This is a genomic window from Streptomyces sp. NPDC088261 (assembly GCF_044740805.1).
GTDB lineage: Bacteria > Actinomycetota > Actinomycetes > Streptomycetales > Streptomycetaceae > Streptomyces.
Window position 1 is genome coordinate 172,809 of record NZ_JBIURL010000013.1, and the last position, 43,893, is coordinate 216,701.

The following is a 43,893-nucleotide window of genomic DNA, read 5'->3' on the forward strand; positions in this document are numbered from 1 at the left end:
GTCGCTTTCGACGGCATTCTCACTCGTTCGAGTGGTCTTTACGGGCCGGACGCGGGTCGGGCACAGGCCGGGCGCGGGCCGTGCCGGGCCGGTACCCCCGGTGGTATTTAGCATGGGTAATGAGTTACGCTAAATACATGCCTGATCTGTCCCACGGTGACGAGAACGACGACGCCGTGAACGCTCTCCGATCCGCCGTCATGCGGCTGGGCCGGCGACTGAAGCACCAACGTGTGGACGAGTCGCTGAGCCCCACCGAGATGTCGGTGCTCGGCACCCTCGCCCGCTGTGGCTCCGCCACCCCGGGGGAGCTGGCCCGCAAGGAGCACGTGCAGCCGCCGTCGATGACCAGAATCGTCGCCCTGCTCGAAGCGAAGGGCCTGGTCAGGCTGGAGCCCCATCCCGACGACCGTCGGCAGAAGGTGGTCAGCCAGACGGCGGAGGCCGAGGCGATGCTCGAACAGAGCCGCCGCAAGCGGAACGTCTGGCTCGCTTCCCTCGCCGAGGGCCTGGACGAGGACGAATGGGCGAAGCTGCGCGCTGCCGCCCCCGTCCTGGAGAAGCTCGCCCACCTCTGACCCGCCCCCCTTACCCGCGCGCCGCAAGGAGGCGAAACAACATTGAGTTCGGGATCCGGAGCAGACTCCGCCCCCGCACCGAAATCCGCCCACGACAGCAGTACCGGCAGCACCAGCACGAGCAACACGAGCAACACGACCAGCACCACCTGCACGGACGCCGCCCCCACCCCCACCAAGGGCGGCACTTTCTCGTCCCTCAAGATCCGTAACTACCGTTTGTTCGCCACGGGCGCCGTGGTCTCCAACATCGGTACGTGGATGTCCCGCATCACCCAGGACTGGCTGGTCCTGAGCCTCACCGGCTCCTCGGCGGCCGTCGGCATCACGACGGCGCTCCAGTTCCTGCCGATGCTCCTCTTCGGCCTGTACGGCGGCGTCATCGCCGACCGCTACCCGAAGCGTCAGATCTTGCTGGTCACCCAGGCCGCGATGGGACTCTGCGGACTCTCCCTCGCCCTGCTGACCCTTTCCGGCCACGTCCAGGTGTGGCACGTCTACCTGATCGCGTTCCTGCTCGGCATGGTGACGGTGGTCGACAACCCGAGCCGGCAGTCGTTCGTCTCCGAGATGGTCGGCCCGAGCCAGCTGCGCAACGCCGTCAGCCTCAACTCGGCGAACTTCCAGTCCGCCCGCCTGATCGGCCCCGCCGTCGCGGGTGTGCTGATCACGACGGTCGGCAGCGGATACGCCTTCCTCCTGAACGGCCTCTCCTTCCTGGCGCCGCTCGCCGGACTCCTCCTGATGCGTCAGAGCGAGCTGTTCAAGGTCGAGCGAGTGCCGCGCGGCAAGGGGCAGTTGAGGGAGGGACTGCGGTACGTACGGGGCAAGCCCGAGCTCATCGGACCGATCGTCCTCGTCGGCTTCATCGGCACGTTCGGCTTCAACTTCCCCATCTGGCTCACGGCGTTCGCGCACGAGATCTTTCACAGCGGGGCCGGGCTCTACTCGTTCTTCAACATCCTGATGGCGGTCGGTTCGCTGGCCGCGGCACTTCTGGCGGCCCGCCGCCGCTCCTCGCGGCTGCGCCTGATGATCATCGCGGGCGTGGGCTTCGGACTGCTGGAGGTCCTGGTCGCCTTCGCGCCGTCGGTGTGGCTGTTCTCGCTGCTGCTGCTGCCGATCGGGATGCTCGGCATGACGACCAACATCAGCGCGAACACCAGCGTCCAGATGGCGGCCGACCCCATGATGCGGGGCCGGGTGATGAGCCTCTACATGATGGTCTTCGTCGGCGGCACCCCGGTGGGCGGCCCGCTCCTGGGCTGGGTGACGGACACGTACGGAGCCCGTGTCGGCTTCGCGACGGGCGGCGCGGTCTCCCTGATCGCGGCGGCCACGATCGGCGTGATCCTGACCCGGGTGGTCGGCGTCCGCATAAAGATCGACCTACGGGGCGGCCGCCCCCACGTGGACCTGGTCCCACGAGCGGCGGGGGAACGGGTACCGGCCACGGTGTGAGGTCGCGGAGGGATACGTGTGGCCCTGACGCGGGGGATGCCGGTCAGGGCCACGGGGGTACGAGGTACGGGGGCGCGATCAGCTGCGGGCGAAGTCCTCGGTCTTGAGCCTCAGATCGACGGGGGTGCCGGTCAGATCGATCTCCCTGCCGAAGGGGACGGAGAGTTCCGTGGTGTACTCGCCGTCCTTCGGCTGCGTGTAGACGCGGCACCGGCCGGTGAACGGGTCGGCGATCAGGTACACGGGGACCTCGGCCGCCGCATACGCCGTCTTTTTCGGGCCGTAGTCGTTGGGACCGGTGCCTTGCGCGATCACTTCGGCGATGAACTCGACGTCCTGGTGGTCCCACCGACCGCGTGGGTTCTTCTTCGCGCCGTCGGCGAGTTTGGCCACGTCCGGCGCGAACCCGTTCTGAGGACCGGGAAAATTGATCCGCACATCCGAGAGCACCCTGACGTCCGCGCCGAACCTCTCCTCCAGGGCTCGTACCACGCGGCGGATGATGTCCCAGTGGGCGTCCTGCTGCGGCGACATGTGGATGTTCCCCCCGACGATCTCGGCCTTGTAACCCTCGGGGACGGGCATCTGCTCAAGCCGTTCGAACAGCGTGTCCAGAATCAGCTCTTCGGTCTCTACGACGGTCATCGTGGCGCTCCTCCCCGCTGCCGGGCAATGTGGCAGCCGCCTTGTAGAACGATACGCACGGTGACCGGGTTACGAGCGGGGGCTCGGCCGGGGAGGGTGGGGGGATGAGACTCTTCGCCGCCGTGTTGCCGCCTGATCGTGTCGTTGCCGAACTTGCCGGTGTTGTGCGGCCGTTGCGGGAGCTGGAGGGTGGGGGTGGTGGTGCTCTGCGGTGGACCGGGGAAGCGGGGTGGCACTTCACGCTCGCCTTCATGGGCGAGGTGGACGACGCCGTGGTGCCGGAGCTGACCGGGCGGCTGGCGCGGGCCGCGTACCGTACCCAGCCCTTCTCGCTGCGCGTCCACGGCAGTGGGCACTTCGGGGGACGGGCGCTGTGGGCCGGGGCCGCCGGGGGGCTCGACGCGTTGCGGCTCCTGGCCGAGCGGACGGACGCCGCCGCGCGGCGGGCGGGGGTGCCGATGGAGGAGCACCGGCGTTATCAGCCCCACCTCACGCTGGCCCGTACCGACCGGGAAAGAGGTGACGACGGCGCCGGGGACCGCCTGCGGCCGTACGTCGAGGCACTGGCCGGCTTCGAGGGCACGCCGTGGGACGTGTCCGAGCTGGCGCTCGTGCGCAGTCGGCTGCCCGGGACGGCGGAGGGGGCCGGGACGGGCTCGGTGGGGTGGGGGCCCGGGCAGGTCCCGCGGTACGAGACGGTCGCGCGTTGCCCGCTCGGGGCGGGGCCCGGAGGCCCCCCGGGCGAGGGCGCCGCCCCTGTCCGACGTAACCTCGACGGGTGAACCCCAAGACCCGAAACCAAATCATGGCCGGCGTGCTGGTGCTGATGTTCGTGATCGTGGCCGTCGCGGCGGCGGTCGGGGGCTAGCACTCCCGCCCCGGACAGGGGTACGCGGCGAGACACCACGTACCCCTGCCGAAGGCGACCGGAGCCGACCACCGGCCATCGGCTACCGATCACCGACTACCAGGCGAACGCCTCCGGCGACTCGCCGGGGCCGGGGAAGATCTCCTCCAGCGACGCCAGCACCTCGTCCGACAGCTCCAGGTCCACCGCGCGCACGGCGGACTCCAGCTGCTCCAGGGTCCGGGGTCCCGAGATCGGACCTGTCACCCCCGGGCGTGTGAGCAGCCAGGCCAGCGCCGCCTCGCCCGGGTCGATGCCGTGCTTGTCGAGCAGGTCCTCGTACGACCGGATCTGCGCCCGGAGGGCCGGGTCGGAGATCCCGCCGCTCGAACGACCCTCGGACGCCGTGCCCTCCCGCTCCTTGCGCAGCAAGCCGCCCAGCTGGCCACCGGCCAGCGGGGACCACGGGATGACGCCCAGGCCGTACTCACGCGCGGCCGGGATGACCTCCATCTCGGCGCGCCGCTCGACGAGGTTGTACAGGCACTGCTCGCTGACCAGGCCGTACGAACCGTTCCGCTGCGCCGTCTCGTTCGTCTGCGCGATCTTCCAGCCGGGGAAGTTGGACGACCCCGCGTAGAGGATCTTGCCCTGGGTGATCAGGGTGTCGATCGCCTGCCATATCTCCTCGACCGGGGTGGCACGGTCGATGTGGTGGAACTGGTAGAGATCGATGTAGTCGGTCTGGAGCCGCTTGAGGCTGGCCTCCACCGAACGGCGGATGTTGAGGGCGGAGAGCTTGTGGTGGTTGGGCCACGCCTGGTCGCCCTCGCCCATGTACGCGTTCAGCTTGGTGGCGAGGACGACCTTGTCACGGCGGTCGCCGCCCTGGGCGAACCAGGTGCCGAGGATCTCCTCGGTACGGCCCTTGCCCGCCGTCCTGCCGTAGATGTTGGCGGTGTCGAAGAAGTTGACGCCCGCGGCGAGGGCGGCGTCCATGATGGTGTGGCTGTCGGATTCGTTCGTCAGCGGGCCGAAGTTCATCGTCCCGAGGACGAGTCGGCTGACCTCGAGTCCCGTGCGTCCGAGCTGCGTGTACTTCATGTCGCACTAGCCAACGCGTTCGAGCGCACTCGAAGCAACCCCCCTGTCGGCGGCTTGGCCATTCGAGACAGGGGGGTGCTTCTACCGGCCGGCGAAATCGTCCAGCGCCGCGCGTACCGCGAGCCGTTCGGTGACGCTGCCCTTGTGGCCCGCGTCCTCCACGATCACCAGCCGGGCGTCCTTCCAGGCGCGCGACAGCTCCCAGGCGGTGACGAGGGGGCCGCCCAGGTCGAACCGGCCGTGGACGAGGACCCCCGGGATCCCGGCCAGCCGGTCCGCGCCGCGCAGCAGGGCCCCTTCTTCCAGCCAGGCGGCGTGGGAGAAGTAGTGCGCGCAGATCCGGACGAGGGCCAGGCGGGCGGCTGTGGGCCGGTCGCTGTACGGGCGGGCCGAGCCGTGCGGCTCCTGCGACAGTACGGCGTCCTCCCAGGCGCACCAGTCGGCGGTGGCCCGCTCCCGCACGGCGGGGTCGGGGTCGACGGTCAACCGGGCGTAGGCGGCGAGGAGGTCGAAGAGGGGGTCTCCGAGGTAGTCACCGAGGGCAGGGGCGGGGTTACGGCTGAGTTCGCCACCGTTCCGCTCGGCCTCGGGAACGCCGTCGCGGAAGCGTTCCCACTCCTCGGGGAAGATCTGGCCGGCGCCCCGGTACAGCCAGTCGATCTCCGAGCGCCGGGTGGTGGTGACGGCCGCGATGACGATCTCCGAGACGCGCTCGGGGTGGCGCTCGGCGTACGCGAGGATGAGTGTGGAGCCCCAGGAGCCCCCGTACAGCAGCCACTTGTCGATGCCGAGGTGGACGCGCAGCCGTTCCATGTCGGCGATCAGGTGGTCGGTGGTGTTGTGCCGCAGGTCGGTGGCGGGGTCGCTCGCGTGCGGGGTGCTGCGGCCGCAGTTGCGCTGGTCGAAGAGGACGACGCGGTAGCGGTCCGGGTCGAAGTACCGCCGCATGGTGGGACTGCACCCGGACCCCGGCCCCCCGTGAACGACGAGGGCGGCTTTGCCGCCGGGATTCCCACAGACCTCCCAGTAGATGAGATTCCCGTCCCCGACGTCGAGCAGACCGTGGTCGTAGGGCTCGATGGGGGGATGGAGGGGGGAGCTGGGGGTGGGAGTGGGGGTTGGGCTTGGGGTTGGAGTTGGGGTTGGGGTTGGAGTGGGCGTGGAGGCCGAGGTTGAGGCCGGGTTGGGGTCTGGAGTGCGGGCCGGGTTGGAGGCTGGGGTGGGTTGCGGCATGGGGGTGCTCTCCTGCGGGTGGGATGGTTGGGGCCCGGGTGGGCGGCCCGAGCTTAGGGCGCGGGAGGGCGGGGTGGGGTGGGGTGGGGGGTTGTGGCTGGTTGGTGGGGTGCGGGTTAGGACCGAGGGGTAGTCGGGGGCACCCGGTCTTGTATTGGTCGGCGTGGGGCCGCCCTGGTTGTTGATTGTCGCGGGGCCGGGGTGGGCGTCAAGGGCGCTCCTGCGTCGCGTCGGCTTCGCCGATTGCGCTTCGCTTAACCCTTGACTCCCACCCCGGCCCCGCAAGTGCAGCTGAGGGGGGCGGCCCGGGGGAGGGTCCCCCGACAACCCCGGGATGCGGTTGGGGTTTCGTCGCGGGCCTCGGCTTTCGGCGGGGTTTGCGCACGACTTGAATGGGGTGGTGGCGACTGGGCTTAGCGGCTGGAAGGCCGTCTGTTGGTGGGCGTGCAGGCACCGTGTCTGAGATCCGTGGTCAACTGCGGGGGCTGGGCCGGGCTCTCTCTATCCCGGCGGCCAATATGCCCCATTTGGCTGGGTTTTGAGGTCCGGCGGGGGCCTCTTTCCCCGGGTCTTGTGTCCTGTGTTCTGTTAAGGGGCTCTGGCGACCCACATCCGGCCGGAAGGGGCTGGATGGCCGTCCCGGCAATCACCTTCCGCCCCACCATCCACTCGGCTCGGGTGTGGCGGCCTCGTGCGGGCCGGTGGGTGGCAGCCGACCGCCGGGGCTGCCCCGTCGCCCCACCCCAGCAAGAAAATATGCCCCATTTGCCCCGACTTTGAGGACTCCTGAGGGCTCTTCCCACCCGGTCTTGTGTCCTGTGTTTCGTTAACGGGCTCTCAGAGCACACAACCCACCGAAACAGGCCCGACAACCCTCCCGCCCGGCCACGCCCGCCCCACCACCCACTCACCCCAGACACGGTGCTTGCGCACCGGCCAACAGACGGCCTTCCAGCCGCCGAACCAAGACCAACAGCCCCATTCAAGTCGTGCGCAAAACCCCGCCGAGAGCCGAGGCCCGCGACGAAACCCCGACAACAGACAAGCCCCCCGGGGGACCTTTCCCCGGGCCGCCCCCCTCTGCCTGCACTTGCGGGTCCGGGCCGGGGGTCAAGGGTGAAGCGCAGCGCAATCGGCGAAGCCGACGCGACGTAGGAGCGCCCTTGACGCCCGGACCGGACCCGCGACAATCAACACCAAGGGGCGGCCCCACCCCGCACCACACAACCCGGCCACCCCCGACTACCCCTCGGTCCTAACCCGCACCGCCCGTCCGACCCCACCCCCACCCCACCCGTGCCTGACATGCAAGTGCCCCTCCAGCGGGTACGGGGGATGTGGCGGGAGTGTTCTCTCGTACCCGTAGCCGGCCTTCTCGGCCACGCGGCATGAGCGGTGGTTGTCCACCTGGTGGAGTAGTTCAAGCCGGGTCACACCCGGCCTGCCCTGCTCGCCGCCAGGAGCACCCGATCCGCCCAGCCCACCCCCACCACCCAGCGTCGTGAACGCCCATGCCGTCACCGCCTCAAGCGCTCGTGGTGCGACACCCCGGCCACGGGCCGACGCCACCGTCCAGTAGCCGACCTCCGCCGTGTCCGAGGCGTTCACCTCGCCAGCCCTGCCAGCCCTGCCAGCCCTGCCAGCCCTGCCAGCCCCGCCAGCCCCGCCGGGCTGGTCCGTCCCGTTGGGCATGTGTGGTGTGAAGTCTCGGCGCTTGACCACCACATGTCCCGCCAGCCCGCCCTCCTCCAGCACGGCGAAGCTCGGGGCGGTTCCCGTGGTCCAGCCTCGCGCGCGCTCCTTCAGCCAGTGGATCGCCTCCGCCTCGCTCGTCACGGGGTGTTGGGTCGACCGGGCCAGCAGCGGGTCGTCGTACGCCTCGATCAGGGACGTGATGTCCCCCTCCCGCCACGGGCGCAGCGTCAGTGCCGGGGCCGTCGCCGTGGGCGGGGCGTGGAGGGTCGTCCGCGGGGCGGGCTCGTTCATTCCGCGCGCTCCAGCAGTGTCCTCGCCGCCGTCAGGAACAGCGCGCAGATCTCGTCCGCGTCCGCCCCCGCCAGCGGCTCCATGCGGCTCACGTCGCGGACCAGGCCGATGCCCACCAGCCACGCCAGCACCAGTTGGGCGCGCAGCGTCGCGTCCGGGGCGTCCGTCAGGGTCGCCAGCGCGCCCGCGTAGTCCGCGCCCAGCTGCTCCGCGATGGTGGCCGCCGGGCCCTCGCTGCCCAGCGAGCGCAGGAAGGTCACCAGCGTGTGGTCGCGCCGCTGGCCCGGCTCGTCGCGGAGCATGCTGCGCAGCGTGGTGTCGAGCAGCTTCTCCAGTGGTGTGGTGTCCAGTTGGGCCCGGCCCTCGCGGGCCGCCACCGCCTCGAACACCGCGGCCTTGGAGCCGAAGTAGCGGAAGATCAACGACTGGTTCGCCCCCGCGCGGTCCGCGATGTCCCGCACGGTCGTACGGGCGAAGCCGCGTTCCGCGAAGAGGACGGTGGCGGCATCGAGCAACGCCTGTCGGGTCCCGGCCGCGTCGCGGCGGCGGGGTTGTTGTTTTTCGGCCACGGTCCCTCCCAGCGCACACCGTAGCGCCCGACCGTCCGGGAACGGCCGTCTTGACGCCTCCCCGACGGCCTGCCTAGCGTTGTAAGCGTCTGCTTGCAAACTCCGTACAGCGACCTCAACGAGCCCATGACCAGGCTCGATAGACCGTTCGAGTGGGAGTCACCTTGAGCACACCCCCCGCAGCCGAATCCGCCCCCGCGTCCGCCCCCGGATCCGCCCCCGCCCCCGTTCCGTACCCCTTCAACGACGGTGGGGGCCTCGGCCTCGACGCCGCGTACACCGCCGCACAGGACGCCGAGGGCATGATCCGCGTCCAGCTGCCGCACGGTGAGCCGGCGTGGCTGGCCACCCGGTACGCCGACGCCCGGTTCGTGCTGGGCGATCTCCGCTTCTCCCGTGCGATGTCGCTGGCGAAGGACGAACCCCGCTTCACGCCGGCCGTCACCGAGGAGAACATCCTCTCGATGGACCCGCCCCACCACACGCGGCTGCGCACCCTGGTCTCCCGCGCCTTCACCAAACACCAGGTGGAGGGATTACGGCCGTGGGTACGGCAGTTGACCGGCGAACTGCTCGACGGGCTGATCGCCCGCGGCGGTACGGCCGACCTGGTCGAGGAGTTCGCGCTGCCGCTGCCCGTCGCCGTCATCTGCGAACTGCTCGGCGTACCGGCCTCCGACCGCCCGAAGTTCCGCGCCTGGAGCGACGCCGCCCTGTCGACCAGCATCCTCGACGCGGAGGAGCAGAAGGCCAACCAGGTCGCCCTGCGCGCCTACATGGCGGAGCACGTCGCCGCGCGCCGGGCCGATCCGCAGGACGACCTGATGTCCGCGCTCATCGAGGCCAAGGACGTCAAGGACCGGCTCACCGAGGTCGAACTCGTCGACATGTGCATCGCGATCCTCGTCGCCGGGCACGAGACGACCGCCTCGCAGATCCCGAACTTCGTGCACGTCCTGCTCGAACACCCCGAGGAATGGGTCCGGTTGGTCATCGAGCCCGAGCTGATCCCCACCGCCGTCGAGGAGTTGATGCGGTTCATCCCGCTCGGTGTGGCCGGCGGATTCGCCCGGTACGCCACCGAGGACATCGAGGTCGGCGGGGTCCTGGTCCGCAAGGGCGAGCCCGTCCTCGTCGCGATCGGCCCCGCCAACCGGGACCCCCGCCGGTTCGAGAATCCGCACGAGGTACGGCTGGACCGCAAGGCCAACCAGCACCTCGGCTTCGGACACGGCGTCCACCACTGCCTGGGCGCGCAGCTCGCCCGGCTCGAACTCCACGAGGCGCTGCACGCCCTGGTGACGAAGATGCCCGGGCTGCGGGTGGTCGGGGAGGTCGAGTGGAAGGACCGGATGATCGTACGGGCCCCGCGCCGGATGACGGTGGGGTGGTGACCGCGTGACCTGGCACCTTGAGGTGGACGAACACGCCTGCATCGGGTCGGGGATGTGCGCCGCGCTCGCCCCCGACCGGTTCGAGCTGGACAGCGCGACGGCGTCGGTGGTGCCGGGCGCGGCGGAGGCGGACCCGGCGGAGGTGCTGCTGGACGCGGCCGACTCGTGCCCGGCGGTCGCGATCACGGTGACGGACAGTGCCTCGGGGGCGGTGCTGGGGCCGCGCCCCTGAGCCGTGCCCTTCCCGGGGCCGGGCGGGCGGGGAAGCCCGTCCGGCCCCCGGGTACGGCTCCGGCCGCGGGTGCGACCTTGGGACTCCGGCCGCCGGTACGACCTCGGCCGCCGCGTACGACCCCCTCTACCCTGAGCCGTATGAGTACCGCCCCCGCGTTCGACCCCTGGCAGCCCGCGTTCATCGCCGACCCCTACCCGGCCTACGCCGGCCTCCGCGCCCAGGGGCCCGTGACGTACTTCGAGCCCACCGGGCAGTGGCTCGTCCCGCACTACGACGACGTACGGGCCCTGCTCCGCGACCGGCGCCTCGGCCGTACGTACCTGCACCGCTTCACCCACGAGGAGTTCGGCCGCACCGCCCCGCCCGCCGCCCACGAGCCCTTCCACACCCTCAACGGCAACGGCCTCCTCGACCTCGAAGCGCCCGACCACACGCGCATCCGCCGGCTGGTCTCCCTGGCCTTCACCCCGCGTACCGTCGAGCGCCTCGCGCCCACCGTCACCCGGCTCGCGGAGGACCTGGCCGCCGGATTCGTCGCCGACGGCGGGGGTGACCTGGTCGCCGCCGTCGCCGAGCCGCTGCCCGTCGCGGTGATCGCCGAGATGCTGGGCGTCCCGGAGGCGGACCGGCCGCTGCTGCGGCCGTGGTCGTCGGCGATCTGCGGGATGTTCGAGCTGAACCCCACCGAGGAGACGGCCCGGCGGGCGGTCGACGCGTCGGTCGAGTTCTCCTCGTACCTGCGCGGGCTCATCGCGCGGCGGCGGCGCGACCTCGGGGACGACCTCATCAGCGCGCTGATCGCCGCGCACGACGACGAGGACCGGCTCACCGAGCAGGAGATGATCTCCACCTGCGTGCTGCTCCTCAACGCCGGTCACGAGGCGACGGTCAACACCACCGCCAACGGCTGGTTCACCCTCTTCCGTCACCCCGCCGAACTGGCCCGCCTGCGCGGAGACTTGGCCGGTCTGCTGCCCACCGCCGTCGAGGAGTTGCTGCGCTTCGACACACCGCTCCAGATGTTCGAGCGATGGGTCCTGGACGACATCGAGGTCGGCGGCACGGTGATCCCGCGCGGCAGCGAGGTGGCCCTCCTCTTCGGCTCGGCCCACCGGGACCCCGCCCGCTTCGACCGTCCCGACGTCCTGGACCTCGGCCGTACGGAGAACCCGCATCTCGCGTTCGGCGCGGGCATCCACTACTGCCTGGGCGCCCCGCTCGCCCGGCTCGAACTCGTCGCGTCCTTCGGGGCGTTGCTGCGCCGGGCCCCGAAGCTGCGGCTGACCGCCGAGCCCGAGTGGAACCCGGGGTACGTCATCAGGGGGCTGCGGGAGCTGCTGGTGGAGGTGTGAGGTCCGTACGGCCTGGGGTCGGCGCCCAGGAGGGGCGCCAGATTCTCCCGGCGAGCGGCGCCAGGCCGCCGAAGTGGTCGACCACCGCCCGGAGTCCCGGGTGCGGATGCGACCGGCGGAGGAGGAGCGAGAGCGGGTACGCGAGCGTCGGATCCACCACCGGGATGCGGCGCAGGTCGTGGAGGGCCGGCCAGAGGTACCGGTCGCGCGAGCCCACGAGGGTGGCCACGTCGGCGGAGTCCGCGAGGATGTCGAGCAGCACCTCGTTGCCGAAGTTCGGCCCCGCGGCGTCGACGCGGAGGTCGAACGTGGTGGCCAACTCGTCGTAGAACTCCGCCCATTCGCTGCCCGGTGCGATCCCCGGCACCCAGATCCGGTGCCCGCGCAGCCGGTCCGGGGTCAGGGTCCGCGCGGCGGCGAGCGGGTGCCTCGGGCCGACGAGGAGTTCCAGCGGGGAGTCGAACGCGTGGATCATCCGTACGTCGACGGGCAGGGCGGCCGGGTCGGTGACCGAGCGGAACGACGCGTCGAGGTCGCCCGCCCGCACGGCGGCGGCCGCCTCGCGCGGGTCGTCGACCCGGAGGGTCACCACGTCGAGGTCGGTTCCGGGGCGTGACCGCCAGTAGTCGTGCAGGAGGACGGCCTGCGCGGACCGCAGGCCGAGGACGTCGATCCGCAGGGCGCGCGACCCCGGTCTGATCGCCGCGAGCGCGCGCTCGGCACCCGCGACGATGCTCCGGGCGTGCGGGAGCAGGGCCTGCCCGTCGAGGGTCAGCTCGACGCCCCGTGCGGTACGGGTGAACAGCCGGACGCCGAGTTCCCGCTCCAGGGCCGCGATCCGCTTCGACACGGCCTGTTGGGTCACGCCCAGCTCGTCGGCCGCGTGCCGCAGCTGCCCCAGCTCGGCCGCGCGGACGAACGATCGCACCGCTTCGGTATCCATGAGGGCAGCCTATGGGTGCACAACTGGTGGTTGTGGCTGAGTCGGAGTCGGTTGTTTGATCCGGGGGCGGTGCGCGCGGTGTGATGCGGGGAGCCGCCCGTCGGTGGTGGCGGGGGAGGGGAGCGCGTGCGTGAGCGGTGGGGGTCCGAGTTCGGCCGGCTGTGGTCGGCCTACGCCGTCAGTACGTACGGGACGTGGATCGCGTTCGGCGCGTACCCGCTCATCGCGGTGCGGGTCCTGGGCGCGTCGGCGTTCGCCGTGTCGCTCCTGGAGGCGGCCGGACTGGCCGTCGCGGCGGTGGCCGCCTTCTCGCTCGGGCCGTGGATCGAGCACCGGGCCAAGCGTCCCGTGATGATCGCGGCGGACCTGGTCCGGTTCGCCGCGACCGCGAGCGTCCCCGTCGCGTACGTCCTCGGCGTGTTGTCGTACGGTCAACTGCTGGTTGTCTCGGTCGTGTCCGGGACCGCGAGCATCGCCTTCACCGCCGCGTCCGGCGCGTACCTGAAACATCTCGTCCCCCGGGACCACCTCCTCGTGGCGAACGGGAGGTTCGAGGCCACGAGCTGGGTAGCGACGGCGGCGGGACCGCCTCTCGGCGGTGCGCTCATCGGGCTGCTGGGCCCGGTCGTCACGGTCCTGGCCGACGCCCTCAGCTACCTGCTGTCCGCCCTCGGAATCCACCGTATCCGCGGGAGCGATGTGGTGACACCCCGCGATCGGTCCGCCGAGCCCCGCGACCGGTCCACTGAGACCCGCGACCGGTCCGTCGTGCCCCGCCGGAGCCCGTTCCTCGACGGCTGGTGGTTCATCCTCCGCGATCCCGCGCTGAGGCGCCTGTTCCTCAACTCGATCCTGGTCGGCGGCCTCATCATGGCCACCGCCCCGCTCCTGTCCGTCCTCCTGCTGGGCCAGTACCACTTCCCCGCCTGGCAGTACGGTCTCGCCTTCGGCGTCCCCGCTCTCGGCGGCTTCGTCGGCGCCCGCCTCTCCGCGCGCCTCGTGGCCCGCCACGGCCGGTACCGGGTGATGGCCGTCTCCGGCCGGCTGCGGTCGGTCTTCCCCCTCGGGCTGGCGTTGGTCGGTCCCGGAGTCCCCGGACTCCTCACCGTGATCGCTGTCGAGGGGCTGTTGATCACCTGCATGGGGATCTTCAATCCGATCTACGCGACGGAGCGCCTGCGGCGGACTCCCGTCCACCGGACCGCCCAGATCCTCAGTACGTGGAGCGCCGCGAGCAAGCTCCTGCACGCCGCCCTGATGGTGATCTGGGGGATCCTCGCCACCCTCACCAGCCCGCTCACCGCGATCACCGTGTCCGGTGTGCTGCTCCTCGGCACCCCGCTTCTGCTGCCCACCCGGGCCCAGCTGTCGGCGCCCGAGCCCGTCTTCCCGGGAGAGGACGTCCGGGTCGCCTGACGGCGGCCGGCCCCCACGGCAGGCGACCGGCGGCGTCAGGTCCGCGCCTCGTACCGCGCCCCCAGCCCCCACGCCTCGTACATCGCGTCCGCGAACGCCCCCGCCAGCTTGTGCTCGCCCGACGGCGCCGGATGCGTGCCGTCGTACGTGTCGCGGCGGATGTCGTACGACGGCGGGCGCGACGCCAGCAGCAGGGGCGAGCCGGCCTGGTCCAGGTCGGCGACCGCCTTCGCCAGCAGCTCGTTGAAGCGGGCCACCTCGGCGGCGAAGGCGGGGTCGGTGTCGGCGCGCACGTTCGGTATGACGGGCAGGAGCACGGCCCTGATCCGCGGGTTCGCCGCGCGGGCCTCGGCGAGGAACAGCCGCGCCCGGTCGGCGGTCTGGGCGCTGTTCGTGTAGAAGCCGAGGTCGATCAGCCCGAGCGAGATCAGCAGGAGGTCGGCCCGGTACGTGCTCACCGCGTCGCGGATCAGGGGCGTCAGGTGCTGCCAGCCCTCGCCCCAGCCCGCCAGGTGGCGCCGGGCGGCGGGTGGGAAGTCCGGGGCGCCGTACGCGTGCGAGACGGGGGCCTCGGCGAGCAGGTCGTACACCTCCGTACGCGGGCCGACGATCCGGTACGGACCGCCGAAGGACGCGTTGAGGTGCTGCCACATCCGGTAGCGCCAGGTGAAGTCGCCGGCGTGGCCGATGGTCATGGAGTCGCCGACGAACATGAAACGCATCGGGTCATCATCCCCGATCGGGACGGGATGGCAGGCTGGGGGCATGCGTTCGCTTCCGCACCATCCTGGCCTGCGTCTTTCCGGTGTTTTCGCGGGTGTTTCCACCGTACTGCTCGGTGTGTCCACCCTGCTCGTCGGTGTGTCCGCCCTGCTCGGCATATCCGCGCCGGAAGCCTCGGGGGCCGCTGCCGGCGCCTCTGCCGACGCCGCCGACGACAACGCCCCCGACCGCAGCTTCACGATCAAGGACCCGCGCATCACCGAGTCCAGCGGTCTGGCGGCGAGCCGCGCCCACCCCGGCGTCTACTGGACGCACAACGACAGCGACGACGGCCCGTACGTCTACGCGGTCGACTCCCGGACCGGTGAGACGGTCGCCACGATCACCCTCCGGGGCGTCGGCGACCCGCGTGACGTGGAGGCCATCTCGGTCGGGCCCGACGGCGACGTGTACGTCGGTGACATCGGGGACAACCTGGGCGGCAGCTGGGACCACGTGTGGATCTACCGCTTCCCGGAGCCGAAGCGGCTCAAGGACGCGACGGTCCGCGCCACCCAGTTCACGGTGAAGTACGCCGACGGGCCGCGCGACGCCGAGGCGTTGATGGTCGACCCGAAGACCGGGCGGGTCTACATCGCCTCGAAGAACGAGGACGGCGGCGGCCTGTACGAGGGTCCGGCGCAGCTGACCGCGACGGGGACCAACGTCTTCCGGCGGATCGGGGAGGTGCTGTGGGTGACGGACGGCGCGTTCTCGCCGGACGGCAAGGAGCTGGTGCTGCGCTCGTACTTCAGCGCGCGCGCGTACGCCTGGAAGAACGGCCGGCTGGGCGCCGACCACCGGGTGCGCGCGCCCATCCAGGGGCAGGCCGAGTCGGTGACGTACACGGCGGACGGCAGTGCGCTGATGTTCGGCTCCGAGGGCGAGGAGAGCGGGGTGGAGCGGGTGGACCTGGACAAGGACTCCGGCGGCTCGTCCCCGGGGAGCGGTGGTACGGCGTCGGGCGGGGGCGGGTCGGCCGGGGGCCCGGGTGCGGACGGTGAGCAGGGCAAGGTGACGGTGGGGACGGTGGTGCTGGTGGGGGCGGTGGTGCTGTTCTTCGGCTTCAAGCGGGTGCGGCGGAAGAGCTGAGACCGGCCGGGCGGGCGGTGTGATCGGCGAGGGGCCCCGCTCGCGTGGACGGTGTGAACGGCGAAGGGCCCCGGTCGCGTGGAGCGCGTACCGGGGCCCTTCGCATTCGGCTGAGAGGCTAGAGCCGCTCGATCACGTAATCGACGCAGGCCGTCAGCGCGGCCACGTCCGCCGGGTCGACCGCCGGGAACATCGCGACGCGCAGCTGGTTGCGGCCCAGCTTGCGGTACGGCTCGGTGTCCACGATGCCGTTGGCGCGCAGGGCCTTGGAGACCGCCGTCGCGTCGATCTCGTCCGCGAAGTCGATCGTGCCGATGACCTGCGAGCGCTTCGCCGGGTCGACCACGAACGGGGTGGCGTACTTGGACGCGTCGGCCCATCCGTACAGCGCGCTCGACGACGCGGCCGTCCGGCTCACCGCCCAGTCCAGGCCCCCCTGGGTGTTGATCCAGGTCAGCTGCTCGTTCAGCAGGAAGAGCGTGGCCAGGGCGGGGGTGTTGTACGTCTGGTTCTTCAGCGAGTTGTCGATCGCGGTCGGCAGCGAGAAGAACTCGGGTACGTGCCGGCCCGAGCCGTGCACGCGCGCGGCGCGCTCCAGCGCGGCGGGCGAGAAGACGCCGATCCACAGGCCGCCGTCGGCGGCGAAGGACTTCTGCGGGGCGAAGTAGTAGACGTCGGTCTCGGTGATGTCGACCGGCAGGCCGCCCGCGCCGGAGGTCGCGTCGACCAGCACCAGCGAACCGGCGTCGGCGCCCGCGACGCGCCGGACGGGCGCGGAGACACCGGTGGAGGTCTCGTTGTGGGTGAGGGCGTAGACGTCGACGCCCTCCTCGGCCTTCGGGTCGGGGTGCGAGCCGGGGTCGGTGGAGATGACGGTCGGCTCGGCCAGCCACGGGGCGAGTTTCGACGCCTTGGCGAACTTGGACGAGAACTCGCCGAACGAGAGGTGCTGCGACTTGTTCTCGATCAGGCCGTGTGTCGCGACGTCCCAGAAGGCGGTCGAGCCGCCGTTGCCCAGGATCACCTCGTACCCGTCGGGCAGGTCGAAGAGGCTCCGTACACCGTCGCGCACCGCGCCGACCAGGTTCTTCACCGGAGCCTGGCGGTGCGAGGTGCCGAGCAGCGACGTTCCGGTGGCCGCCAGCGCGTCCACCGCCTCCGTCCGCACCTTGGAGGGGCCTGCGCCGAAACGGCCGTCGGCGGGCTTGATGTCAGCAGGAATCTGGATATCGGCCACGGGCCGGAGCCTAGTGCCTCGCGCGCGGTGCCGGACAGCCGTGTCCGTCGGATGAGACGCGGGCGGCCAGGTATTCGATCAGGGTGATCAGGACGTACTTGCTGGACGAGCGGTCCCGCGCGTCGCACTCCACCAGCGGGACGTCGGAGGTCAGGCCGAGGGTCTCGCGCACCTGTTCCTCGGTACGGAACGGGCCGCCGAAGTCGTTGCAGGCGACGATGAAGAGCGTGCCGTCGGCCTGCAATCGCTCGATGGTGTGACGGGCGTCGGCGACGCGGCGGGTGTCGACGAGGACGACCGCCCCGAACGTACCGGAGAAGAGGCGGTCCCAGAGGAACGAGAAACGCTCCTGGCCGGGGCCGCCGAACACGTACAGCACCGACCCCTGGTCGTGCGCCGAGCTCTGTTCGAGGGAGATCCGGCCGAAGTCGAACGCGACCGTGGTCGCGGTCTTCCTGCCGAGCCCGTCGAGGTCGGCGAGGGCGTCGATCTCCACGGTGCGGGTCATCGTCTCCTCGGCGTTCAGGGGACGGATCTCGCTGATGGAACGGACCATGGTGGTCTTGCCGACGCCGAAGCCGCCGACGATGGCGATCTTCAGGGTGCCGGTGTCGGTGGGTCTGGCCGCGCCGGTGGGGGCATCGGGGGTGCCGGTCATCGGGGATTGCCCTCCGGGTCGGTGAAGTTGGCCCAGCGCACCGCACAAACGGAGGTCACTATAGGAGAGTTGACGATTGAATTGGGAAATTTTTGTTCGATTCCTTATGCGTTTCCGTCTGCTGAAGGTGCTGTGGCCGACAAGTGAACCAGGGGCGGCCGGGGTGTGCGTCGGGCATATGCCGTACGTGTGCCACTCATGTACCGGGTTCGCGGGGGCGGCCGGGGCATGCTGGGACCATGGCTGACCAGGCTGAGAAGTCCGCGGGATCCGGAACGAACGCGGGAAACGCGGGAACGAACGCGGGTGCGGGCGCGGGGGTGGGGGCGCGTACGGGCGCGACCGCGCTGGCGCGTGCGCTGGAGGGCGCCGTGCGCGGGGAGGTGGACTTCGGGACGGCGGCCCGGGCCCTGATGACCATGGACGCGTCCAACTACCGCCGGGTCCCGGTGGGCGTGGTCGCCCCGCGCGACGCGGCGGACGTGGCCGCCGCGCTGGCGGTGTGCCGCGAGTACGGCGTACCGGTGCTGCCGCGCGGGGCCGGGACGTCCATCGCGGGCCAGGCGACCGGGGTCGGGGTGGTGCTCGACCTGACCCGCCACCTGCGGTCGATCGTGTCGGTGGACGCGGAGGCGCGCACGGCGGTGGTGCAGCCCGGTGTGATCCTGGACGACCTGCGGGACGCCGTACGGCCGTACGGGCTGACCTTCGGCCCGGATCCGTCGACGCACAGCCGGTGCACGCTCGGCGGGATGATCGGCAACAACTCCTGCGGGGCGCACTCGGTGGCGTGGGGCACGACGGCCGACAACGTCGACCGGCTGTCCGTCCTCACCTACGGCGGGGCGGAACTGAGCTTGGGGCGGGGGTGGCCGGGGGCGTCGGGGGTGCCGGGAGCGCCAGGGGCGCCGGGATTGACGGGGGTGCCGGGGGCGGGGGGCTCCCGTGCGTCCGGGCCCGGCGGGGCGGAGCTGCTGCGGGGACTGGAGGAGCTGGTCGGCGGGAATCTGGCGCTGCTGCGGACCGGCTACCCGGACGGGCTGCCCCGGCGCATCTCCGGGTACGCGCTCGACGCGCTGCTGCCCGAGGCCGGGGCGGATCTCGCCCGCGCCTTCTGCGGCAGCGAGGGCACGCTCGGCGTCGTCACGGAGGCGACCGTACGGCTGGTCGCGTCGCCGCCCGCCCGCGCCCTCGCCGTGCTCGGCTACCCGGACGAGAGCGCCGCCGCCGAGGCCGCGGTGGGGCTGCTGCCGTACGGGCCGCTCACCGTCGAGGGGATGGCGGAGGACCTGGTACGGGGCGGGTACGGCGGCGGACGCGGGGGCGGGTACGGCGGCGGGGGCGAAGGGGGACGTGGCGGCGGGCGCGGCGGGCGGCACGGGCTGCCGGACGGGCTGCCGCGCGGGGGCGCGTGGCTGTTCGTGGAGACCGGCGGGGCGACGGCGGCCGAGGCGCGCGCGGCGGCCGGGGCGATCCTCCGCGCGGCGGACGCGCTGGACGGCACGATCGTGGACGATCCGGCCGGGATGCGGGCGCTGTGGCGGGTGCGGGAGGACGCGGCCGGGACCGCGACCCGGATGCCCGACGGCAGCGAGGCGTGGCCCGGCTGGGAGGACTGCGCGGTGCCGCCGGCCCGGCTGGGCGCGTACCTGCGCGACTTCCGCGCGCTGCTCGCCCAGCACGGCCTGCGGGGTACGCCGTACGGGCATTTCGGGGACGGCTGCATCCATGTCCGCATTGATTTCGACCTGTTGGGCGAGGACGGCGTACGGCGCTTCCGGCGTTTCTCGGAGGAGACGGCCGCGCTGGTCGTCGCGCACGGGGGCTCACTGTCGGGGGAGCACGGCGACGGGCTGGCGCGGGCGGAGCTGCTGCCGGCGATGTACGGGCCCGAACTGGTCGCGCTCTTCGGCCGGTTCAAGGACGTCTGGGACCCGGCGGGCGGCATGAACCCGGGCGTGCTGGCGCGCCCGGCGCGGCTGGACGAGAACCTGCGGTTCGCCGTACTGCCGCGTGAGCCCGTCGACGTGGTGTTCGCGTATCCGCACGACGGTCCCGGCGGGGGAGGGGACTTCTCGGCGGCGGTACGGCGCTGCGTGGGCGTGGCGAAGTGCCGGGTCGCGGGCCCGAACGAGGGCGCGGGGGTGATGTGCCCGTCGTTCCGGGCGACGGGCGAGGAGCGGCACTCGACGCGCGGCCGGGCGCGGCTGCTGCACGAGATGCTGGCGGGGCGGGCGGGACAGGCGGGACGGGCCGGACTGGCGGGCGGGTCGGGGGACCCGGTGGCGACCGACCCGGTGGTGACGGACGGCTGGCGCTCGACGGAGGTACGGGACGCGCTGGACCTGTGCCTGTCGTGCAAGGGGTGCCGGAGCGACTGCCCGGTGGGCGTCGACATGGCCACGTACAAGGCGGAATTCCTGCACCACCACTACCGGGGCCGGCTGCGGCCCGCCGCGCACTACGCGATGGGCCGGCTGCCGGTGTGGCTGCGGGCGGCGGCCCCGTTCGCCCGCGTACTGAACGCGGCGGCGCGGGTGCCGCCGCTGGCGGCACTGGCGAAGAGGGCGGGGGGAATCGCGCGGGAGCGCACGCTGCCGACCCTGGCGCCGGAGACGTTCACCCACTGGCTCCGAGGCCGCCCGGCGAGTGAGGCACCCACCCTCTCCACCCCCCGGGTGACCCTCTGGCCGGACACCTTCACCGAACACCTCGCGCCGGAGGTGGGGCGGGCCGCGGTCCGGGTGCTGGAGGCGGCGGGGATCGGCTGCGCGGTGCCGGAGGGCCGGGTGTGCTGCGGGCTGACGTACGTCTCGACGGGCCAACTGGACCAGGCACGCAAGGTGATGCGCCGCACGCTGGACCGGATGGAACCCGTCCTGGACGCGGGCGGCCCGGTGACGGTCCTGGAACCGAGCTGCGCGGCCACCCTGACCACCGACCTCCCGGAACTGCTGCCGGACGACCCCCGGGCGTCCCAACTGGCCGCGGCGGTACGCACCTTCGCCCAAACCCTGGAGGAACAGGCCCCGACCTGGGCCCCACCTCGCCTGAACCGCCCGGTCACCGGCCAGACCCACTGCCACCAACACGCGGTCCTCGGCGACGAGGCGGACCGCCGACTCCGCGAACGGGCGGGCCTGACGGGCGAGTTGAGCGGCGGCTGCTGCGGCCTGGCAGGCAACTTCGGCTTTGAGCGCGGCCACTACGAGGTGTCGACGGCGGTCGCGGAAGACCAACTGCTCCCGGCGGTACGGTCAGCACCCCCCGAAGCGACCCTCCTGGCAGACGGCTTCTCCTGCCGCACTCAACTCACCCACCTGACCGACCACCACCCGCGCCACCTCGCCGAACTCCTGGCGGAGGCGCTGGACGGGCGGCCGGAGGGAGCGTAGAGCCCGGGGCGTGAAGGGCGACCCCTACAGCCCGGCCCGTAGAGCCCGGCTCCGCGGAGGCGGCCTACGTGCCCGTGGCCAGTTGCCAGGCCAGGGTGGCCAGGTCCTGGGTGGCCGGGTGGGCGGCGCCCTCGCGCCAGGCCAGGAAGACCTGGAGCGGTGGGGCGTCCGGGAGGGGTCGGTAGGCGACCCCGGGGTGGGGGTGCATGTCCGCCGTGGACGCGCTCGACACGCCCACCCCGCGGCCCGCCGCGATGCCGGTCAGCCAGTCGTCCGTGTTCGCCACCGTCACCGTGGACACCGGGCCCGCCTCCGGGGGCCACAGGGACGGGGTCGTCGTGCCCGAGACGGTGTTCACCAGGATCCGGTGGGGCGCCAGGTCCGCCAGGGTCAGCGTCGGGCGCGCCGCCAGCGGGCCGTCCGCCGGGACCGCCGCGACGCGGGGTTCCGTGAACAGCAGCTCCGTCACCAGCCCCGGCGTCCCCACCACCCCGGGCCCCCGCAGCAGCGCCGCGTCGACCTCGCCCCGGATCAGCCCCGCCGTACGGTCGTCGATCCTGAGCAGTTCCAGCGGGGTCTCCGGGTGCTCACGCTCCCAGCGCCGTAGCAGCGGGGTGGTGTACGGGCCGAAGGCCGACCACGCGTGCCCGAGCCGCAGCGGCCTGCGGCGCAGCCGGCCCGTGTCGAGCGCGTCGTCGAACGCCGCGACGGCGGCCGCCGCCCGCTCGCGGAAGGCGCGGCCCTCCGCCGTGAGGGCGAGGTGGTGGGTGGAGCGCTCGGCGAGCCGTACGCCGAGGTGTTTCTCCAGCGCGACGAGGTTGCGCGAGACGGCGGGCTGGGTGAGGTGCAGCCGGGCCGCCGCCCTGGTCAGGCTGGACTCTTCGGCGATGGCCAGGAAGCAGCGGAGATGGCGCAGCTCGATGCTCATGCGTGCGGAGCATAACGGCAGTCCAAAAGGCATTTCACGGGCGTGGCGCGGGGCCGTAACGTGAGTGCGGGCGTCAGCCCGCCCGACCACGACATTCTGGAGGTTTCCGGTGGATGAGCCGCGTACCGCCGCCGCTGCTCCCGCCGCTGCCGCCACCGCTTCCGTCGTGGTGCCGGAGGTCTCGGGTGTCGCGGAGGCCGGGGGCGGTCCGGGGGCCCCGTCCCCCTCCCGCTCCCTCGGGCCCGTCGCGCTGGTCATCGCAGGCGGGCTCTCCGTGCAGTTCGGGGCCGCCATCGCCGTCCTGCTGATGCCCCGTACCGGCGCCCTCGGCGTGGTCTCGCTGCGGCTCGCGCTCGCCGCCGTCGTCCTGCTCGCCTTCTGCCGCCCCACGCTGCGCGGGCACTCGCGCGCCGACTGGGGCACGGTCGTCGTCTTCGGTACGGTCCTCGCCGCCATGAACGGGCTCTTCTACCAGTCCGCCGACCGCATCCCCCTCGGCGCGGCCGTCACCCTCGAAGTCCTCGGCCCGCTCACCCTCTCCGTGATCGTCTCCCGGCGGTGGGTGAACGTCCTGTGGGCGGGCCTCGCGCTCGCCGGGGTGCTGCTGCTCAGCGGCGGCGGGTTCGACCGGCTCGATCCGCTGGGCGCGGCGTTCGCGCTCTCGGCGGGCGCGATGTGGGCCGCGTACATCGTGTTCAGCGCGCGGACGGGCCGGCGCTTCCCGCAGGCCGACGGCCTCGCGCTGGCGATGGGGGTCGGGGCGCTGATCGCGCTGCCCTTCGGCATCGTGGAATCCGGGTCCAAACTGCTCGTGCCGTCGACCCTCGGGCTCGCGGTGGCGGTCGCGCTGATGTCGTCCGTCCTGCCGTACACCCTGGAACTGCTCGCCCTCCGCCGCATGCCCTCCTCGACGTTCGCCGTGCTGATGAGCCTGGAGCCGGCGATCGCGGCGAGCGCCGGGTTCCTCCTGCTGGACCAGGCGCTCTCCACCACCGAGGCGCTGGCGATCGCGCTGGTGATCGGGGCGAGCATGGGGGCGGTACGGACGCAGGTGGGGCGGAAGACGGGGACGGGGAAGCGGGCGGACGCGGCGTCCGACGCGGAGGCGGTGGGGACTGCTGACGCGCTGGGGGCGGCCGACGCGCCGGGGACGGTCGGCGTGACCGCCGAGAAGTAAAGCAAGCACGCTTGCTTGTTTCTACGGCCCCTGAGATGCTCCGGGACACGCACACCGCCGTGACCGAGTCCGAGGGAGCGCACCCGTGTCCGACTCTGCCCCAGTCCTGGACGATCTGCGCAGCGAGAGCGACGAACTCGACCGCCTGGTAGGGGAGTTGGACGTACGGGACTGGGGCCTGGCCACCCCCGCCCCCGGGTGGACCGTGGCGCACCAGATCGCCCACCTCACCTGGACGGACAACGCCGCGCTGCTCTCCCTCACCGACACACGGGCCTTCGCCGCGGAGACGCGCAAGGCCCTCGCCGCCCCTTCCTCCTTCGTGGACGACGGCGCGCGGGACGGCGCCGCGCTCCCGCCCGCCGAACTCCTCACCCGGTGGCGCACGGGCCGCGAACGCCTGTGGGACGCCCTGCGCGACACCCCGCCCGGCGCGCGTTTTCCCTGGTACGGGCCTCCCATGAGCGCCCCCTCGATGGCGACCGCACGCCTGATGGAGACCTGGGCGCACGGCCAGGACATCGCCGACGCCCTCGGCGTGCGGCGCGCGCCGACCGCCCGGCTGCGGCACATCGCGTGGATCGGGGTACGGACCCGCGACTTCGCCTACTCCGTACGGGACGAGCCACCGCCCCCCGAGCCCTTCCGCGTCGAACTGACGGGCCCGGGAGGTGAGTTGTGGGCGTACGGCCCCGAGGACGCGCCCCAGCGCGTGACAGGCCCCGCGCTCGACTTCGCCCTCCTGGTGACCCAGCGGACCCACCGCGCCGACGTCACCGTACGAGCAGACGGCCCGGACGCGGACCACTGGCTGGACATCGCCCAGGCGTTCGCGGGCCTCCCGGGCCCGGGCCGCGCGCCGAAGGGGGAGGGGCGGAGATGACCGGAGACGAGACAACCGGCGCCCCGGCGCCCGGCCCCCCGACCGCCAACTCCCCCCTCACCGGCGCGGCCCCCGGCGTTCTCCGGATCGGCAACGCCTCCGGGTTCTACGGTGACCGGTTCGGCGCCCTGCGCGAGATGCTTGCCGGCGGGCCCCTCGACGTCCTGACCGGGGACTATCTCGCCGAGTTGACCATGCTCATCCTCGGCAGGGACCGGCAGCGCGACCCCGCCGCCGGGTATGCCAAGACGTTCCTGCGGCAGCTGGAGGAAGGGCTCGGGCTCGCCCACGAGCGCGGGGTGAAGATCGTCGCCAACGCGGGCGGCCTCAACCCGGCCGGTCTCGCGGCGGCCGTCCGCGCGCTCGCCGAGCGGGTCGGGGTGCCCGTCCGCGTCGCCCACGTCGAGGGTGACGACCTGCTGGCGAGAAGGAGTTGGGGCGACGGCGTCCTGACGGCCAACGCCTACCTCGGCGGCGCCGGGATCGCCGCGTGCCTGCGCGCGGGCGCCGACATCGTGGTCACCGGCCGCGTCACGGACGCCGCGCTGGTGACCGGACCGGCCGCCGCCCACTTCGGCTGGGCGCCCGGCGATTTCGACGCGCTGGCCGGCGCGGTGGTCGCCGGACACGTACTGGAGTGCGGGACCCAGGCGACCGGCGGCAACTACGCCCTCTTCACCGACCACGACCCCCGCCGCCTGCGCCACCCCGGCTTCCCGCTCGCCGAGATCCGCGCCGACGGGAGCGCCGTCATCACCAAGCACCCCGGTACGGACGGGGTCGTGGATCTCGGAACCGTCACCGCCCAACTCCTGTACGAGACGGGCGGGGCGCGCTACGCGGGCCCCGACGTGACCGCCCGCCTCGACACCGTACGGCTGACCCCCGACGGGCCCGACCGGGTCAGGATCTCCGGCGTACGCGGCGAGCCGCCGCCCCCCACGCTCAAGGTCGGCCTCAACCGCGTCGGCGGCTGGCGCAACGAGGTCGTCTTCGTCCTCACCGGACTCGACATCGAGGCCAAGGCGGAGTTCGTACGGGAGCAGGTGACCGACGCGCTCGGCACCACAAGCGGCACCGGCAACACGCCCCCCGCCGAGGTCCGTTGGGAGCTGGCCAGGACCGACCACACCGACGCCCCCACCGAGGAGACCGCCAGCGCGCTGCTCCGGCTCATCGTGCGCGACCCCGATCCGGACACGGTGGGGCGGGCCGTCAGCGGGGCGGTGGTCGAGCTGGCCCTCGGCAGCTACCCCGGCTTCCACGTCACGGCCCCGCCCGGAAAGGGCGCCCCCTACGGGGTGTTCGAGTCCGCGTACGTCGACGCGGCGGAGGTCCACCACCTCGCGGTACTGCCGGACGGCGAGCGGGTGCGCATACCAACTCCCGTACGTACCAAAGACCTTGCACCCGTCCCCGAGCCCGTCGACGACCTGCCCGAACCCCTCCCCGCCGGCCTCGCCACCCTCCCCGCGCCCCTCGGCCTCATCGCGGGCGCCCGCAGCGGCGACAAGGGCGGCGACGCCAACGTCGGCGTGTGGGCCAGGAGCGAGGGCGCCTGGCGGTGGCTGGCGCACGAGCTGACTGTCGACCTCTTCCGCCAACTCATACCGGAAAGCGCGGAGTTGACGGTCGTACGGCACGTTCTGCCGCACCTGCGCGCCCTCAACTTCACCGTGGAGGGCCTGCTCGGCGAAGGTGTCGCCTTCCAGGCCCGGTTCGACCCCCAGGCCAAGGCACTCGGCGAGTGGCTGCGCGCCCGGTACGCCCACCTCCCGGAGGTCCTTCTGTGACCGTGCTCCCCACCGCGCTCGACCCGGCCTCCGCCGACTACGCCGCGCACCGCGAGGCGATGCTCGCCAAGCTCGCCGAACTGGACGCCGAACACACCAAGGCGCTCGCCGGGGGCGGTGAGAAGTACGTGGCCCGGCACCGGGCGCGCGGCAAACTCCTCGCCCGGGAGCGGATCGAGCTGCTGCTCGACCCGGACACCCCGTTCCTCGAACTGTCCCCGCTCGCCGCCTGGGGCAGCGACTACCCGGTCGGCGCGTCGATGGTCACCGGCATCGGTGTGGTCGAGGGCGTCGAGTGTGTGATCACCGCCAACGACCCGACCGTACGCGGGGGTTCGAGCAACCCCTGGACGCTGCGCAAGGCCCTGCGCGCCAACGCGATCGCGTACACCAACCGCCTGCCGCTCATCAGCCTGGTCGAGTCGGGCGGCGCCGATCTCCCCTCCCAGAAGGAGATCTTCATCCCCGGCGGCGCGCTCTTCCGCGACCTCACCCGGCTGTCCGCCGCCGGAATCCCCACCGTCGCCGTGGTGTTCGGCAACTCCACTGCGGGCGGCGCGTACGTCCCCGGCATGTCCGACCACACCGTCATGATCGAGGAGCGGTCGAAGGTCTTCCTCGGCGGGCCGCCGCTGGTGAAGATGGCGACGGGCGAGGAGAGCGACGACGAGTCGCTGGGCGGCGCGGAGATGCACGCCCGCGTCTCCGGTCTCGCCGACCACTTCGCCGTGGACGAGCGGGACGCGGTCCGGCAGGCGCGCCGGATCGTCGCCCGCCTCAACTGGCGCAAGGCACACCCCGATCCGGGTCCCGCCGCGCCGCCGAAGTACGACGAGGACGAGCTGCTGGGCATCGTGCCGGGCGACCTCAAGATTCCCTTCGATCCGCGCGAGGTGATCGCCCGGGTGGTCGACGGCTCGGACTTCGACGAGTTCAAGCCGCTCTACGGACCGAGCCTGGTGACCGGGTGGGCCACGCTGCACGGCTATCCGGTGGGCGTCCTCGCCAACGCGCAGGGCGTGCTGTTCTCGGCGGAGTCGCAGAAGGCCGCGCAGTTCGTCCAACTCGCCAACCAGCGGGACATTCCCCTGGTGTTCCTGCACAACACCACCGGCTACATGGTCGGCAAGGAATACGAACAGGGCGGGATTATCAAGCACGGCGCGATGATGATCAACGCGGTGTCGAACTCCACCGTCCCGCACCTGTCGGTCCTGATGGGCGCCTCGTACGGCGCCGGGCACTACGGCATGTGCGGGCGCGCGTACGACCCGCGCTTCCTCTTCGCGTGGCCGAGCGCCAAGTCGGCGGTGATGGGCCCGCAGCAGCTCGCCGGGGTGCTCTCGATCGTCGCGCGCGCCTCGGCGGCGGCGAAGGGGCAGCCGTACGACGACGAAGGGGACGCGGCGCTGCGCGCGATGGTCGAGCGGCAGATCGAGTCCGAGTCCCTGCCCCTGTTCCTGTCCGGACGGCTGTACGACGACGGGGTCATCGACCCGCGCGACACCCGCACGGTCCTCGGCCTGTGCCTGTCCGCCCTCCACACCGCGCCGGTCGCGGGAGTGCGGGGCGGCTTCGGCGTCTTCCGGATGTGAGGCGAGCGATGACGAAGAGTGTGCGGACGCGGACGGCCCGGACCGTGCTGATCACCAGCGTCCTGGTCGCGAACCGGGGCGAGATCGCCTGCCGGGTCTTCCGCACGTGCCGGGAGCTGGGCATCGCGACGGTCGCGGTCTTCTCCGACCCGGACGCGGACGCCCTGCACGTACGGGAGGCCGACACGGCGGTACGGCTGCCGGGGGCCGCGCCCGCCGACACCTATCTGCGCGGCGACCTGATCGTGAAGGCGGCTCTCGCGGCGGGCGCGGGCGCGGTGCATCCCGGCTACGGATTCCTGTCCGAGAACGCCGAGTTCGCGCAGGCGGTGCTCGACGCGGGCCTGGTGTGGATCGGGCCGCCACCGGCCGCGATCGAGGCGATGGCGTCGAAGACGCGCGCGAAGGAACTGATGGGCGCGGCGGGCGTGCCGCTGCTGGCGCCGGTGGATCCGGGCGCGGCCACCGAGGCGGACCTCCCGCTGCTGCTCAAGGCGGCGGCCGGGGGCGGCGGCAGAGGCATGCGGGTGGTTCGTGAACTGGCCTCCCTGGAAGCTGAGTTGGCGGCGGCTTCGGCGGAGGCCCGGTCCGCGTTCGGCGACGGTGAGGTCTTCGCGGAGCCGTACGTGGAACGCGGCCGGCACGTGGAAGTGCAGATCCTCGCCGACGCGTACGGGAGGGTGTGGGCGCTGGGTACGCGGGACTGCTCGCTGCAACGCAGGCACCAGAAGGTCATCGAGGAGAGCCCGGCGCCGGGACTGCCGGCCGAACTGGTCACCGGCCTGGCGGAAGCGGCGGTGGCGGCGGCCCGCGCGGTGGCGTACCGGGGCGCGGGGACGGTCGAGTTCCTGATCTCGCCGCGGGGGCGCCCGTACTTCCTGGAGATGAACACCCGTCTCCAGGTCGAACACCCCGTCACCGAGGAGGTGTTCGGCCTCGATCTGGTGGCGCTGCAACTCTCCGTGGCGGAGGGCGCCCCGCTCCCGTCCGAGCCGCCGGAGCCGTACGGACACGCGGTGGAGGCACGGCTGTACGCGGAGGACCCGTCGCGGGACTGGGCGCCGCAGACGGGGGTGTTGCACGAGCTGTCGCTGGAGGCGCAGGGGGAAGGGGAAGCGGCGGGGATACGGCCCCGACGCGGTACCGCCCAGGACGCCGTACGGCTCCGGACCGACACCGGTTACGGCCCCGGCGACCGCGTCGGCCCGCACTACGACGCCCTGCTCGCCAAGGTCGTCGCCTGGGCCCCCACCCGCGCCGAGGCCCTGCGCCGCCTCGCGCACGCGCTGCTGCGCGCCCGGATCCACGGCCCCGGGACCAACCGGCAGCTGCTCGTACGGTCGTTGACCCATCCCGACGTCCTCGGCGGGCACCCCGACACCGGGTTCTACGACCGCCACCTCGACGCGCTCACCGCGCCCGCCGCCGGGGACGACGAACGGCACGCGGCCGTCGCCGCCGCGCTCGCCGACTCGGCCGCCCGGCGCGGCGCGGCCACCGTGCCCGCCCGCCTCGGCGGCTGGCGCAACCTCGCCTCGCAGCCGCACCGCAAGACCTACGGCGACCACGAGATCAGCTACCGGGTCACCCGTGACGGCGTCCGCGTCGAGGACGACGGGGTCCGGGTCGTCAGCGTCTCCGAGCGGCTGGTACGCCTCGAAGTCGGCGGTGTCGTACGGGACTTCCACGTCTCGGCGTACGGCGCCGGTGGGCGCGGCGAAGGCGCGCACGGCGACGGTGCGTACAGCAACCGGGCGAACGGCGACAGAGCGTACGGCGACCACGTGTACGTCGACACCGCCCACGGGTCGTACCGCCTCCTCGTCCACCCCCGCTTCACCGACCCGAGCGCCACCCCCGCGCCCGGCTCGCTGCTCGCCCCCATGCCGGGCACGGTCGTACGCGTCGCCGAAGGGCTGGCGGAGGGGGATCGCGTCACGGCCGGGCAGCCGCTCGTCTGGCTGGAGGCCATGAAGATGGAACACCGCGTCACGGCCCCCGCCTCCGGCACCCTCACCGCGCTCCACGCCGCCCCCGGCCGCCAGGTCGACGTGGGCGCCCTGCTCGCCGTTGTCATCACCGACCCCGTCCCGGAGGACCAGCCGTCATGAGCCGCAGCGCCGACCGTACGGGCCCCGAAAGCACCACCCCTGGCGGCACCTTCATCGAGTCCGACGAACACACCGCCCTCCGCGCCGCCGTCTCCGCCCTCGGCCGCCGCCACGGAAGGGACTTCGACCGCGAGACCCTCTGGCGCGAGGCCGGCAAGCTCGGCTACCTCGGCGTGAACCTCCCCGAGGAGTACGGCGGCGGAGGCGGCGGAGTCGTCGAACTCTCCCTCGTCCTCGAAGAGTTGGGCACGGCGGGCTGCCCCCTCCTCATGCTTGTCGTCTCGCCCGCCATCTGCGGCACCGTGATCGCCCGCTTCGGCAGCGACACGCAGAAGCGGCAGTGGCTCCCCGGCCTCGCCGACGGTTCCCGCACCATGGCCTTCGGCATCACGGAACCCGACGCCGGATCCAACTCCCACCGCATCACCACGGCCGCCCGCAAGGACGGAGACGGCGGCTGGATCCTCAACGGACGCAAAGTCTTCGTCTCGGGCGTCGACATCGCCGACGCCACGCTCATCGTCGGCCGCACCGAGGACGCCAGGACCGGCCGCCTCAAGCCCTGCCTGTTCATCGTCCCGCGCGACGCCGAGGGCTTCACCCGTACCGCCATTGACATGGAACTCCACGCCGCCGAGAAGCAGTTCGAACTGGTCCTGGACGACGTACGGCTGCCCGCCGACGCCCTCGTCGGCGACGAGGACGCCGGGCTCCTCCAGCTCTTCGCCGGCCTCAACCCCGAGCGGATCATGACCGCCGCCTTCGCCCTCGGCATGGGCCGCTACGCCCTCGCCCGCGCCGTCGAGTACGCCAGGACCCGCCAGGTGTGGAAGGAACCCATCGGCGCCCACCAGGCCATCGCCCACCCCCTCGCCCAGGCCCACATCGAACTGGAACTCGCCCGCCTGATGACGCGCAAGGCCGCCCACCTCTACGACGCGGGCGACGACGCGGCGGCCGGCGAGGCCGCCAACATGGCCAAGTACGCCGCCGCCGAGGCCTGCGTGAAGGCCGTCGACCAGGCCGTGCACACCCTCGGCGGGAACGGCCTCACCCGGGAGTACGGCCTCGCCTCGCTGGTCACCGCCGCGCGCGTGGCCCGGATCGCCCCCGTCAGCCGAGAGATGATCCTGAACTACCTGTCCCATCAGTCCCTGGGTCTCCCCAAGTCCTACTAGGACACGGGATTCTGGGCGTTCAGGTCGCGAACCGCGCGTTCGTGTCCCGCGCGCCGGAGCGCCGAAGCGTCCAAGCGTCGAAGGGGTCGTCATGATCTTCCACAGCGAGTACGCGGATGTCCCGGCCGTCGATCTGCCCATCCACGAGGCCGTCCTCGGCCGCGCCGCCGAGTTCGGCGACACCGTGGCCCTGGTCGACGGCACGAACGGTACGAGCATGACGTACGGCCAGCTCGACACGTACCACCGCGCCCTCGCCGCGGCCTTCACCGACGCGGGTGTGCGCAAGGGCGACGTCCTCGCCCTGCACAGCCCCAACACCGTGGTGTATCCGGCGGTGTTCTACGCCGCGACCCGCGCCGGTGCGACCGTCACCACCGCCCACCCCCTCGCCACCGCCGAGGAGTTGGCCACCCAGCTCCGCGACTCGGCGGCCCGCTGGATCGTCACCGTCGGGCCGCTCCTCGAAGTGGCCCGGCGCTCGGCGGAGTTGGTCGGCGGCATCGAGGAGATCTTCGTCTGCGACCGGGCCGTCGGACACCGCTCGGTCCGCGACCTGTCGCGCTCGACGGCCCCCCGGGTGACCGTCCCCGTCGACCCCGGCGAGGACATCGCCGTCCTCCCGTACTCCTCCGGCACCACCGGCGCCCCCAAGGGCGTGATGCTCACCCACCGTTCGATCGGCACGAACCTCGCGCAGATGGAACCCGTCGTCCCCATGGGCCCCGGCGACCGTATCCTCGCGATTCTGCCGTTCTTCCACATCTACGGCCTCACCGCCCTGATGAACGCGCCCCTGCGCCACGGCGCGACCGTCGTCGTGCTGCCCCGCTTCGACCTCGACCAGTTCCTTGCCGCGATCCAGACGTACCGCATCACCGGCCTGTACGTGGCCCCGCCCATCGTGCTCGCCCTCGCCAAGCACCCGGCCGTCTCGCGGTACGACCTCAGCTCGCTCCGTTACGTCCTGTGCGCGGCGGCCCCGCTCGACTCCCGCCTGGCGGCGGCCTGTTCGGCCCGGCTGAACCTCCCGCCCGTACGGCAGGCGTACGGCATGACGGAGCTGTCGCCCGGCACGCACATCGTGCCGCTGGACGCCGCCGACCCGCCGCCCGGCGCCGTTGGCAAGCTCCTCCCCGGCACCGAGATGCGCGTCGTCCGCCTCGACGACCCGGACACGGACGTGGCGACCGGCGGCGAGGGCGAGATCCTCATCCGGGGCCCGCAGGTCATGAAGGGGTACCTCGGCCGCCCCGGCGACACCGCCGCGATGATCGACGCCGACGGGTGGGTGCACACCGGGGACGTCGGCCGGGTCGACGGCGACGGCTGGCTGTTCGTCGTGGACCGCGTCAAGGAACTCATCAAGTACAAGGGTTTCCAGGTCGCCCCCGCCGAACTCGAAGCGCTGCTCCTCACCCACGACGCGATCGCGGACGCGGCGGTGATCGGGGTGTACGACGCGGACGGCAACGAGGTCCCGAAGGCCTACATTGTCCGTCGACCCGGTGCGGAGACGCTCGGCGCGGACGCCGTGATGACGTTCGTCGCCGAACGCGTCGCTCCGTACAAGAAGATCCGCCGGGTCGAGTTCATCGGAGGGGTGCCCCGCGCCGCCTCCGGCAAGATCCTCAGACGCCGGCTGAGGGACCGCGAGAGGGAGATCACCACGTGACGGACGACCCGAGAGCGGGACACGGGCGGGCAGGCGGTACGGGGGCGCCCTACGGGGGCCTGGTCACCACCGCCCACGACCGGGGCATCACCACCCTCACCCTGGACTCGCCCGCGAACCGCAACGCCCTGTCGGCGCGGCTCGTCGACGCACTGCGCGCCGCGCTCGCCGACTGCGCCGGGGACCCCGCCGTACGGGCCGTCGTGCTCGCCCACACCGGCACCACCTTCAGCGCGGGCGCCGACCTCAAGGAACCGGCCGGCCCGTACACCTTCGTCTCCCTGATGCGGCAGATCGTGGAGCTGCCCAAACCCGTCGTCGCGCGGGTCACGGGGCATGTCAGGGCGGGCGGCCTGGGGCTGCTCGGCGCCTGCGACCTTGCCTTCGCCGACCGTACGGCGGCGGACTTCGCGTTCACCGAGGTACGGATCGGCGTCGCGCCCGCCGTGATCTCGCTGCCCCTGCTGCCCCGGCTCACGCCCCGGGCGGCGGCCCGCTACTACCTCACCGGCGAACGGTTCGACGCGGCGGCGGCGGTCGCGGCGGGGATCCTCACGGAGGCGGCCGACGATGTGGACGCGGCGCTGGAGCCCGTACTCGACGGGCTGCGCCGGGCGTCCCCGCAGGGGCTCGCGGAGTCGAAGAAGCTCGTGACGGCGGACGTGCTGCGGGCGTTCGACGACCACGCGGAGGATCTGGTCCAGCGCTCGGCGTCGCTCTTCGTGTCGGCGGAGGCCCGCGAGGGCATCGCCGCGTTCCTGGAACGGCGGGACGCGGCATGGGTGCGGTAGCCGCCCCGAAACAGGACCGCAGCCGGGCGACCCGGCTGCGGCTCCTGGAGGCGGCCGTGTCCTGCCTCGCCGAACACGGCTGGGCGGGCTCCACGGTCTCCGTCGTCGCCGAGCGCGCCGGGGTCTCCCGGGGCGCCGCGCAACACCACTTCCCGACCCGCGAGGACCTGTTCACGGCGGCGGTCGAGTACGTGGCGGAGGAACGCTCCACCGCCCTGCGCGCCCTCGTCCCAGCCGGCGGGAACCACCGCAGGCAGGCGGTCGAGGGGATCGTGGCGCTCTACACGGGCCCGCTGTTCCGCGCCGCCCTCCACCTCTGGGTCGCGGCCTCCGACGAGGACCAGCTCCGCCCCCGCGTCACCGAACTGGAGGCCCGGGTCGGCCGCGAGGCCCACCGCAGCGCGATCGCGCTCCTGGGCGCGGACGAGTCGGTACCGGGCGTACGCGAAACGGTCCAGGGCCTCCTGGACATGGCCCGCGGCCTGGGCCTGGCCACCCTCCTGACGGACGACACCCCGCGCCGCGCCCGGGTGGTGGCGCAGTGGTCCCACATCCTGGACGGAGTCCTGGGCGCGCCGGGTGGCGGGCCGGGTCGCGGGCCGGGGTGAGCGCCGCCCCGCGACCCGCTCACTTGTCTCAGAGGCCGCCGAAGCCCTCGATCTCCTCGACCGTCCGCGTCCCCGGGCCCACATAGCGGGCCGACGGCCGCACCAGGCGGCCCGTGCGCTTCTGCTCCAGGATGTGCGCCGACCAGCCCGCCGTACGCGCACACGTGAACATCGACGTGAACATGTGGGCCGGCACCTCCGCGAAGTCCAGGACGATCGCCGCCCAGAACTCCACATTCGTCGCCAGCACCCGGTCCGGCCTGCGCGCGTGCAGTTCCTCCAGCGCCGCCTTCTCCAGCGCCTCCGCCACCTCGTACCGCGGCGCGTCCAGTTCGCGGGCCGTCCGGCGCAGGACGCGCGCCCTCGGGTCCTCCGCCCGGTAGACGCGGTGGCCGAAGCCCATCAGCCGGTCGCCCTTGTCCAGCGCCTGCTTCACGTACGCCGACGCGTCGCCCGTACGCTCGATCTCCTCGATCATGCCGAGCACCCGCGACGGTGCGCCGCCGTGCAGCGGCCCCGACATCGCGCCCACCGCGCCCGACAGCGCCGCGGCGACGTCCGCGCCGGTCGAGGCGATCACCCGGGCGGTGAACGTCGAGGCGTTCATGCCGTGCTCCGCCGCCGACGTCCAGTACGCGTCGACCGCCTTCACGTGCTTCGGGTCGGGCTCCCCGCGCCAGCGGATCATGAAGCGCTCCACGACGCTCCCCGCCTTGTCGATCTCCCGCTGCGGCACCATCGGCACGCCCTGACCGCGCGCCGACTGGGCCACGTACGACAGCGCCATCACGGCGGCCCGCGCCAGGTCGTCACGGGCCGTGGCCTCGTCGATGTCGAGGAGCGGTTTGAGCCCCCAGACCGGCGCGAGCATGGCCAGCGCGGACTGCACGTCCACCCGGATGTCCCCGGAGTGGACGGGAATCGGGAAGGGCTCGGCGGCCGGCAGCCCCGGGTCGAAGGCCCCGTCGACCAGCAGTCCCCAGACGTTGCCGAAGGACACCTGCCCCACCAGGTCCTCGATGTCGACGCCCCGGTAGCGGAGCGATCCGCCCTCCTTGTCCGGTTCGGCGATCTCCGTCTCGAAAGCGACGACTCCTTCGAGTCCGGGTACGAAGTCGGACATCAGGCGGCTCCTCATGATGTGTGCGACGGGTGATACCGGTCCGGTCATCCCGGTGATGCCCCGAACGGCGAATGGTCACCCACCGTCGGGAAGGCGGGAACGACGGCTTCCGGTGTGGGAAGGCGACAGTGCCCCGCCCCTGGATTTTGGCGGGTTCCTCCGATGCGGGGAAGCGTGATATCCGGCACAGTGCCCGATTTCATCCGGGGAGGATTGGTGGCACTCCGTGCCGGGAACACTCGCCCCTGCGGCAAGATGAGGCACGTGTCTGACTCCCTGCCTTCAGAGTTGCCTCCAGACCAGCCCCCCGCGGCCCCGGACCCCGCCGCCATGCGCGAGCGGTACCGGAACATGCCGCTGCTGGGGACGGACCTCGCCCCCGCGCCCATGGACCAGTTCACCCGCTGGTTCACGGACGCGGCGACCGCCGGTGTGCACGAGCCGAACGCCATGATCGTGTCCACGGCCACCCGGGACGGCCGCCCGTCCTCCCGCACCGTGCTCCTCAAGGCGTACGACCACCGGGGCTTCGTCTTCTACACGAACTACACGTCCCGCAAGGGCCGGGAGATCGGGGCGAACCCGTACGTCTCGCTGCTCTTCCCCTGGCACCCGATGGCCCGCCAGGTCATCGTGACCGGCCGGGCGGACCGGGTCGGCCGCGACGAGACGGCCGCGTACTTCCGCACCCGCCCCCACGGCTCGCAGCTGGGCGCGTGGGCGAGCGACCAGTCCAGCCCGATCGGGACCCGGGAGGAGCTGCTGGCCCGGTACGAGGATCTGGCGGCGCGCTATCCGGAGGGCGAGCAGGTGCCGGTGCCGCCGGGGTGGGGCGGGTTCCGGGTGGTCCCCGAGACGGTCGAGTTCTGGCAGGGGCACGAGAACCGGCTGCACGACCGGCTGCGGTACGTGAGCGAGGGCGACGACTGGCGGGTGGAGCGGCTCTGCCCGTAGGGCCGTAAAGCATCAGAACGTCCGCCGCACACGTCCGCCGCACACGCAGACGACCCGCAAGCCGTGGTCCCTCCGGGGAGGGAGCCGGCCGGACACACCGGCGGCTTGCGGGTCGGGTGACTGCTTGGGATTTCGGCCGACGACCGGCCGAGCACTTCAAGAGTGCGACTGGCAGGCCGTTAGCCCGCAGCCACCTCACTTGTCCGGACTGAAATCATGTTCCGGATCACCTCCTTTCGGTGTGGCTGCAACGTTAGGCGCCGCTCCGGGCAGGCTCAAGTGAATTTCGAAGCCCACCGAGATTTGTTGGACGAGGCGATTTCGGGGAACGATGTGTGTGCTGAGTCACGTTCAAGTTGAGTGATCGGACGTGCGACAGCACCGGCGGAGACGTCCTGCCAGGGGGTGCCAGGATGAGTGCTTCTCGAAGGGGGACCACCAGCGCGCCCGGGCCGGACGAGCCGGGTTCCGCGCCCGGCTCGGGCCCCGGAGCCGTACCGGAAACGGAACCGGAACCGGCGCGCGACGGGCCCGGCTCCGACCTGCTCGCGGCCCTGCTCGACGGCATGGACGCCGCGCTCTGCGCCTTCGACGCGGACGGCGTGATCACGCACTGGAACCGCGAGGCGGAACGGGTCCTCGGCTGGTCGGCCGCCGAGGCCGTCGGCCGGCACGGCTTCGCGGGCTGGGCGGTGCGGACGGCCGACGCCGACGAGGTGCGGGCCCGGCTGATGGCCGCGATGGACGCGCCGGGCCGCCAGATCGACGAGTTCGCGCTGCTGCGCAAGGACGGCGGCCGGGTGCTCGTAAGGACCCAGTCGGCGGGGGTGCGCGCCGCCGACGGCAGGCCCGCCGGGGTGTACTGCGCGTTCGGCGAGGTCCACGCGCAGATCGATCTGGAACGGTCCATAGCCCTCAGCGAGGCCCTGTTCGACGAGGCGTCCTGGGGCGTGGTCCTCCTCGACGTCGACCTGCGGCCGACCGTCGTCAACGCGCACGCGGCGCGGGCGCTCGGTTCCGGGCGTACGTCCGTGCTCGGCCGGCCCCTCGGCGAGCTGATCACGCAGGGCGTCGAGGAGGTCGAGGGCGCGCTCCACCACGTCCTGGCCGAGGGTGCGCCCCGCGACCTGGTGGAGCTGTGGGTCACGGTCCGTACGGCGGAGGGCGGCCGGCGGCGGCGCTGCTGGCGCAGCGGGTTCCTGCGGCTGGCGTCCCCGCTGGCGGAGGAGCCGGTGCCGCTGGGTGTGAGCTGGATGTTCCAGGACATCACGGAGACGAAGCTGGCCGCGCAGGACGCGGACCGGCTGCGGTTCCGCTCCAGCCAGCTGCACCGGGCGGCGCGGGCGGCGTCGGAGTGCGAGGACCCGGCGGAGGCGGCGACGGTCCATCTGGACTTCGCGCTGGCGGGCTTCGCGGACCACGCGCTGCTCGACCTGGTGGTGGAGGGGGACCGCCCGGCGGGGTTCGTCGCCTCGTCGTCGGACGCGCCGATACGGCTGGTACGGGCGGCGGCGACGCCGTCCGGCGGGGGCGCGGGGCCGGGTCTGCCGCTGGCCACGGGCGGGATTCCGGTGCGGTACGGGAACGGGCACCCGGCGCTCCAGGCGATGGACCGGATCGGTTCGGTACGGGCGAGCGCGCCGGGCGGGGCGGCGGCGCCGCCGACGTGGGCGCTGTCGCGGCAGTGGCCGGCGGACACGGTGCACGCGCTGTGCACGGTGCTGCGGAGCCGGGGGAGGTCGCTGGGGGTGGTGACGTTCCTGCGGAGCGCGAGCCGCCCGGCGTTCGAACGCCCCGACGCGGTGTACGCGGAGGACGTGACGCTCCGGGTGGCGGCCTCGCTGGACCTCGCGCGGGAGCTGCGAGAGCTACGCGGGTAGCGTCCGCGCCGACGGCCGCCGGGCGGGCCGTCCAGGCCGTCTTTGGGAGACGGCCTGGAGGCCCGCCCGGCGGGTCGCGAAAGGCCGGTCAGTGCTGGTCGACCAGCGAAGGCCGGTCAGCGAGAGCCGGTCAGTGAAGGCCGGCCACCGAAGGTCGACCAGCGCACGGCCGATCGGCGGGGGCCGTCAGCCCGTGCTCGGGTCCGTTGTCCTTTCGTCCGCGCCGCGGGCCCGTGGCACCGCCGCCGCCGGGGGCAGCAGCCGTACGGGCTCCGTCTCCGCGTCGTTGTGCCGCAGGGCCCAGTTCTCCAGCGCGATGCGGCACGCGTGGTCGAGGTGGCGCAGACCCATCAGGTCCAGCTCGATGGGACGGTCCTTCGGGAGGTCCTCCAACTCCTCCATTATCCGCGGCAGTCGCAGGAACGTGGCGTTGCCGGTGACCGACACCACCAGCCGGCCGCCGGTCAGTTCCCTTACGTCGACGTGCAGGTGGGAGATCTCCCAGGCGGTCTTCACCACCGCGAGGAGCAGCCCGAGGACCACGCCCTCGAAGAGGTTGGTGACCAGGATCGCCACCGCCGTGATCGCGAGGATCACGGCCTCGCCCCGGTGCTCGCGCCACAGCGGCACGAGATCCCTCACCGGGACGAGCTTGAAGCCGGCGTAGACCAGGACACCCGCCAGCGAGGCGAGCGGGATGACGCCGATGGCGGCCGGCAGCAGCGCCGCGAACAGCAGCAGCCACAGGCCGTGCAGGACGCGGGAGAGCGAAGTCCGCGCCCCCGCCTGGACGTTGGCGGCGCTGCGGACGATGACGGCCGTCATGGGCAGCGCGCCGAGCGCCCCGCAGACCGTGTTTCCCACGCCCTGGGCCATGAGTTCCTTGTTGTAGTTCGTACGCGGCCCGTCGTGCATCCGGTCGACGGCGGCGGCGCTGAACAGGCTCTCGGCGGAGGCGATCAGGGTGAAGGCGAGCAGGGTGCCGATCCCGGCGACCCCGGCGAGCACGCCGAAGTCGTCGAGGCCCGGCGGCTGGACGGAGGCGAGCAGTCCCCGTACCTCCACCTTGGCGAGGGGCAGGTCGAGCACGATCGTCACCCCGGTGGCCAGCGCGACGGCCGCCAGGGGTCCCGGGACCGCCCGCACGCGGTCCGGGAAGCGGGGCCAGAGCACCAGGACGGCGACCGTTCCCGCGCCGACGAGGAACGCGGTGAGCGTCGTACCGTCGGTGACGATGTCCCAGGCCAGCCCGGGCAGCCCGGCGAGTTTGCCGAGGCCGCCGGACGGCTGGGCGGTGTCCGCCATGGCGTACACCTGTCCGAGGATGAGCACGAGGCCGATGCCCGCGAGCATCCCCTGGACGACGGCGACGGAGATGGCCCGGAACCAGCGGCCGAACCCGAGCGCGCCCAGGGCCAGTTGGAGCAGGCCGGAGACGAGCACGATGGCACCGAGCGCGCCGGTGCCAAATTCCTTCACGGCTTCGTACACGAGCACGGTCAGCCCTGCGGCCGGGCCGCTGACCTGGAGTGAGCTCCCCGGCAGGCAGCCGACGACGAGCCCGCCGACGATACCGGTGACCAGGCCCAGTTCGGCCGGGACCCCGGAGGCGACGGCGACGCCGACACACAGGGGGAGAGCGACGAGGAAGACGACGAGGGACGCGAGGATGTCGCGCCTCAGGACCCGGGGGTCCTTCAACAGCGTGAGCATGACGAGGGTTCCTAGCTGTGCGGTCCGAGAGCGGACGAGTGGTGGGGGAGGCGCCGTGCGGGCGGTGTCGCCGTCACAGCGGTTTGAACTCCCCGCCCAGGTCGGGCCGGTGGGCGCTGATCGCGCCGGTGTCCACTTCGTAGTACCAGGCGTGCAGGGCGAGCGTGCCCTCGGCGATCCGCTCCCGCACGGAGGGATAGCCGCGCAGGGTGTCGAGCTGGGCCGCCGCGTGGTGGCGGACGGCGTGGGCCAGGCCCCGGTCGGCCGGCAGTGAGGGCACTCCGTGGTCGAGCCAGCCTCTGACGGCGGGCAGGGCGGAGAGGTCGTCGCCGCGCACGAGGGCGCCGACCGCCCCGCAGTGGGAGTGCCCGCAGACGACGATGTCGCGGATGTCGAGCACGCGCAGCGCGTACTCGATGGTCGCGGTCTCGCCGCTGGGGCGCCGTTCGTCGTAGCGGGGGACGATGTTGCCCGCCGTACGGAGCTCGAAGAGCTCGCCGGGACGGGCGCCGGTGATCAGGGACGGGATCACCCGTGAGTCCGAGCAGGTGATGAAGAGTGCCTGCGGGGTCTGCCCCGCGGCGAGTTCTCGGAATTCCTCGGGACGCTCCGCCACCTGGACGGAGAACGTACGGGCGTGGTCGATGAGTGACTTCATGATGGCCTGCCTCCTGCAACCCTCGGTCTGGCCGGGGCGCGGTGTGGTCGGGTCAGTGGGGGGTGTGGCGCGGTCGGACGTCCTGGGCGGCCTGTGGCCGCTGTCCCCACCGGGTCGCGGCGGGGAGGAGGCCGGTGGAGCGGCCGCCGTGGGGTCGTCCGGGAAGCCGGGTCAGGCCGAAACGGTCCGGCGTCTGACGGCGGGCACGCGGTCGGGTCGGGATCTCACAGCTCGCCCTTTCCGTGGTGCCGCCGTCCGCCTGGGATTTCCTCGGCGCGGATCGGACTTCCTGGGTTCTTCTTCGGGTTCGTACGGCAAAACGGCGCGATGGTGTGCGCCGCCGGGCCGACAGCTCTGATGATGCGACACCCGAGCTTCCTCTACTTTGCCCGAACATTACCTTCGCGTGAAAGATCAAAATTTCGCCAAGCGGCGCGCGGGTGACGCAAAGTAGTGTTTTCACGTAAACGAATGGCCGGGGCCCCTGGAGCGATTCCCAGGGACCCCGGCCGTGTCTCCCGTACCACCGGTGTGGTCGGTGGCGTCCACCGATGGGGTCGGCGGCGCTCCGCCGACGTGGTCAGTGGCGGTAGAAGATCCGGTCGCGGTACTCGGTCATCACCCGTACGTTCCACTCGGGCCCGCCGTCCACATTGCCCGATCGCAGCAGCGGGGGCTCGGTGCCGCGCTCGACGAGTTCGCCGGCCGCCGCCGCCATCATCGCCTGCATGAGGGCGCTGGTGACGACCGTCGAGGCCGGCGCGAAGGGCGCCTCGATGCCGTCGGCGGTCAGTTCCGCGTCCCCGACGGCGATCCCGCTGTCGAGCACGATGTCGCAGTGGTCCTTGAGGAAGCCGCCGAGGGAGTTGCGGGACTCGGTCCTGCTCGCGTACGCCACCGACGTGACCCCGATGACGGTCAGCCCGAGCGCACGCGCGTGCGACGCCATCTCGACGGGCAGGATGTTCCGCCCGGAGAGGGAGATGACCACCAGGACGTCCCCCGCGGTGGCCGGGCTCGCGTCGAGCACGGTCGTCGCCAGGCCCTCCACCCGCTCCAGCGCCGAGCCGAGCGTCGCGGGCATGACGTCGACCCCCACCACCCCCGGCACGGCCAGCAGGTTCATCAGGGCGAAGCCGCCCGCGCGGTAGACGACGTCCTGCGCGGCGAGCGAGGAGTGCCCGGCGCCGAAGGCGAACAGCCGGCCCCCGGCCGCGACGGTGTCGGCGATCGCCCGCCCGGCCGCGGCGATGTTCGCGGACTCCGTGTCCCGTACGCGCTGGAGCAGGCCGATCGCGGCGTCGAAGAACTGATCGGCCAGCTTGCTCTCGCTCATGGGGGAGCCCTTCCAGGGGTGGGGCGGGAGGTGGGGAATGCCGGTGCCGCGGATCACGTTGAGGTCTGGACCATTGCTCTGTCAATACGCTTCCCGTGCGCTTCCCGTGTGCGTCGCGCCCGTCTTCCGCCGGTCTCCCGTGCGTCTCCCGCCCGCCTTCGCGGGCCGCCGCCGCATCGGCGCCTCCGGCACGGCACGGTTGTCAGCGGTATGCGTCAGAATTGGGTCAGGGCCAGCGCACGATTATCGAGGGGCACGTATGTCCGGACTGATCGACACCACGGAGATGTATCTCCGCACCATCCTTGAGCTCGAAGAGGAAGGTGTGGTCCCGATGCGCGCCCGGATCGCCGAGCGGCTGGACCAGAGCGGGCCCACGGTGAGCCAGACCGTGGCCCGCATGGAGCGCGACGGCCTGGTCCAGGTGGCGGGCGACCGGCATCTCGAACTGACGGAGGAAGGGCGCAGGCTGGCGGTCCGCGTCATGCGCAAGCACCGGCTCGCGGAGTGCCTCCTGGTCGACGTGATCGGCCTGGAGTGGGAGCAGGTGCACGCGGAGGCGTGCCGCTGGGAGCACGTGATGAGCGAGGCGGTGGAGCGGCGCGTCCTGGAGCTGCTGCGCCACCCGACGGAGTCGCCGTACGGCAATCCGATCCCGGGCCTGGAGGAGCTGGGCGAGAAGGCGGAGGCCGACCCGTTCCTCGACGCGGGCATGGTGAGCCTGGCGGAGCTGGATCCGGGCGCGGAGGGCAAGACGGTGGTGGTGCGGCGGATCGGCGAGCCGATCCAGACCGACGCCCAGCTGATGTACACGCTGCGGCGGGCCGGGGTGCAGCCCGGGTCCGTGGTGAGCGTGACGGAGTCGCCCGGCGGGGTGCTGGTCGGGAGCAGCGGCGAGGCGGCGGAGCTGGACGCGGAGGTGGCGTCGCACGTGTTCGTGGCGAAGCGCTGAGCCTCTGGCGCTTCGTGGTGTCTGTCCGCCCTGAGCGTCCGGGGCGCGTGCGGGGCTGCCCTCCGGGGCATATGTCAGGCAGACATCGGGGAGGGAGCGGTGATGGGCCGGTACGGACACGGGCACGGCGCGTCGCCCTCCGGTGACGCCCTGTGCGCTGTGTGCGCTGTCTGCGGGCCGCACTCGCTTCCCCTCCCCCCTCCGTACGGAGAGGGCTCCGGCGCCTTCAAGGCGCCGGAGCCCTTCCTCCCCCGCGCCGACCCGGAGCCCCGAGCTCCCAGGGTCGGCGCCTTCGGACCCTCATCCCCGAGTGGTCCGCCTCCCGGAGAACATCTCCCCTCGGGTGCGACCGGCAATCCCCGAGCGGGGTCACTCGAACGAGCGGTGTTGTAGACCAGAACGGCGTTTTCGAATGGGAGTTCGATAGTCTGGCGGGGTCGGACTCGACCACTCAGGACCGAAGGGGGTGCCAGGACGCATGGTTCAGCGCATCGATGTGACCGGAGCCGAGGGGGTACGCCTCGCCGCCTGGGAGTTCGGGGAGCCGCCCAAGCGTGGCGGGGAGCCCGTTCCCGGGCGGGAGTCCGGCGTGTTACTGCTCCACGGGCTGATGGGCCGCGCCTCGCACTGGGCCTCGACGGCCCGGTGGCTCGCCGAACGGCACCGCGCGGTCGCGCTCGACCAGCGGGGCCACGGGCGCAGCGAGAAGCCGGCGGAGGGCCCCTACACCCGCGAGGCGTACGTCGCCGACGCGGAGGCCGCCGTCGAACAGCTCGGGCTGGCGCCGGTCACCCTGATCGGCCACTCGATGGGCGCGCTGACGGCGTGGCAGCTTGCCGCGAAGCGGCCCGACCTGGTGCGGGCGCTGATCATCTGCGACATGCGGGCGTCTGCGCTGGGCGCGGCGTCGCAGCGGGAGTGGGAGGACTGGTTCACGACCTGGCCGGTGCCTTTCGCGACGCTCGCGGACGTCAGGAAGTGGTTCGGCGAGGACGACCCGTGGGTGGAGCGGGCGAGCCCGGCGCGGGGGGAGTTCTTCGCGGAGGTGATGGCGGAACGGGCGGACGGCTGGGGCCCGGTGTTCTCGCGCCGCCAGATGCTGACGTCGCGGGAGACGTGGGTGCACGACGCGCACTGGGAGGAGCTGGCGCAGGTCCGTTGCCCGACGCTGGTGGTGCGGGGGCAGGACGGGGAGCTGGGGCGGGCGGAGGCGCAGGAGATGGTGCGGGTGCTGCCGCGGGGGGCGTATGCGGAGGTCGCTGACGCGGGTCACCTGGTCCACTACGACCGCCCGGACGCGTGGCGCGCGGCGATCGAGCCCTTCCTGGACGAGGTGATCGCGCCGTAGCCCCCTTGGCCGTGGCGGCCGGCTCTTGTCCTCACGCCGGACGGGCGTGCGCGCCCCGGTGGTGGGCGCGGCTTCTTCTTGTCCTCGCGCCGGACGGGCGTCTGCGCCCATGCGGTGGGCGCGGCTTACTGATGTCCTCAAGCGCCGGACGGGCTTGATGGTGCCCGCTGCGGGCCGTCTTTTCCGGCGCGGGTTGTCGCCGGGGGCCGGTCAGGGGTCGTGTCCTGCACTGCATGTTTTACGTCGCGTGCGCGCCCTTGTTTTGTTTGACGGTAGCCATGCG

General features: G+C 72.5%; 36 protein-coding genes. 22 read left to right on the plus strand and 14 right to left on the minus strand.

Annotated features, from left to right (window positions below; all coding sequences use genetic code 11):
- The first annotated feature begins 137 nt into the window (after nt 1-137).
- On the plus strand, nt 138-578 hold the full coding sequence (locus tag ACIODU_RS24345) for a MarR family winged helix-turn-helix transcriptional regulator (protein WP_161309966.1): 441 nt from the start codon (nt 138-140) through the stop codon (nt 576-578).
- 42 nt (nt 579-620) lie between these two features.
- The gene (locus ACIODU_RS24350; RefSeq protein ID WP_401769876.1) at nt 621-2,039 is read left to right on the plus strand and encodes an MFS transporter; all 1,419 of its coding nucleotides are present in this window, start codon (nt 621-623) and stop codon (nt 2,037-2,039) included.
- 78 nt (nt 2,040-2,117) lie between these two features.
- On the opposite strand, the gene ACIODU_RS24355 is transcribed toward ACIODU_RS24350, so the two are convergent.
- Nucleotides 2,118-2,684: a Uma2 family endonuclease gene (locus ACIODU_RS24355; protein WP_356432932.1), complete on the minus strand. Its 567-nt coding sequence runs from the start codon at nt 2,682-2,684 to the stop codon at nt 2,118-2,120.
- A gap of 104 nt (nt 2,685-2,788) precedes the next feature.
- Between ACIODU_RS24355 and thpR the strand changes: the two genes are divergently transcribed.
- Nucleotides 2,789-3,466 carry an RNA 2',3'-cyclic phosphodiesterase gene (gene thpR, locus ACIODU_RS24360; protein ID WP_401769877.1) on the plus strand — a complete coding sequence of 226 codons (678 nt, stop codon included), beginning with the start codon at nt 2,789-2,791 and terminating at the stop codon, nt 3,464-3,466.
- 182 nt (nt 3,467-3,648) lie between these two features.
- Here thpR and ACIODU_RS24365 read toward each other — a convergent pair whose 3' ends face one another.
- From ACIODU_RS24365 to ACIODU_RS24380, 4 genes are all read right to left on the minus strand, one after another.
- Nucleotides 3,649-4,635, minus strand: a complete 987-nt coding sequence (locus ACIODU_RS24365) for an aldo/keto reductase (RefSeq protein ID WP_356432935.1) — start codon at nt 4,633-4,635, stop codon at nt 3,649-3,651.
- Between the two features lie 81 nt (nt 4,636-4,716).
- Nucleotides 4,717-5,715: a prolyl aminopeptidase gene (gene pip / locus ACIODU_RS24370; RefSeq protein ID WP_401769901.1), complete on the minus strand. Its 999-nt coding sequence runs from the start codon at nt 5,713-5,715 to the stop codon at nt 4,717-4,719.
- A gap of 1,395 nt (nt 5,716-7,110) precedes the next feature.
- Nucleotides 7,111-7,854, minus strand: coding sequence for a GNAT family N-acetyltransferase (locus ACIODU_RS24375; RefSeq protein ID WP_401769878.1), 744 nt, complete (start codon nt 7,852-7,854; stop codon nt 7,111-7,113).
- Entirely contained in the window at nt 7,851-8,423 is a 573-nt protein-coding gene (locus tag ACIODU_RS24380) for a TetR family transcriptional regulator (RefSeq protein ID WP_356431897.1), read from the minus strand. Before ACIODU_RS24380 ends, ACIODU_RS24375 begins: the two co-directional genes overlap by 4 nt.
- Nucleotides 8,424-8,587: 164 nt before the next feature.
- On the opposite strand from ACIODU_RS24380, the gene ACIODU_RS24385 reads away from it, so the two are divergent.
- From ACIODU_RS24385 to ACIODU_RS24395, 3 genes are all read left to right on the plus strand, one after another.
- The gene (locus ACIODU_RS24385; protein WP_401769879.1) at nt 8,588-9,817 is read left to right on the plus strand and encodes a cytochrome P450; all 1,230 of its coding nucleotides are present in this window, start codon (nt 8,588-8,590) and stop codon (nt 9,815-9,817) included.
- A gap of 4 nt (nt 9,818-9,821) precedes the next feature.
- Nucleotides 9,822-10,049 carry a ferredoxin gene (locus ACIODU_RS24390; RefSeq protein WP_401769880.1) on the plus strand — a complete coding sequence of 76 codons (228 nt, stop codon included), beginning with the start codon at nt 9,822-9,824 and terminating at the stop codon, nt 10,047-10,049.
- 140 nt (nt 10,050-10,189) lie between these two features.
- Nucleotides 10,190-11,404, plus strand: a complete 1,215-nt coding sequence (locus ACIODU_RS24395; protein WP_401769881.1) for a cytochrome P450 — start codon at nt 10,190-10,192, stop codon at nt 11,402-11,404.
- Here the strand turns inward: ACIODU_RS24395 and ACIODU_RS24400 are convergent.
- A complete protein-coding gene (locus tag ACIODU_RS24400; protein WP_401769882.1) occupies nt 11,370-12,347 on the minus strand; it encodes a LysR family transcriptional regulator in 978 nt (325 codons plus the stop codon). The two genes, ACIODU_RS24395 and ACIODU_RS24400, sit on opposite strands and share 35 nt — an antisense overlap.
- 126 nt (nt 12,348-12,473) lie before the next feature.
- Between ACIODU_RS24400 and ACIODU_RS24405 the strand changes: the two genes are divergently transcribed.
- Nucleotides 12,474-13,763 carry an MFS transporter gene (locus ACIODU_RS24405; protein ID WP_401769883.1) on the plus strand — a complete coding sequence of 430 codons (1,290 nt, stop codon included), beginning with the start codon at nt 12,474-12,476 and terminating at the stop codon, nt 13,761-13,763.
- Nucleotides 13,764-13,798: 35 nt separating this feature from the next.
- Here ACIODU_RS24405 and ACIODU_RS24410 read toward each other — a convergent pair whose 3' ends face one another.
- Nucleotides 13,799-14,485 (minus strand): GDSL-type esterase/lipase family protein, encoded by a 687-nt coding sequence (locus ACIODU_RS24410; RefSeq protein ID WP_401769884.1) that lies wholly within the window; start codon nt 14,483-14,485, stop codon nt 13,799-13,801.
- Nucleotides 14,486-14,528: 43 nt separating this feature from the next.
- Here ACIODU_RS24410 and ACIODU_RS24415 point away from each other — a divergent pair, with 43 nt between their 5' ends.
- A complete protein-coding gene (locus ACIODU_RS24415) occupies nt 14,529-15,617 on the plus strand; it encodes a WD40 repeat domain-containing protein (protein ID WP_401769885.1) in 1,089 nt (362 codons plus the stop codon).
- A 118-nt stretch (nt 15,618-15,735) separates the two neighbouring features.
- Here ACIODU_RS24415 and serC read toward each other — a convergent pair whose 3' ends face one another.
- The gene (serC, locus tag ACIODU_RS24420) at nt 15,736-16,854 is read right to left on the minus strand and encodes a phosphoserine transaminase (RefSeq protein WP_327236079.1); all 1,119 of its coding nucleotides are present in this window, start codon (nt 16,852-16,854) and stop codon (nt 15,736-15,738) included.
- 10 nt (nt 16,855-16,864) lie between these two features.
- Nucleotides 16,865-17,512: an ATP/GTP-binding protein gene (locus tag ACIODU_RS24425; protein ID WP_356431915.1), complete on the minus strand. Its 648-nt coding sequence runs from the start codon at nt 17,510-17,512 to the stop codon at nt 16,865-16,867.
- Nucleotides 17,513-17,751: 239 nt separating this feature from the next.
- Here ACIODU_RS24425 and ACIODU_RS24430 point away from each other — a divergent pair, with 239 nt between their 5' ends.
- Nucleotides 17,752-20,907, plus strand: coding sequence for an FAD-binding and (Fe-S)-binding domain-containing protein (locus tag ACIODU_RS24430; protein WP_401769886.1), 3,156 nt, complete (start codon nt 17,752-17,754; stop codon nt 20,905-20,907).
- A gap of 64 nt (nt 20,908-20,971) precedes the next feature.
- On the opposite strand, the gene ACIODU_RS24435 is transcribed toward ACIODU_RS24430, so the two are convergent.
- Nucleotides 20,972-21,835 (minus strand): LysR family transcriptional regulator, encoded by an 864-nt coding sequence (locus ACIODU_RS24435; RefSeq protein WP_356431919.1) that lies wholly within the window; start codon nt 21,833-21,835, stop codon nt 20,972-20,974.
- A gap of 109 nt (nt 21,836-21,944) precedes the next feature.
- Between ACIODU_RS24435 and ACIODU_RS24440 the strand changes: the two genes are divergently transcribed.
- The 9 genes from ACIODU_RS24440 (at nt 21,945) to ACIODU_RS24480 (ending at nt 33,646) form a co-directional block, all read left to right on the plus strand.
- Nucleotides 21,945-23,012 (plus strand): EamA family transporter, encoded by a 1,068-nt coding sequence (locus ACIODU_RS24440; protein WP_401769887.1) that lies wholly within the window; start codon nt 21,945-21,947, stop codon nt 23,010-23,012.
- Between the two features lie 85 nt (nt 23,013-23,097).
- Nucleotides 23,098-23,895 carry a TIGR03084 family metal-binding protein gene (locus ACIODU_RS24445; RefSeq protein WP_401769888.1) on the plus strand — a complete coding sequence of 266 codons (798 nt, stop codon included), beginning with the start codon at nt 23,098-23,100 and terminating at the stop codon, nt 23,893-23,895.
- A complete protein-coding gene (locus ACIODU_RS24450; RefSeq protein WP_401769889.1) occupies nt 23,892-25,688 on the plus strand; it encodes an acyclic terpene utilization AtuA family protein in 1,797 nt (598 codons plus the stop codon). Before ACIODU_RS24445 ends, ACIODU_RS24450 begins: the two co-directional genes overlap by 4 nt.
- On the plus strand, nt 25,685-27,283 hold the full coding sequence (locus ACIODU_RS24455) for an acyl-CoA carboxylase subunit beta (protein ID WP_401769890.1): 1,599 nt from the start codon (nt 25,685-25,687) through the stop codon (nt 27,281-27,283). Before ACIODU_RS24450 ends, ACIODU_RS24455 begins: the two co-directional genes overlap by 4 nt.
- A 47-nt stretch (nt 27,284-27,330) precedes the next feature.
- Nucleotides 27,331-29,394 (plus strand): biotin carboxylase N-terminal domain-containing protein, encoded by a 2,064-nt coding sequence (locus ACIODU_RS24460; RefSeq protein WP_401769902.1) that lies wholly within the window; start codon nt 27,331-27,333, stop codon nt 29,392-29,394.
- Nucleotides 29,391-30,572, plus strand: coding sequence for an acyl-CoA dehydrogenase family protein (locus ACIODU_RS24465; protein ID WP_401769891.1), 1,182 nt, complete (start codon nt 29,391-29,393; stop codon nt 30,570-30,572). Before ACIODU_RS24460 ends, ACIODU_RS24465 begins: the two co-directional genes overlap by 4 nt.
- Before the next feature lie 91 nt (nt 30,573-30,663).
- Nucleotides 30,664-32,247 carry a 4-coumarate--CoA ligase family protein gene (locus ACIODU_RS24470; protein WP_401769892.1) on the plus strand — a complete coding sequence of 528 codons (1,584 nt, stop codon included), beginning with the start codon at nt 30,664-30,666 and terminating at the stop codon, nt 32,245-32,247.
- Between the two features lie 59 nt (nt 32,248-32,306).
- Nucleotides 32,307-33,038, plus strand: coding sequence for an enoyl-CoA hydratase family protein (locus ACIODU_RS24475; protein ID WP_356431951.1), 732 nt, complete (start codon nt 32,307-32,309; stop codon nt 33,036-33,038).
- The gene (locus ACIODU_RS24480; protein ID WP_401769893.1) at nt 33,026-33,646 is read left to right on the plus strand and encodes a TetR/AcrR family transcriptional regulator; all 621 of its coding nucleotides are present in this window, start codon (nt 33,026-33,028) and stop codon (nt 33,644-33,646) included. Before ACIODU_RS24475 ends, ACIODU_RS24480 begins: the two co-directional genes overlap by 13 nt.
- Before the next feature lie 28 nt (nt 33,647-33,674).
- On the opposite strand, the gene ACIODU_RS24485 is transcribed toward ACIODU_RS24480, so the two are convergent.
- Nucleotides 33,675-34,769, minus strand: coding sequence for a citrate synthase 2 (locus tag ACIODU_RS24485; protein ID WP_327236090.1), 1,095 nt, complete (start codon nt 34,767-34,769; stop codon nt 33,675-33,677).
- Between the two features lie 255 nt (nt 34,770-35,024).
- Between ACIODU_RS24485 and pdxH the strand changes: the two genes are divergently transcribed.
- Nucleotides 35,025-35,723 carry a pyridoxamine 5'-phosphate oxidase gene (gene pdxH, locus ACIODU_RS24490; RefSeq protein ID WP_401769894.1) on the plus strand — a complete coding sequence of 233 codons (699 nt, stop codon included), beginning with the start codon at nt 35,025-35,027 and terminating at the stop codon, nt 35,721-35,723.
- A gap of 413 nt (nt 35,724-36,136) precedes the next feature.
- On the plus strand, nt 36,137-37,603 hold the full coding sequence (locus ACIODU_RS24495; protein ID WP_401769895.1) for a PAS domain-containing protein: 1,467 nt from the start codon (nt 36,137-36,139) through the stop codon (nt 37,601-37,603).
- 186 nt (nt 37,604-37,789) lie between these two features.
- Here ACIODU_RS24495 and ACIODU_RS24500 read toward each other — a convergent pair whose 3' ends face one another.
- The 3 genes from ACIODU_RS24500 to ACIODU_RS24510 all read right to left on the minus strand — a co-directional run bounded on the left by ACIODU_RS24500 (nt 37,790) and on the right by ACIODU_RS24510 (nt 41,310).
- The gene (locus tag ACIODU_RS24500; RefSeq protein WP_356431943.1) at nt 37,790-39,316 is read right to left on the minus strand and encodes a SulP family inorganic anion transporter; all 1,527 of its coding nucleotides are present in this window, start codon (nt 39,314-39,316) and stop codon (nt 37,790-37,792) included.
- Between the two features lie 73 nt (nt 39,317-39,389).
- Nucleotides 39,390-39,974 (minus strand): carbonic anhydrase, encoded by a 585-nt coding sequence (locus tag ACIODU_RS24505; protein ID WP_356431945.1) that lies wholly within the window; start codon nt 39,972-39,974, stop codon nt 39,390-39,392.
- 580 nt (nt 39,975-40,554) lie between these two features.
- Nucleotides 40,555-41,310, minus strand: coding sequence for an SIS domain-containing protein (locus ACIODU_RS24510; RefSeq protein ID WP_356431947.1), 756 nt, complete (start codon nt 41,308-41,310; stop codon nt 40,555-40,557).
- A 259-nt stretch (nt 41,311-41,569) separates the two neighbouring features.
- Here ACIODU_RS24510 and ACIODU_RS24515 point away from each other — a divergent pair, with 259 nt between their 5' ends.
- The gene (locus ACIODU_RS24515; RefSeq protein WP_161309001.1) at nt 41,570-42,262 is read left to right on the plus strand and encodes a metal-dependent transcriptional regulator; all 693 of its coding nucleotides are present in this window, start codon (nt 41,570-41,572) and stop codon (nt 42,260-42,262) included.
- Nucleotides 42,263-42,740: 478 nt separating this feature from the next.
- Nucleotides 42,741-43,610, plus strand: a complete 870-nt coding sequence (locus tag ACIODU_RS24520; RefSeq protein WP_356431949.1) for an alpha/beta hydrolase — start codon at nt 42,741-42,743, stop codon at nt 43,608-43,610.
- Nucleotides 43,611-43,893 lie beyond the last annotated feature (283 nt).

Excerpts from the sequence above, each read along its gene's own strand:
- ACIODU_RS24425 (WP_356431915.1), bottom strand. The coding sequence starts at position 17,512 with ATGACCGGCACCCCCGATGCCCCCACCGGCGCGGCCAGACCCACCGAC.
- ACIODU_RS24365 (WP_356432935.1), bottom strand. The coding sequence starts at position 4,635 with ATGAAGTACACGCAGCTCGGACGCACGGGACTCGAGGTCAGCCGACTC.
- thpR (WP_401769877.1), top strand. The coding sequence starts at position 2,789 with ATGAGACTCTTCGCCGCCGTGTTGCCGCCTGATCGTGTCGTTGCCGAA.
- ACIODU_RS24375 (WP_401769878.1), bottom strand. The coding sequence starts at position 7,854 with ATGAACGAGCCCGCCCCGCGGACGACCCTCCACGCCCCGCCCACGGCG.
- ACIODU_RS24520 (WP_356431949.1), top strand. The coding sequence starts at position 42,741 with ATGGTTCAGCGCATCGATGTGACCGGAGCCGAGGGGGTACGCCTCGCC.
- ACIODU_RS24495 (WP_401769895.1), top strand. The coding sequence starts at position 36,137 with ATGAGTGCTTCTCGAAGGGGGACCACCAGCGCGCCCGGGCCGGACGAG.
- ACIODU_RS24395 (WP_401769881.1), top strand. The coding sequence starts at position 10,190 with ATGAGTACCGCCCCCGCGTTCGACCCCTGGCAGCCCGCGTTCATCGCC.
- ACIODU_RS24510 (WP_356431947.1), bottom strand. The coding sequence starts at position 41,310 with ATGAGCGAGAGCAAGCTGGCCGATCAGTTCTTCGACGCCGCGATCGGC.
- ACIODU_RS24430 (WP_401769886.1), top strand. The coding sequence starts at position 17,752 with ATGGCTGACCAGGCTGAGAAGTCCGCGGGATCCGGAACGAACGCGGGA.
- ACIODU_RS24400 (WP_401769882.1), bottom strand. The coding sequence starts at position 12,347 with ATGGATACCGAAGCGGTGCGATCGTTCGTCCGCGCGGCCGAGCTGGGG.
- ACIODU_RS24345 (WP_161309966.1), top strand. The coding sequence starts at position 138 with ATGCCTGATCTGTCCCACGGTGACGAGAACGACGACGCCGTGAACGCT.
- ACIODU_RS24505 (WP_356431945.1), bottom strand. The coding sequence starts at position 39,974 with ATGAAGTCACTCATCGACCACGCCCGTACGTTCTCCGTCCAGGTGGCG.
- ACIODU_RS24515 (WP_161309001.1), top strand. The coding sequence starts at position 41,570 with ATGTCCGGACTGATCGACACCACGGAGATGTATCTCCGCACCATCCTT.
- ACIODU_RS24450 (WP_401769889.1), top strand. The coding sequence starts at position 23,892 with ATGACCGGAGACGAGACAACCGGCGCCCCGGCGCCCGGCCCCCCGACC.
- ACIODU_RS24355 (WP_356432932.1), bottom strand. The coding sequence starts at position 2,684 with ATGACCGTCGTAGAGACCGAAGAGCTGATTCTGGACACGCTGTTCGAA.
- ACIODU_RS24435 (WP_356431919.1), bottom strand. The coding sequence starts at position 21,835 with ATGAGCATCGAGCTGCGCCATCTCCGCTGCTTCCTGGCCATCGCCGAA.
- ACIODU_RS24470 (WP_401769892.1), top strand. The coding sequence starts at position 30,664 with ATGATCTTCCACAGCGAGTACGCGGATGTCCCGGCCGTCGATCTGCCC.
- ACIODU_RS24465 (WP_401769891.1), top strand. The coding sequence starts at position 29,391 with ATGAGCCGCAGCGCCGACCGTACGGGCCCCGAAAGCACCACCCCTGGC.
- ACIODU_RS24480 (WP_401769893.1), top strand. The coding sequence starts at position 33,026 with ATGGGTGCGGTAGCCGCCCCGAAACAGGACCGCAGCCGGGCGACCCGG.
- pdxH (WP_401769894.1), top strand. The coding sequence starts at position 35,025 with ATGAGGCACGTGTCTGACTCCCTGCCTTCAGAGTTGCCTCCAGACCAG.
- ACIODU_RS24415 (WP_401769885.1), top strand. The coding sequence starts at position 14,529 with ATGCGTTCGCTTCCGCACCATCCTGGCCTGCGTCTTTCCGGTGTTTTC.
- ACIODU_RS24485 (WP_327236090.1), bottom strand. The coding sequence starts at position 34,769 with ATGTCCGACTTCGTACCCGGACTCGAAGGAGTCGTCGCTTTCGAGACG.
- ACIODU_RS24410 (WP_401769884.1), bottom strand. The coding sequence starts at position 14,485 with ATGCGTTTCATGTTCGTCGGCGACTCCATGACCATCGGCCACGCCGGC.
- ACIODU_RS24500 (WP_356431943.1), bottom strand. The coding sequence starts at position 39,316 with ATGCTCACGCTGTTGAAGGACCCCCGGGTCCTGAGGCGCGACATCCTC.